This window comes from Larkinella bovis (genome assembly GCF_042655385.1).
GTDB lineage: Bacteria > Bacteroidota > Bacteroidia > Cytophagales > Spirosomataceae > Larkinella > Larkinella bovis.
Map to the genome: position 1 here is coordinate 346,029 of NZ_JBHSMA010000005.1, position 57,671 is coordinate 403,699.

The 57,671-nt window shown below is 53.8% G+C and carries 50 protein-coding genes and 1 pseudogene (2 of these 51 cut by a window edge); 29 read left to right on the forward strand and 22 right to left on the reverse strand.

Annotated elements, in window-relative coordinates:
• A protein-coding gene (locus tag ACFPMF_RS17855; RefSeq protein ID WP_379847804.1) for an outer membrane beta-barrel protein crosses the window boundary here: on the reverse strand, positions 1-737 show its 5' portion. Its footprint begins 58 nt before the window's first position; 737 of the gene's 795 nt are visible here — the first part of the coding sequence; it begins with the start codon at positions 735-737; its stop codon lies beyond the left edge, outside the window.
• Between the two features lie 243 nt (positions 738-980).
• Here ACFPMF_RS17855 and lysM point away from each other — a divergent pair, with 243 nt between their 5' ends.
• Entirely contained in the window at positions 981-1,454 is a 474-nt protein-coding gene (gene lysM, locus ACFPMF_RS17860; RefSeq protein ID WP_379847806.1) for a peptidoglycan-binding protein LysM, read from the forward strand.
• Positions 1,455-1,632: 178 nt separating this feature from the next.
• On the opposite strand, the gene ACFPMF_RS17865 is transcribed toward lysM, so the two are convergent.
• Positions 1,633-1,998, reverse strand: coding sequence for a VOC family protein (locus ACFPMF_RS17865; RefSeq protein ID WP_379847808.1), 366 nt, complete (start codon positions 1,996-1,998; stop codon positions 1,633-1,635).
• A gap of 335 nt (positions 1,999-2,333) precedes the next feature.
• Here ACFPMF_RS17865 and ACFPMF_RS17870 point away from each other — a divergent pair, with 335 nt between their 5' ends.
• Positions 2,334-4,232, forward strand: a complete 1,899-nt coding sequence (locus ACFPMF_RS17870; protein ID WP_379847810.1) for a tetratricopeptide repeat protein — start codon at positions 2,334-2,336, stop codon at positions 4,230-4,232.
• Positions 4,233-4,325: 93 nt separating this feature from the next.
• Here ACFPMF_RS17870 and rny read toward each other — a convergent pair whose 3' ends face one another.
• From rny to ACFPMF_RS17895, 5 genes are all read right to left on the reverse strand, one after another.
• Entirely contained in the window at positions 4,326-5,897 is a 1,572-nt protein-coding gene (rny, locus tag ACFPMF_RS17875; protein ID WP_379847812.1) for a ribonuclease Y, read from the reverse strand.
• A gap of 138 nt (positions 5,898-6,035) precedes the next feature.
• Positions 6,036-6,329, reverse strand: a complete 294-nt coding sequence (locus ACFPMF_RS17880) for a cell division protein ZapA (RefSeq protein ID WP_379847814.1) — start codon at positions 6,327-6,329, stop codon at positions 6,036-6,038.
• A 63-nt stretch (positions 6,330-6,392) separates the two neighbouring features.
• Entirely contained in the window at positions 6,393-6,722 is a 330-nt protein-coding gene (locus ACFPMF_RS17885; RefSeq protein WP_379847816.1) for a hypothetical protein, read from the reverse strand.
• A 112-nt stretch (positions 6,723-6,834) separates the two neighbouring features.
• Positions 6,835-9,267: a phenylalanine--tRNA ligase subunit beta gene (gene pheT, locus ACFPMF_RS17890; protein WP_379847818.1), complete on the reverse strand. Its 2,433-nt coding sequence runs from the start codon at positions 9,265-9,267 to the stop codon at positions 6,835-6,837.
• A 169-nt stretch (positions 9,268-9,436) separates the two neighbouring features.
• Positions 9,437-10,063, reverse strand: coding sequence for a DUF1684 domain-containing protein (locus tag ACFPMF_RS17895; RefSeq protein ID WP_379847820.1), 627 nt, complete (start codon positions 10,061-10,063; stop codon positions 9,437-9,439).
• 222 nt (positions 10,064-10,285) lie between these two features.
• On the opposite strand from ACFPMF_RS17895, the gene ACFPMF_RS17900 reads away from it, so the two are divergent.
• From ACFPMF_RS17900 to ACFPMF_RS17920, 5 genes are read left to right on the forward strand one after another with little or no spacing between them, the layout of a single operon-like run.
• Positions 10,286-10,891, forward strand: coding sequence for a riboflavin synthase (locus ACFPMF_RS17900; protein ID WP_379847822.1), 606 nt, complete (start codon positions 10,286-10,288; stop codon positions 10,889-10,891).
• A gap of 55 nt (positions 10,892-10,946) precedes the next feature.
• Entirely contained in the window at positions 10,947-11,729 is a 783-nt protein-coding gene (locus tag ACFPMF_RS17905; protein WP_379847824.1) for a PASTA domain-containing protein, read from the forward strand.
• Between the two features lies 1 nt (position 11,730).
• Positions 11,731-13,620: a T9SS type A sorting domain-containing protein gene (locus ACFPMF_RS17910; protein WP_379847826.1), complete on the forward strand. Its 1,890-nt coding sequence runs from the start codon at positions 11,731-11,733 to the stop codon at positions 13,618-13,620.
• A 42-nt stretch (positions 13,621-13,662) separates the two neighbouring features.
• A complete protein-coding gene (locus ACFPMF_RS17915; RefSeq protein WP_379847828.1) occupies positions 13,663-13,968 on the forward strand; it encodes a rhodanese-like domain-containing protein in 306 nt (101 codons plus the stop codon).
• 58 nt (positions 13,969-14,026) lie between these two features.
• Complete coding sequence (locus tag ACFPMF_RS17920; RefSeq protein WP_379847830.1) at positions 14,027-14,221, forward strand: hypothetical protein; 195 nt, start codon at positions 14,027-14,029, stop codon at positions 14,219-14,221.
• Here ACFPMF_RS17920 and miaA read toward each other — a convergent pair.
• Positions 14,218-15,144, reverse strand: coding sequence for a tRNA (adenosine(37)-N6)-dimethylallyltransferase MiaA (miaA, locus tag ACFPMF_RS17925; protein ID WP_379847832.1), 927 nt, complete (start codon positions 15,142-15,144; stop codon positions 14,218-14,220). The genes ACFPMF_RS17920 and miaA overlap by 4 nt on opposite strands.
• Positions 15,145-15,246: 102 nt before the next feature.
• On the opposite strand from miaA, the gene ACFPMF_RS17930 reads away from it, so the two are divergent.
• The 3 genes from ACFPMF_RS17930 to ACFPMF_RS17940 all read left to right on the forward strand — a co-directional run bounded on the left by ACFPMF_RS17930 (position 15,247) and on the right by ACFPMF_RS17940 (position 18,473).
• Positions 15,247-15,936, forward strand: coding sequence for a DUF4230 domain-containing protein (locus ACFPMF_RS17930; RefSeq protein WP_379847834.1), 690 nt, complete (start codon positions 15,247-15,249; stop codon positions 15,934-15,936).
• Positions 15,933-17,957: a M1 family aminopeptidase gene (locus tag ACFPMF_RS17935; RefSeq protein WP_379847836.1), complete on the forward strand. Its 2,025-nt coding sequence runs from the start codon at positions 15,933-15,935 to the stop codon at positions 17,955-17,957. Before ACFPMF_RS17930 ends, ACFPMF_RS17935 begins: the two co-directional genes overlap by 4 nt.
• Before the next feature lie 69 nt (positions 17,958-18,026).
• Entirely contained in the window at positions 18,027-18,473 is a 447-nt protein-coding gene (locus tag ACFPMF_RS17940) for a VOC family protein (RefSeq protein WP_379847838.1), read from the forward strand.
• A gap of 25 nt (positions 18,474-18,498) precedes the next feature.
• On the opposite strand, the gene ACFPMF_RS17945 is transcribed toward ACFPMF_RS17940, so the two are convergent.
• Entirely contained in the window at positions 18,499-20,100 is a 1,602-nt protein-coding gene (locus ACFPMF_RS17945; RefSeq protein ID WP_379847840.1) for an NFACT RNA binding domain-containing protein, read from the reverse strand.
• A gap of 90 nt (positions 20,101-20,190) precedes the next feature.
• On the opposite strand from ACFPMF_RS17945, the gene ACFPMF_RS17950 reads away from it, so the two are divergent.
• Both ACFPMF_RS17950 and ACFPMF_RS17955 read left to right on the forward strand, forming a co-directional pair.
• Positions 20,191-20,451 (forward strand): hypothetical protein, encoded by a 261-nt coding sequence (locus tag ACFPMF_RS17950; RefSeq protein ID WP_379847842.1) that lies wholly within the window; start codon positions 20,191-20,193, stop codon positions 20,449-20,451.
• A 123-nt stretch (positions 20,452-20,574) separates the two neighbouring features.
• Positions 20,575-21,759, forward strand: coding sequence for an AGE family epimerase/isomerase (locus tag ACFPMF_RS17955; RefSeq protein ID WP_379847844.1), 1,185 nt, complete (start codon positions 20,575-20,577; stop codon positions 21,757-21,759).
• 26 nt (positions 21,760-21,785) lie between these two features.
• Here the strand turns inward: ACFPMF_RS17955 and ACFPMF_RS17960 are convergent, their stop codons facing one another.
• Both ACFPMF_RS17960 and ACFPMF_RS17965 read right to left on the reverse strand, forming a co-directional pair.
• Positions 21,786-22,547 carry an MBL fold metallo-hydrolase gene (locus ACFPMF_RS17960; RefSeq protein ID WP_379847847.1) on the reverse strand — a complete coding sequence of 254 codons (762 nt, stop codon included), beginning with the start codon at positions 22,545-22,547 and terminating at the stop codon, positions 21,786-21,788.
• A gap of 84 nt (positions 22,548-22,631) precedes the next feature.
• The gene (locus ACFPMF_RS17965) at positions 22,632-23,009 is read right to left on the reverse strand and encodes a response regulator (RefSeq protein WP_379847850.1); all 378 of its coding nucleotides are present in this window, start codon (positions 23,007-23,009) and stop codon (positions 22,632-22,634) included.
• 387 nt (positions 23,010-23,396) lie between these two features.
• Here ACFPMF_RS17965 and ACFPMF_RS17970 point away from each other — a divergent pair, with 387 nt between their 5' ends.
• Positions 23,397-23,837, forward strand: coding sequence for a WapI family immunity protein (locus ACFPMF_RS17970; RefSeq protein WP_379847853.1), 441 nt, complete (start codon positions 23,397-23,399; stop codon positions 23,835-23,837).
• Between the two features lie 122 nt (positions 23,838-23,959).
• Here ACFPMF_RS17970 and scpA read toward each other — a convergent pair whose 3' ends face one another.
• Both scpA and ACFPMF_RS17980 read right to left on the reverse strand, forming a co-directional pair.
• On the reverse strand, positions 23,960-26,167 hold the full coding sequence (gene scpA / locus ACFPMF_RS17975) for a methylmalonyl-CoA mutase (protein ID WP_379847856.1): 2,208 nt from the start codon (positions 26,165-26,167) through the stop codon (positions 23,960-23,962).
• Positions 26,168-26,186: 19 nt separating this feature from the next.
• On the reverse strand, positions 26,187-27,557 hold the full coding sequence (locus ACFPMF_RS17980; protein ID WP_379847859.1) for a methylmalonyl-CoA mutase family protein: 1,371 nt from the start codon (positions 27,555-27,557) through the stop codon (positions 26,187-26,189).
• A gap of 462 nt (positions 27,558-28,019) precedes the next feature.
• Between ACFPMF_RS17980 and dnaA the strand changes: the two genes are divergently transcribed.
• The 3 genes from dnaA to ACFPMF_RS17995 all read left to right on the forward strand — a co-directional run bounded on the left by dnaA (position 28,020) and on the right by ACFPMF_RS17995 (position 31,508).
• Entirely contained in the window at positions 28,020-29,429 is a 1,410-nt protein-coding gene (gene dnaA / locus ACFPMF_RS17985) for a chromosomal replication initiator protein DnaA (protein WP_379847969.1), read from the forward strand.
• A 109-nt stretch (positions 29,430-29,538) separates the two neighbouring features.
• A complete protein-coding gene (locus ACFPMF_RS17990; protein ID WP_379847862.1) occupies positions 29,539-30,498 on the forward strand; it encodes a GNAT family N-acetyltransferase in 960 nt (319 codons plus the stop codon).
• A complete protein-coding gene (locus tag ACFPMF_RS17995) occupies positions 30,495-31,508 on the forward strand; it encodes a GNAT family N-acetyltransferase (RefSeq protein ID WP_379847864.1) in 1,014 nt (337 codons plus the stop codon). Before ACFPMF_RS17990 ends, ACFPMF_RS17995 begins: the two co-directional genes overlap by 4 nt.
• Before the next feature lie 24 nt (positions 31,509-31,532).
• On the opposite strand, the gene ACFPMF_RS18000 is transcribed toward ACFPMF_RS17995, so the two are convergent.
• The 3 genes from ACFPMF_RS18000 to ACFPMF_RS18010 all read right to left on the reverse strand — a co-directional run bounded on the left by ACFPMF_RS18000 (position 31,533) and on the right by ACFPMF_RS18010 (position 34,568).
• Positions 31,533-32,336, reverse strand: coding sequence for a DUF3108 domain-containing protein (locus tag ACFPMF_RS18000; protein WP_379847867.1), 804 nt, complete (start codon positions 32,334-32,336; stop codon positions 31,533-31,535).
• Between the two features lie 112 nt (positions 32,337-32,448).
• Positions 32,449-33,492 (reverse strand): aminopeptidase, encoded by a 1,044-nt coding sequence (locus tag ACFPMF_RS18005; protein WP_379847870.1) that lies wholly within the window; start codon positions 33,490-33,492, stop codon positions 32,449-32,451.
• A 14-nt stretch (positions 33,493-33,506) separates the two neighbouring features.
• A complete protein-coding gene (locus tag ACFPMF_RS18010; protein ID WP_379847873.1) occupies positions 33,507-34,568 on the reverse strand; it encodes a hypothetical protein in 1,062 nt (353 codons plus the stop codon).
• Between the two features lie 212 nt (positions 34,569-34,780).
• Between ACFPMF_RS18010 and recA the strand changes: the two genes are divergently transcribed.
• Entirely contained in the window at positions 34,781-35,851 is a 1,071-nt protein-coding gene (gene recA, locus ACFPMF_RS18015) for a recombinase RecA (protein WP_379847876.1), read from the forward strand.
• Between the two features lie 143 nt (positions 35,852-35,994).
• Here recA and ACFPMF_RS18020 read toward each other — a convergent pair whose 3' ends face one another.
• The gene (locus ACFPMF_RS18020; RefSeq protein ID WP_379847878.1) at positions 35,995-36,813 is read right to left on the reverse strand and encodes a PhzF family phenazine biosynthesis protein; all 819 of its coding nucleotides are present in this window, start codon (positions 36,811-36,813) and stop codon (positions 35,995-35,997) included.
• A gap of 95 nt (positions 36,814-36,908) precedes the next feature.
• Here ACFPMF_RS18020 and ACFPMF_RS18025 point away from each other — a divergent pair, with 95 nt between their 5' ends.
• Positions 36,909-38,360 (forward strand): aminotransferase-like domain-containing protein, encoded by a 1,452-nt coding sequence (locus ACFPMF_RS18025; RefSeq protein ID WP_379847881.1) that lies wholly within the window; start codon positions 36,909-36,911, stop codon positions 38,358-38,360.
• Positions 38,361-38,395: 35 nt separating this feature from the next.
• On the opposite strand, the gene ACFPMF_RS18030 is transcribed toward ACFPMF_RS18025, so the two are convergent.
• The 4 genes from ACFPMF_RS18030 to ACFPMF_RS18045 form a co-directional block, all read right to left on the reverse strand.
• Positions 38,396-39,682, reverse strand: a complete 1,287-nt coding sequence (locus ACFPMF_RS18030) for a citrate synthase (RefSeq protein WP_379847884.1) — start codon at positions 39,680-39,682, stop codon at positions 38,396-38,398.
• Positions 39,683-40,067: 385 nt separating this feature from the next.
• On the reverse strand, positions 40,068-40,487 hold the full coding sequence (locus tag ACFPMF_RS18035; protein ID WP_379847887.1) for a hypothetical protein: 420 nt from the start codon (positions 40,485-40,487) through the stop codon (positions 40,068-40,070).
• Between the two features lie 115 nt (positions 40,488-40,602).
• Positions 40,603-41,745: an acyltransferase family protein gene (locus ACFPMF_RS18040; RefSeq protein ID WP_379847889.1), complete on the reverse strand. Its 1,143-nt coding sequence runs from the start codon at positions 41,743-41,745 to the stop codon at positions 40,603-40,605.
• Positions 41,746-41,978: 233 nt separating this feature from the next.
• Positions 41,979-42,872 (reverse strand): LysR substrate-binding domain-containing protein, encoded by an 894-nt coding sequence (locus ACFPMF_RS18045; protein ID WP_379847892.1) that lies wholly within the window; start codon positions 42,870-42,872, stop codon positions 41,979-41,981.
• A 199-nt stretch (positions 42,873-43,071) separates the two neighbouring features.
• Here ACFPMF_RS18045 and ACFPMF_RS18050 point away from each other — a divergent pair, with 199 nt between their 5' ends.
• On the forward strand, positions 43,072-44,712 hold the full coding sequence (locus ACFPMF_RS18050) for a glycerol-3-phosphate dehydrogenase/oxidase (protein WP_379847895.1): 1,641 nt from the start codon (positions 43,072-43,074) through the stop codon (positions 44,710-44,712).
• 87 nt (positions 44,713-44,799) lie between these two features.
• On the opposite strand, the gene ACFPMF_RS18055 is transcribed toward ACFPMF_RS18050, so the two are convergent.
• Positions 44,800-47,466: a cation-translocating P-type ATPase gene (locus ACFPMF_RS18055; RefSeq protein ID WP_379847898.1), complete on the reverse strand. Its 2,667-nt coding sequence runs from the start codon at positions 47,464-47,466 to the stop codon at positions 44,800-44,802.
• Between the two features lie 266 nt (positions 47,467-47,732).
• Here ACFPMF_RS18055 and ACFPMF_RS18060 point away from each other — a divergent pair, with 266 nt between their 5' ends.
• From ACFPMF_RS18060 to ACFPMF_RS18105, 10 genes and pseudogenes are all read left to right on the forward strand, one after another.
• Positions 47,733-48,350 carry a TetR/AcrR family transcriptional regulator gene (locus ACFPMF_RS18060; RefSeq protein ID WP_379847901.1) on the forward strand — a complete coding sequence of 206 codons (618 nt, stop codon included), beginning with the start codon at positions 47,733-47,735 and terminating at the stop codon, positions 48,348-48,350.
• Between the two features lie 69 nt (positions 48,351-48,419).
• Positions 48,420-49,685 carry a TolC family protein gene (locus tag ACFPMF_RS18065; protein WP_379847904.1) on the forward strand — a complete coding sequence of 422 codons (1,266 nt, stop codon included), beginning with the start codon at positions 48,420-48,422 and terminating at the stop codon, positions 49,683-49,685.
• Positions 49,686-49,706: 21 nt separating this feature from the next.
• A complete protein-coding gene (locus tag ACFPMF_RS18070) occupies positions 49,707-50,636 on the forward strand; it encodes an HlyD family secretion protein (protein ID WP_379847906.1) in 930 nt (309 codons plus the stop codon).
• 107 nt (positions 50,637-50,743) lie between these two features.
• Entirely contained in the window at positions 50,744-51,667 is a 924-nt protein-coding gene (locus tag ACFPMF_RS18075; protein ID WP_379847910.1) for an ABC transporter ATP-binding protein, read from the forward strand.
• Between the two features lie 5 nt (positions 51,668-51,672).
• The gene (locus ACFPMF_RS18080; RefSeq protein ID WP_379847913.1) at positions 51,673-52,407 is read left to right on the forward strand and encodes an ABC transporter ATP-binding protein; all 735 of its coding nucleotides are present in this window, start codon (positions 51,673-51,675) and stop codon (positions 52,405-52,407) included.
• Positions 52,408-52,519: 112 nt separating this feature from the next.
• A complete protein-coding gene (locus ACFPMF_RS18085; protein ID WP_379847916.1) occupies positions 52,520-53,626 on the forward strand; it encodes an ABC transporter permease in 1,107 nt (368 codons plus the stop codon).
• Positions 53,623-54,738 carry an ABC transporter permease gene (locus tag ACFPMF_RS18090; protein ID WP_379847919.1) on the forward strand — a complete coding sequence of 372 codons (1,116 nt, stop codon included), beginning with the start codon at positions 53,623-53,625 and terminating at the stop codon, positions 54,736-54,738. Before ACFPMF_RS18085 ends, ACFPMF_RS18090 begins: the two co-directional genes overlap by 4 nt.
• Before the next feature lie 167 nt (positions 54,739-54,905).
• Positions 54,906-56,231 carry an MFS transporter gene (locus tag ACFPMF_RS18095; protein WP_379847922.1) on the forward strand — a complete coding sequence of 442 codons (1,326 nt, stop codon included), beginning with the start codon at positions 54,906-54,908 and terminating at the stop codon, positions 56,229-56,231.
• 26 nt (positions 56,232-56,257) lie between these two features.
• Positions 56,258-56,782 (forward strand): annotated as a pseudogene (locus ACFPMF_RS18100) (polysaccharide deacetylase family protein); the annotation flags it as partial.
• A gap of 270 nt (positions 56,783-57,052) precedes the next feature.
• Positions 57,053-57,671: the start of a GH39 family glycosyl hydrolase gene (locus tag ACFPMF_RS18105; protein ID WP_379847971.1), read on the forward strand. The gene runs 1,070 nt beyond the window's last position; only the first 619 of its 1,689 coding nucleotides appear in the window; the start codon lies at positions 57,053-57,055; the stop codon falls past the right edge of the window.

Genomic DNA, 57,671 nt, shown 5'->3' on the forward strand with positions numbered 1-57,671 from the left:
ATCCCGCGCTCGTTAAAAACCCCGCCCACGGGTAAACCGTACCGCAGATCGACCTCGAGCCGTTTCAGGAATGTCATTCCGGCTCCAAATTCGACCCCGAAGTTGAGGGGTTTCACCTGTAACATGCCGGCCTGGTCAGGGTTCGTCAGGTCCACCTTATCCTGAATGTTGGTGACGGTATAACCGGGGAAACCGATGCTGGCGTTGGGTTCCACACGCCCGGACGCCGTCCGGGAAGCTTCGGCTTGCTGCGTAATCATCAGGTACGGGCCGCCATACAGCCGCCATAGGTCTCCCGGCCCCTTTTTGCCAATAAAAACCGGAATATAAAAGGAATTGATGCGCGGATCCGAGGTGGCGTTCAGGCTGGCATACAGGGTTTTCGGGGGAATCGTCAGCGGTAAATTCACGCCAAATTCGGAAGCTGCCAGGATATCAATGCGGTCGATGGACGCTTTCTGCTTCAGCATGAGCGACGAAAAACTGAGTTCTGCCTGTAGAAAAAACCGGTCGAAATTTTTCCGAATCCAGACACCGCCCAGATACCCTACGCCGATTCCGTTGCTGGTATTCCGGATGCGGGGCATTTCCAGGCCCGGCGAAAGGGTTTGAGCCGGAAGAATCGTATGACCGTGCGTCAGTGTTCCTCCGCCCCGGACGCCCCCCTCAAGCGTGCCCTGCGCCCGGATTTGTACCGCTACCAGAACCAGCAGGCCGGCAATCCAACAGTATTTCATTTTCAATCCAACAAGTACGGTTTGGGCTGCCCTGTTACAACCCGATAGGGCCACAAGAACGTAAAACTCCGGCAAGGGCGAAACAGTTTTTGAATATTTTATCAATAATTGATTACCAATCACTACATTCAGCGTCTAAAAGGAAGGTTTTGAAATCCGCCCGGTCATCCCTTCGAACAGTTCGGGGGTGTTCATAGTTGTTCTAGTTCAAATCCATTGCACACTCAAAACACATAAACTCTTATGGGACTGCTCAGTTTTTTCAAAGGTGTCGGTGAAAAAGTTTTCGGTAAGGAGCATGAAGCGCCAGCCGCCGAGCCCGCCAAAGCGGCCGAAGTTGAACCGCTGAAAGCCAGCGCGTTGCTTAATCACGTCAAACAGCTAGGGCTTTCGTACAGGAAGCTGACGATTAAAACAGCCGGTGATACCGTGGTTCTGGAAGGGGAGGTTGCCAAGCAGGAAGATGCCGAAAAACTGGCGCTGGCCGTCGGGAATGTCGAAGGTGTTAACCAGGTCGATAACCGGCTGGTGGTCGATACCCCGGAGCCGGAAGGGCAATTCCACACGGTCGAAAAGGGCGATACCTTATCGGCCATCTCTAAGAAAGTATATGGCGACCCGATGAAATACGGAATCATTTTTGAAGCCAACAAACCGATGTTGAAAAGCCCGGATCTGATCTATCCCGGCCAGGTGCTGCGGATTCCGCGCTTATAGGAATGAGCCGGTTTTTAGGAAAAGGCGTCTTCATTCGGGACGCCTTTTTGCTGACCGGTTTGTTCGCGCTATCGTTGCTGAAGAACAGGCAGCGGGAATTTATAAAATACCGGGCCGGTAAAACCGGCGATTCTACTGTATGGCCGTGCTTTTTACGTACGGAAAAGGCTTTTGGTCGCTACTCCGCTTTGAAATGCGGGTTTTCGATAATTCCGAACACGTTGCCAAACGGGTCTTTGACGCTGGCGACTTTGATATCTTCGCCGACTTCCTCGATGCCGGAATGGACGCTGGCGCCGTGGCTCATCAGGTGTTCCCAGGCTTTTTCGATGTTTGGGACACCCCAGTAGGTGATGGTGCTGCCATCGGAAGGTTTAACGGTTGGGTCCAGCCCCAGTTCATAACCGCCCACTGAAAAACCTACGTAAAAAGGTTCGTCGAAATACGGCTTGACACCCAATATGGTTGAATACCAATTCTTTGCGTAAAGCAAATCGGGTGCCGCGTAAATAATCGTCCGTAGGCCCAGAAAAGCGGATGCCATATAAAAGGGGATTAGTTGTACAGACCGGCAACGGCCAGTATGAAAATGAAATGGAAAAATAAGAAAAAAGATCAAATAGCGCGTACACAATTTCTTTTGCGGTTTCGTCGGGACTGATTCTCAGGGCAAAACCGGCGCTGGCCTGATGAAACCGGAGAGGAGCGAACCCGGCAAGATATTTGCGGTCTTTCAGGGGCAGCGACCGGCCGGGATTTGCCACTAGAACCCCTTGCTATTTGCCGGAATCTTGCCATTTTTACAGATAAGTTATCAGGTAAATGTTTGTTTTGTAAAACAACTATTGACTTGAATTAAAACCGACCCGACCAGTTCGTATGTCTAAAAAGAATCAGTCTTCCTGGGGGCAAAAACCGTCTGTCCGACCCACTTCAACCGGAGCCAGTAAACCCATGCCACGTCCGGCTCCGACGAAACCGCAACCTCTTTTACCCGTACCCGAACCACTGGAAAACCGACCCATTCAATGGCTATGGGCCCTGCTGATCGCGGTCATCGGATTTGCCTTGTACGCCAATACCTTTAATCACGGGCTTGCGCTCGATGATATCGCTGCCATCACCCAGAATCTGTTTGTCCAGAAAGGCATCGAAGGGATTCCCGATTTGCTGAAGACGGAATTCTGGCATTTCAGCAATATTTCACTCGGTTACTACCGCCCGCTGGCACTCATTACGTTTGCCCTGGAGAAAGAATATTTCAACGGTGATCCGCACATCAGTCACATTATCAACGGTTTGATTTACGCACTGACCGGTTTTTTTCTGGTTGTTCTGTTGCAAAAGTGGATGCCCGGCCGGGCCGTTCTCACCACGCTGATTGCTTTCCTGTTCATGGCCCATCCGCTCCATACGGAGGTCGTGGCCAACATCAAAAGCCGGGACGAAATGCTGAGTTTTCTGTTCATGACGCTGGTGATGTTGACATACTGGAAATTCCTCGAAACCCGGCAGAAAGGCTGGGTTGCGTTTTCGGCGTTCTGGATGTACCTGACGTATCTTTCGAAAGAGTCGTCACTGGTCGGTTTGGGGCTGATTGTCATCATGCAGTACACGTTTGCCAAACGGAATTTTGTGCAGTCACTCATCAGCATCTGGCCGTATCTGCTCGTGACGGCGCTGTTTTTCTGGCAAAAAAAGGCCATGATTGGCACGCTGAGCGGCAATCCGCCGGTCGACTGGGCCAATTATCCGTACGCCCTGCAAAACACCAAGTTCCTGACGACCTTCAAATTTTTCGCCCAGTACCTGCGTCTTCTGATCTTTCCGCTGCACCTCTCGTACGATTATTCCTACGACGTGATTCCGTCCGGGAAACTGAGCGATTGGGAAACCTTACTGGGGCTGTTCTCGTTTGGCGGGCTCGTCTGGCTGGCTTGGAGAGGGTTCTGGAAACGGGCGGTCTGGGGGTTTGGTCTGACGTGGATGTTCATTACCATGACGCCGGGTCTGGGGTTCGTCCTGTTCCGGGGGGGCATTCTGGCCGAACGGTTTTTGTACGCGCCGATTCTGGGCTTCGTCCTGGCGGTGCTTGCGGGGCTTGACCTGCTGTTGGTGCAGCGGCTGAACCTGTCCGAATCGGCACCGGTTTTGAAACGATACGGAATTCTGATTGGCTTCTGTGTGGTCGTCGGGGGTTTATTCAGCTTCCGGACCGTCGTTCGTAATGAAGACTGGAAAGATAATTTTACGCTCTTTAACAGCGGTCTGGTTTACGCTTCGAACAGTTGCCAGGTCAACCGGCACGTGGCCAATGAATGGATTAATAAGTGTGCTGAGGAGAAAGATCCGAAACAGAAACGGTATTATTTCAATAAAGCCATCTATCACTTACGGCGTTCGACGGAGATATATCCCGGTTTTGGCGAAGCCTTTTTCTCGATTGCGTATTCGTACCAGAAACTGATTCCGAACCGGGATTCGGCGGTTTATTACTACAAACAGGCTATTCGGGCTTCCTCGAATTACGCACCGGCTTACAACAACCTGGGGGTGATCTACCAGGGCGAAGGGCGGTACCACCTGGCGTCCTATTTTTACAACATGTCGATGCTGGTCAATCCGGCGTATCAGGACGGCCGGAACAACTGGGAAGGCTTGAAAAAACAGCTGGGCCTTGATGTGAAGATTTTGCCGGATAGCCTGAAGCACGAAGCGGTTTTACCGGGCATCCCTACGCCGGCGACGGTTCCGGCTCTACGGTTTCCAGTGAGATAAAAAGTTTGAGGTTCAAAGTTTAAGGTTTAACGAACTTGTTCAAATGCGGGTATTTCCGCAACGTTAAACCTTAAACTTTGAACCTCAGACCACTTATTTTGCGTAAGCTACCGACCGCATTTCCCGAATGACGGTGATTTTGATCTGGCCGGGATACTGCATTTCCTTTTCAATTTTCTGCGAAATATCGAACGAGAGCGTGTTGGCTTTTTCGTCGGATACGTTTTCGGCATCGACCATGACCCGTAGCTCGCGCCCGGCCTGAATGGCGTAGCATTTGGTAACGCCGGAGAAGTTCATGGCCAGTTCCTCGAGTTCTTTCAGCCGTTTGATATAGGACTCCATCATCTCCCGACGGGCCCCGGGCCGCGAACCGGAAACCGCATCGCAGACCTGCACGATGGGCGAAATCAGGCTCGTCATCTCGATCTCGTCGTGGTGTGCCCCGATGGCGTTGCAGACTTCCGGATGCTCTTTGTACTTCTTGGCCAGTTCCATGCCCAGCACGGCGTGCGGCAGTTCCGCTTCTTCCGGCCAGACTTTCCCGATGTCGTGGAGCAGGCCCGCCCGCTTGGCTAATTTGGCATTCAGACCCAGTTCGGCAGCCATCGTGGCGCAGAGTTTGGCGACTTCGCGGGAGTGTTGCAGCAGGTTCTGACCGTAGCTGGAGCGGAACCGCATCCGGCCGATCATCTTGATCAGTTCGGGGTGCAACCCGTGAATACCCAGATCGATCACCGTCCGTTCGCCGATTTCCACAATCTCATCCTCGATGTTTTTGCGGGTTTTGGCCACGATCTCCTCAATTCGGGCGGGGTGAATCCGGCCATCCTGCACCAGTCGGTGGAGCGACAAGCGGGCGATTTCGCGCCGAACGGGGTCAAAACCGGAAATGATGATGGCTTCCGGCGTATCGTCTACGATGATTTCGACCCCCGTTGCCGCTTCCAGGGCCCGGATGTTCCGCCCTTCGCGACCGATTACTTTCCCCTTGATGTCGTCGCTTTCGATGTTGAAAACCGACACGCAGTTCTCGATGGCGTGTTCAGTGGCCGTCCGCTGTATGGTTTCGATGACCACCTTTTTAGCTTCTTTCGTAGCCGTGAGCTTGGCTTCTTCGACGATGCTTTTGATGTATGACGAAGCCCGGGAATCGGCTTCGGCTTTCAGGGCATCCACGAGCTGCTCGCGGGCCTGCTCGGCGGTGAGGTTCGCAATTTTCTCCAGGGCTTCTACCTGTTGCTGTCGCATGCGCTCGGCTTCTTCCCGGCGTTTCCCAATGCTTTCCTGCAACTGATCCAGTTTGGCTTTCTGCTGCTCCAGTTCCATTTCCCGGCGTTTGCTTTGGTCGGCCTGTTGCTGGAGTTGTTGTTCGCGCTGCTTGAGTTTGTTTTCGTTGGTGATCAGGATGTTTTTCTTCCGATTGGTGTCTTCTTCAAACTCAGCTTTCAATTTCAGGTACTTTTCCCGAGCCTCCAGAATGCGGTCCTTCTTGATATTTTCGGCCGTCAACTCGGCATTTTTAATAATCTCTGCCGCTCGGGTTTCGGCATCTTTCTCACGCTGGGAGAACAGGCGGCCCAACAGCTTCCTGCCGATATAGATGCCTGCCGCGATTGATAGGATATCCGACAACAGCACCACCCAGAAATCAATTTTATTCATGTCCGTAGACGTTTGTGTGAAAAATATAGATTTCACAGACAACTACAGTACCGGAACGTGAAGCAAACCGGCTGCCGGGCAGCCAGCGTTGAGTCGTACAGGAGGGAAGGGTTTTGAGGTTGATCAACAATCCCATTTTCAGGTAGTTAAGGTCGAGTCGATCAACTCGTCTAAGCGGTTTATCCGCTCGGTTATTGTTGCTTGCAGCGCCAGTTTTTCATTGCTTGCGTTTAGCCATCTTACGGTATTCATGACGGCAATTACCGCCAGAATATCAACGTCATCGCGTTTTTTCTTTTTATTTTTCTCTTCCAAAAAACGTTCATTGACGAGACGCCCGGCTTCCCGGGCGTTTTCCTCATCTTCAGGAAGAACGCTAAGCGGGTAATTCCGGCCTGCAATTCGGATATTTATTGACAATAACTCTTCCATCCGTACGGCTTGTCGAACCAGCATCAGAAACGTTCCACACGCTTCCAACACGCTGATGAGTGATTATGACAAGGCACTCAAATAGGCAATACAGCGATCCAATTCGTCGATGTAAGCCGTTAGTTGTTGCTTCAATTCGGCAGTAGTCCCTGCGTCATTGTGTTTGTTATTTACAATCTTAGGAATATTTGTTGGTTTTGAAAACTCTTTTGGCGAATTATTCACCAATTTTTCCAGTTGTTTCAGTTGATTCTGCTGTTTTGCGAGCTGATTCGCCAAATCAGCCTTTTCTTCTTCCAGCACTTTTCGAACCTGTTCCAGTTCCAGAATCCGTTCCCGGCCTTCCCGGATCATTTCCATCAGACGGAAGGCCTTGGCTTCAAAGGCATCCATTTGTGAAAGAACCGGTGACGTAGTATTCATAACAGATTCAAAATTTACCCGCTAAAGCTAACCGCTTCCAACCGATTTTCTGCAACAAGGGCCGAAAAAATCACCCCATTTCTTATTTCCGGATTTCGGCTCCCAATTCCCGCTCAAAAGCCGACATCAGCCGATTCATGGTTTTGTCAATGACCGTGTCGTTCAGCGTCTGACTGGCATCCTGAAGAATGAAACTGACCGAATACGACTTTTTGCCTGTGCCCAGGTTTTCGCCTTCGTACACGTCAAACACGTTCAGGTCGCGCAGCAGCTTCCGCTCCGTGGTATAGGCTAACTTGCTGATCTGCGCGTACGTAACACTGGTGTCGAGCACCAGCGACAGATCGCGCCGAACTTCCGGAAACCGCGACACTTCTTCGAAAACCGCTTTGCCGTTATAGAGCTTCAGCAAATACTGCCAGTCGAAATCGGCGTAGAAAACCGGTGTCTGCTTCAGCTCGACCAGTTTCGTCAGATTCGCCTTCACCAGACCCAACGTAACCAGCGGTTTTTTATTGACCGATAAGGTCAAGCCATACTGGAAGATAGCCGGGTCAGCGGGTTGGCTATCAGTGGTTTTAATCCGAAACGAAGCCAGTATTTTCTGTATAACTCCCGCCAGGTCGTGATAGTTTAAAGCTGCGCTGTCGGTCCGCTGACCGCCATTCTGCCAGCTTTCGGCCTGAAGCCGGCCGACCATCCAGATGCCCAGCCGGGGCCGCTCATAAAACCGTTCGTCCTCGCGGCTGTAGGTTTTTCCGAATTCAAAAATCTTCACATCTTTCTGCCGCCGGTTCAGGTTGTAGACCAGCGTTTCCAGCCCGGAAAACAGCAGGGTTTGCCGCATCACCGACAATTCTTCGCTCAGCGGATTCAGCAACTGCACATCCGCATGGGGCAACGTCGCCCGAATGGCCGCGTGGTAGGCCGGGCGGGTCAGCGAGTTGGTCATGGTTTCGTAAAAACCATTCGCTGCCAGCAGCTGACTGGTGCGTTCCTGCAACTGATCGGGATCGGTTTCGGGGAATTCAGACAGAAAATCTGCCGACAGATGGTCGGACAAAGGGACGTTGTCGAGTCCGTAAATCCGCAGAATCTCTTCGATCACATCCGCTTCCCGTTCCACATCGACGCGGTAAGGCGGCACCGTGGCCGTAAACCCTTCCGCCGTCTGGTCACGCACCTGAATATCCAGACTCTCCAGAATCCGGGTAATTTCGGCCCGCTCAATCGTAATGCCGATCAGCCGGTCCACATTCCGGTAGCGAATCGCAATGTCCCGATCCGCAATCGGACTGGGGTAATGATCCGTAATCGCCGAACTAATCGTTCCCCCCGCCACTTCCTGAATCAGCAGGGCGGCACGTTTGAGGGCAAAAACCGGCAGATTGGGGTCCGTGCCCCGTTCGAAACGGAACGACGCGTCGGTTTTCAACCCGTGGCGCTGTGAGGTCCGCCGGATCCAGGCCGGGTCGAAATACGCCGATTCCAGAAAGATCCGGGTGGTCTGGGCCTTCACGCCCGATTGCTGCCCGCCGAATACCCCGGCAATGCACATGGGTTCGGTGGCGTTGCAGATCATCAGGTCACTGGCCGACAGTTTCCGTTCCACGCCGTCGAGCGTGACGAACGGGGTGCCGTCCGCTACGGTTTTTACAATCACCTTGCCACCGGTAATCCGGTCGGCATCGAACGCGTGCAGTGGCTGGCCGAGTTCGTGGCACACGTAATTCGTCACATCCACGATGTTGTTGATCGGACTCAGGCCGATGGCGCGCAGCCGGTGTTTCAGCCAGTCGGGCGATTCGCTCACCGTTAACCCGTCGATGGTCAGACCCGTATAGCGGGGCGCTCCTTCCGGGGTTTCGACGATCACCTCAATGGGTAGATTCTGATTATCAATGTGAAAACCATCCACCGACGGCCATTGCACCGGGCGTTGCCAGACGGCTTTCAGGTCGCGGGCAACACCGAGGTGAGACGCTGCGTCGGCGCGGTTGGGCGTCAGACCGATTTCAATCTGGTAGTCGGCTTCCAGACCAAAATAGCGAACGGCGGGTGTACCGTTCGGCAGGTCGGTATCCAGCACCATGATGCCGGCATGGGAGGTGCCCAGGCCGATCTCGTCCTCGGCGCACATCATGCCTTCCGAAGCGGCTCCCCGGATTTTCGCCTTTTTGATCGTGAACGGTTCTCCGCTGGTCGGGTGCAGGGTTGCGCCAACCAGCGCAACGACTACTTTCTGGCCGGCCCGCACGTTAGGGGCTCCGCAGACGATGTTCAGCGGGGCACCCTGGCCCGCATCGACCGTGGTCAGGCTCAGTTTATCGGCTTCGGGATGTTTTTCGCAGGTCAGCACTTCGCCAATGACGACGCCTTCCAATCCACCCGGAATAGACTCAATTTTCTCGATACTTTCAACCTCTAAACCCGTCGACGTCAGGATTTTACCAACGTTCTCCGGACCTTCATTCAGGCTAATCAATTGATTAAGCCATTGATAGGAAATCTTCATACAGCAACTGGAAATGGATTGCAAAGATAGCTATGATTCCGGTGATGTGCATGATTTTGATGAGGAGTTATGGACGATGAATGATGGATTGCGACATCGTAGCTTCTTGATCGCCTGTCGGCGTGGGCGGCACGTTGGGATTCATCATCAAAAGCATACCAGGGCGGCATCACGGTTCCCGGTATTTTTCCCCCGCCCGGACGGCTATCGGTAGCGTGTTTTCGGCGGGGGGCAAGGGGCAGGCATATTCATGGTTGTAGGCGCAGTACGGATTGTAGGCTTCGTTGAAGTCGATGAGCAGCCGGTTTTCCCTGGCGTCGTCGGTCGTAAAATCGAGGTAGCGCCCACCCCCGTAAGTTTCTTTTCCGCTGGTCTTGTCCTTGAACAAAATGGAAAGTGTGTTTGCGTGTTTGAGCACCAGCAACCGGCATACTTCGTCCTGAAGGGTGAAAACCGCATGAGCGTATTTTTCATAGACCTCCTCACTGCCGTCCGTCAGTGGAACCACCAGTTTCTTTTTATCGGCGAAAAGTTCCAGCCGGGCCGAGACGCGGTAACTCGGGTCGGGGTTGAAGTAAATCAGGGGTTTAAACGGTACATTGTCGGTAAAGGGCGATTCGCTGCTGGTCCGGAAAAATTCCTCTTTCTCTTTTCTCTTTTGCGCCACTTCCGCGCGGTAGGTTTCCGGGTCCGCCACGGCCGGGGTATCGGTAGTACCGGATTCGAAAAAAGAGAAGTAAATAATCGTCAGCACGATCAGAAAAAGACCTACCAGCAAAAAACGGTTCCGAAACATAGCAGGATGGTTTTAGGCCGTGAAATTACGGATTCATTCAGTGATTTGTAGCAAAAAAACGCACCAGCGTACGGTGGCCCTGCGATCCGTCGGCTTTCCGATACCATAATGCCGGTTCCCGGAAAAGAACAGACGCACCGGAGCCGCTACCGGTCCGTCAGGAATTCTTATCGACCAGATCCTGTTACCCCTTTAACCTGCGTAATCCCAGTTCAAGATCTTATGTTTACCGGCATTATTGAAGCAACCGGCGAAGTAACCGACATCACCGCCGAAGGAACCAACCTGACGTTCCACCTGACCTCCCGGATTGCCCCCGAATTGAAAGTTGATCAGAGCCTGAGCCACAACGGCGTTTGCCTGACCGTAACCTCGGTGAGCGGGGAGACGTATACGGTGACGGCTGTTGACGAAACCCTGAAGAAAACCAACCTGGGGCGGTTGAAAGTTGGCGACCGGGTCAACCTGGAGCGCTGCATGCCTGCCAACGGACGGTTCGATGGGCACATTGTACAGGGCCATGTCGATCAAACCGGTATTGTCACCGGGATTACCGATCAGAACGGAAGCTGGCTGTTCGATTTTCAATACCGGCTCAGCACCGATGCGCCCCTGGACCACAACATGACCGTAGAAAAAGGCTCGATCTGTATCAACGGCGTCAGTTTGACGGTTTTTAATTCAGAAGCCGATTCGTTTCGGGTGACAATTATTCCGTATACGTTCGAGCATACCACATTCCGTGATCTGCGGGTGGGCGATGTGGTCAATCTGGAGTTCGACATTGTGGGAAAATACATAAAAAAAATGCTGGGTTTGTATCGATAAATGCCCCGTAAACCGTTACTATTGTGGTTTAACGAAGCGTGAACTCCTTGCTTTCATGGCAAAAATAAGCACCCGAACGACAGCCGACCTGCTGACCCACATCGGAATTATTCTGGGATTGGTAGCCGCCCTGTTTCTAGGTTTTTTCTTTCTGTACCTGCCATTCACCACGCACCACGGCCAGACGATTACGGTGCCGGATCTGGCCCGCATGAGCACGTCCGAACTGGAAGATTTTCTGAACGACCACGACCTGCGGTACGAGGTGAGCGATTGTACGTACGTGGCCGGGGCCGAGCCGCTGACGGTGGTGGGGCAGTATCCCAAACCCGGTTTTAAGGTTAAAGAAGGCCGGAAAATATACATTACCATTACGACCCAGAATCCACCAATGATTCCGATGCCCAAGCTGGTGGATCAGACCTACGTTAGTGCGCAATATGCCCTGTCCAGCAACGGGTTACAGATGGGGAAACTGAAGTACGTGCCAGATCTGGCACAGGGAACGGTTTTGCAGCAACTCTACAACGGCAAGGAAATTCTGCCGGGAACCCGCATTGCCAAGGGTTCCAAGATCGACATTGTGGTGGGCGACGGTTTGGGCAATACGATGTTTGCGGTTCCGGACGTTGTAGGTAAACCGCGCGATGAAGCCGAAATGCTGATCCGGGGGTCCAATCTACAGGTTGGCACGATTCTTCCGGTAGACGATCCGGAGAAGGAAGTCGGGACCGTGGTTCGGCAGAATCCGGCGGCTAAATCCGGCGCGACCATCCGGGTCGGGGATGTGATCGACCTCTGGGTGGTTGGCCCGGTCGAAAATGATGATAGCCAGTAAGATGAAACACCGTTTAGTAAACAACCAATTGGCGCGTATTGACTGGAAGCGGGTGGCGATGGGCTATCCACTGAAAACAATGGGGTGTTTACTGGCTTTCGTGTTCGTTGCGGTTTCGACGGCTTCCGCCCAGCTTCGGATCGTTCCCCTCGAATCGTTTCCCCAGCCCCCGTCCGCCGTCCGACCCGCTACGGCCGGTGCCCGGATTCAGGCGGTGAAGCTTCCGTTTTTCGATGATTTTGCCACAGCCACCGACCGGCCGAATCCGACGCTTTGGCAACCCAGCAATGTGTACATCAACAACACGCTCCCTATCAATCACCCGTCGCTCAACGTGGCTACATTCGACGGGTTGAAAGCGGATGGAACCCCCTACGATTTCACGAACCCGGAAGCGTCCGGGCCGACCGATACGCTCACTTCGCAACCCATTGATCTGGCGGGCTATGCCGCCGGTGATGCCATTTTTATGAGTTTTTACTGGCAACGCAAAGGACTGGGCGAACTGCCGGATACCGAAGATTCGCTGCGGCTTCAGTTTCTGACAACCACCGGCACCTGGGAAACCGTCTGGAAGCAGGCGGGTGATACGACCAATAATAATTTCACGCAGTCGTTTGTCGCGGTTGATCAGCCCCGGTTTTTACACGCGGCTTTTCAGTTCCGGTTTCAGGCGTTTGGCCGCACTTCGGGCGCGTTTGATAGCTGGCACCTCGATTACATTTACCTGGATCGGGGACGTTCGGCCACGAATCGATACATCAAAGACATTGCGACCCGTCAGCCGGTTTCGTCTTTCCTGAAACGGTATACGGCCATGCCCTTGAAGCAATACCTGCTGAATCCGGCCGCCGAAACCGCCGACACGATCCGGACTGATATTGTCAATCTCTTCAACAACTTCAACTTCACGGCTTTTCGCGCGGTGGTGCGCGACCAGCAGACCGGCACGGTTTTGCAGCAGTACCAGTCGCCATCGGAAGGCATTCCCTCCCTGAGCTCGCAGCTGAAAGTGATGAAGCCGCAGCCGTTGCCGGCGGGTTTTGCGGGCCAGAAAGCCGTGTTGCAAACCCAGTTTGCGGTGCAGACCACCGATACCATTCCCGGCGTTAACCTGCGACGAAATGACACGATTGCCTCCGTAACGGTGCTGGATAATTATTACGCCTACGACGATGGAACCGCCGAAGCGGCCATTCAGAACACGCAGCGGCAGGGGCGCGTGGCGGTGCGGTTTCGGCTGAATAAACCGGATGCGGTTTCGGCGCTTCAGGTTTGTTTTGCGCCCGTCAAAACCAATTTAACCGGGCAGGTGGCGGTTTTCAGTCTGTACGCCGATGAGCGCGGAAAACCGGGTCGCACCTTGTACCAGAAAGCCGCCGTAATCAGTTATGCCAATTCGCGCAACGGTTTTGTGACGATTCCGTTCGATTATGGCGTAGCCGTTACGGATACGTTTTACGTGGGCTGGACCCAAGTGAGCGAGGAGTATGTGACCGCCATCGGTTTTGACAAAAACAGCCCGTTTGGCAACCAGGTATTCGAAGGTCGGGGCACGTCCTGGGACCCGAACAATCCGGGTGGCGTACCGATGATTCGGCCCGTCATTGGCGGGGGAGGGCAGGCCCCGGTGACCGGCGTGGACGACGAACCCGGTCTGGCAACCCGCCTGATGGTTTTCCCGAATCCCAGTTCCGGTATTTTGTTGTGGCAAAATCCGGCCATTCAGCAGATCGAGATCGTCGATGTGAACGGTCGGAGCGTCGTTCGTGTTCGTACGGCAGAAGGACAACGGGAACTGGATGTGCGCCAACTGCCTGACGGCTTTTACCTGGTCCGGCTGTCGGACGGTAAAAAGACCGGGGTGCAGAAATTAATTATCCGAAAGTAATCCTACTTTTGTTTCTCCCTGAAATGACAAAACGAACTTAAAATGGACATTACCGTACAGGAATTAAAAGATCGGTTGGACAAAGGTGAGAACGTCAACCTGATCGACGTTCGGGAACCGAGCGAATACGCAGAAGATAATCTGGGTGGCGAACTGATTCCGCTGGGTGAATTGCCGCACCGGATCGACGAACTGGAAGACCGTCAGAACGAGGAAATCATCGTGCAATGCCGGTCGGGGGCCCGCAGTGGTCGGGCGCAGCAATACCTCGAAGAAAACGGTTTTACGAATGTTCGCAACCTGGTTGGCGGGATTCTGGCCTACCGGGAACTGGAACGGAAAGCCTGACCAGCTCTCAAAACCGGCTATAGGCCGTTCGGTCCAAACCGGCTTCACCGCATTGTCGATGAAGCCGGTTTTTGTTGGGGAATCCGCGGGTGTCTGGTTGTCGCCCTGGCCGACCGAAGTTTCATGGAAAACTGCCGTTCACGAAATACGGTTTTCGGTCAAGCCGGTGCGGGAAGAAAGCGACCGTACGATCAGCCACCTGGGCCATTCGGTGGAGCGTCCTATCCTGCTCGTCGCAGCAACCCGGTTTTAGGGCTGGTTATGCCCGGTAGCGGTTTGGATATACCGCTCAATGGCCTCATAGTCCTCCGCGGCAAACCATTGGTAATCGCCCTGGTGGCGGAACCACGTGAGCTGGCGTTTGGCGTAACGCCGGGAGTTGCGCTTGAGCAGCCGGACCATTTCTTCCGCGTCGTATGCCCCATCCAGATACCCGAAAACTTCTTTATAGCCAACGGTTTGCAAGGGTGTCAGGTGCCGGTAGGGCAGGAGCGAGCGGGCTTCTTCGACCAGCCCCTGGGCCAGCATGTTGTCCATTCGGCGGTCGATGCGGTCGTAGAGTTCGTCGCGCGGGCGGTCGAGGGCGATAAAAACCGTCCGGAAGGGGCGCGAAGCCGGGCCGTCGGTTTCCTGCCGCCGAAACGAGGAATACGGTTTTCCGGAACTCAACACCACTTCCAGCGCCCGGATGACCCGCTGCGTATTCTGCAAATCGGCGGTTTCGGCATACACCGGATCAAGGGCGCGAAGCTGGTGTTGCAACGGTTCCAGGCCTTCCGTATCGAGCCGGTTCATCAGTTCCGTACGCAAAATCGGGTCGGCCTGCGGGACATCGTCGAGACCGAAACACACCGCGTTGATGTACAGACCCGTTCCCCCCGAAAGAATCACCCGGTCGGTTTCCTGAAACAACCGGTCAAGCACCGCCAGGGCTTCGCGTTCGTACTGTCCAGCGCTAACGGGTTCCAGCATGCGGTGCGAATCAATGAAATAATGCCGGACGCCCTGCATTTCTTCCGGCGTCGGTTTGGCCGTACCGATGTTGAGTTCCCGGTATAACTGTCGCGAATCCGCCGATACGACCGCGGTGGCGAGGTCCTGCGCCAGCCGGACACACAGGGCGGTTTTTCCAACGGCGGTCGGGCCGGCCACCACAATCAGCCATTTATTGCTCATTCCGAAGAAACTAAATCCGGTTTTTTGCGTCTTAACAGTGACCGAATCCTTTTTGGTTGAACTGCAAAAGTCTGTACCTTTCGTCAACTATCCAACTCGTCTATGGAGTCATCAAGTCTAATGTTAGTGCTGGTTACCCTGCTCCTGGGCGGTTTTGGGGGGATTGCGGTTTCGAACTGGTGGCGCGGAAAAAAGTCGGCACCGGGGGTGGATGTTCGTAAAGAGTCCACCATCTTACTGGATCGGATCGAGAAGGTGTTCAAGGTCGTTATGGCCGAAGGATATTTCACCGAAATCCTGAGTTACCAGGACGACAAAAAGTTTTTGTATTTCATCAATGATCCTAAAAAAGCGCTGATCATTGCAAAAGCGAAGGTGCTCGTCGGGTTTGATTTTGCGAAAATCCGATTTCGGCAGCCGGAATCGGGTCAGAAAAAACTGATCATCGAGTCGTTTCCGGAGCCGCAGGTGTTGTCGATCGATACGGATTATAAGTTTTACGATATCGATCCGGGCTATCTGAATCATTTTCGCAGCGAAGATTATACGCGTCTGCTCGACGAGTCGAAACAAACCATGCTGGACCGGGCGATGGAGAGCGATCTCCCCCGGATTGCCAATAACCAGATTCAGTTCATGATGTATCAACTGGCCGATACGATGGGCTGGCAACTCGAACTGCCCGAAGCCGAACAACGCAAACTGACGGCGCTGACGCAGCAGTATGATTCGTTGAAAGCCGAGCCCAAAGCGTTGCCCGGTGATATTCTGGATGAAGAAACGAACAAATGAAAACGGGGAGAGCAGCGCATTTACGGCCAAAGCCGGTTTTGCTGGTGATTCTTTTGCTGACGAGCTGGATGAGCCGCGGCCAGTTGCCGGATGATGGGGTGGCCGCTTGCCAGCACACCCGCCTGAAGTATTTCGGTTCGCTCCCGAACGCCAACCGAGCCGCCCGCATCCAGTACCCCGGCGATGCTACCATCGACATCACGTATTACAAGCTGGAGCTGACCATTACCGCTACGCCCCATTACCTGCGGGGGGCGGTGACCATTGGATTCCTGGCGGTGAATGAGGGCCTCAGCCGGTTTTATCTGGATCTGGCCGATGCCATGACAGTGGATTCGGTGAAAACCGGAGTGCAGAAACTGGTCTTCTCGCAGCAAAATAACCAACTCACCATTACGCCGGCGCAACCGCCTGGCAAAAACCAGGGGTTGATGGTCACGGTGTATTACCAGGGAAAACCGGACCCGACCGGGATGGGCAGTTTTGTGTTTGGAACCCACGGTTCGCAGAACCAGCCGGTGATCTGGAGCCTGAGCGAACCCTACGGCGCCCGCGACTGGTTTCCCTGCAAGGATACGCCCGCCGATAAGGCGGATTCGTCGGATGTCTGGATTACGGCCCCGAAGCAGTTTGTGTCGGTTTCGAACGGAAAGCTGGAAGGAACAACCGACAACCCCGACGACACCCGGACCTACCGCTGGCGAAACCGCTACCCGATTGCCAACTACCTGATTTCGGTGGCGATGAGTAACTACGTTCTCTACGAACAACTGTATCGTCCGGCCGTGGGCGACCCGATGCCGGTGACGCACTACCTTTATCCGGAAGCCCTCTCCGACAACCTGCGCCGGACGCTTGACGAAACAACCTCAATGCTGACGGTTTTTACGGATTACTTCGGGCCGTATCCGTTTCTGAAGGAAAAATACGGCCACGCGCAGTTCGGCTGGGGGGGCGGCATGGAGCACCAGACCATCAGTTCGATGGGGGCGTTTAATACCGACATCATCGCGCACGAACTGGCCCACCAGTGGTTCGGCGACAAAATCACCTGCCGGAGCTGGGAGCATATCTGGCTCAACGAAGGGTTTGCGTCCTACGCCGAAATCCTGTACCGCCAGGTCAAAAGTGGCCCCTCGGTTTTTTCTCCCTACCTGAACTCGTACATGCTGCTGGCCCGCCGGGCCCGTGGGACTTTGTATGTCGAAGACATTACGAACGCGAATAACATCTTCGATTCCAACCGAACGTATTACAAAGGGGCGATGGTGCTGCACATGCTGCGGGGAATCGTTGGCGATCAGAAATTCCGCGAAATTCTGCGCACCTATGCGGCTTCGGAGTTTGCCTATGGAACCGCCACCACCGAAGACTTTGCGGCTATTGCGTCGAACGTATATGGTCAATCGCTCGACTATTTTTTTAAACAGTGGGTTTACGGCGAAAATTATCCGACATACCGCGTCAAGTGGAGCAGTGGCGCCATCGCCGGGTTGAACAATATGTATCAAATCCAGCTGAAGGTGGAACAAACAACCAACACCACCAACCCAACTTTTTTCACCATGCCGGTGCCGGTGAAAGTGCTGACGACGGGTGGGGACGGTGATACGCTGATTACGGTTTTTAACAACAGTGCCAATCAGACCTTCGAATTGACCGTCAAGGGCAAACCGGAAGACGTTCAGATCGACCCCGACAACTGGATTCTGAAGCAGGTCGAAATAACGGAAATCATTACCGCCGTGGCAGAACCCGTTCCGACCACACAACTGACGGTTTTACCCAATCCGATCCGCGAACAACTAACGGCCCAACTTGAGGTGGCGAACCTGTTCACGGGCCGGATTTCACTGACCAATAGCGCCGGGCAGGAACTCCTGACCACCGCTGACCGCTCCTTTGCCGCCGGACGACACACGCTCAGCTGGCCGGTGGTGAATCTGCCCGCGGGCCAGTATTACCTGACCCTGGTAGCGGGCGAAAACCGGGTGACAAAAACCGTCCTGATTACGAAATGATTGTTAATACCGCGTTGATGGGTGTTAATTTGTTGTTGAAAGTATAAAATCAACCAACCCAACCGAATAATGAAACGCTTCGTCTTGCTGCTTCCGGTTCTCTTTCTGACCATGGCGTCCGCCTTTGCGCAATCCCAGCCGACCTCGCTCGGTATTGCCGGGCACAATCATTTAGCCCTGCAAGTCAGCGATATTCAGGTAAGCGCCCGGTTCTTTCGGGATATTATGGGCCTGAAACCGATCGCAGTACCGGATAACCTGAAGGCGATCCGGGCCTGGTTCGATATCGGTAACGGGCAGCAGATTCATTTACTGGCGGGCCGGACGGCTCCCGTCGTGCACGACAAAAACGGCAGTCATTTTGCCATTTTTGTCGATGACATTGCCCAGTCGGAGCAATTCCTGACCCAGAAAGGCATCAAGTTTCACAAACAGGTTCGTTTCGACGGTGTCGTTCAGATTTACTTTCCTGACCCGGACGGGTATTTGTTTGAACTGAACGAGAAGAAAAAGTAACGACGGTTTAGGGACAATCCAGAGTTCAGGCGGTTTTGGAAACGCCTTCGTCCCGGGGTTCTACCAGAATCACTTCTTCCTTGTCGACTTTCACCTGACCAGCGGCCAGCCCTTTCGGTTTGCGGACGAACTTTTTGGGCGTAAAAATAACCGGACAGAGCGAATCCGTCCGCCGTTTGGAATACCAGGCCGCCAACTCGGCGGCCCGTTCGATGACGGTTTTTGGAAACGTTTTGCCGGCCTTATATTTGACGATGACGTGCGAGCCCGGCACATCGCGGGCGTGGAGCCAGAGGTCGTCCTTGTAGGCGTATTGCTGCGTGAGCAGGTCGTTGTTTTTGGCGTTACGGCCAATCAGAATCACAAATCCTTCGTGGATAACCTGCTTAAAAAGCGGGGCGGTTCCGTCGGCGGTTTTTTCCTCACTAACCGGGTTTGCTTTCAGGTATTTCCGCAATTCCCGCAACGATTCGATGGGCTGAAGGGCCGCAATCTGCTGCTGAAGCTGGCCGATTTCCCGCTCCCGGTTTTCGAGTTGCTGCTGAAGCAGGTCCGTTTCTATTTTCTCGTTTTTCGCCTTGCGGTAATACTGTTCGGCGTTTTTCTGGGGGCTTAGATCCGGTTTCAGCTTGATGAAGATCGGTTTGTTCCGGTAAAAATCGTCCAGTTCAACCACCTCGGGCGAGCGTGAACCCGGTTTTTCGGGAATCTGGTGGAGATTCGCCATCAGAATGTGGGCAATCTCCTCGTTCTTCACCGCTTCGTCGAGCCCGATCAGCCGTTGCAGGTTGGCATCGATATAAGCCTGCGTCCGTTTCAGTCGCTTTTCCAGGATTCGTAATGCTTCACCTTTTTCGCGATCCAGCACGTTCTGTCCCATAAACGCGGCATAAAACCGGTTACTGGCCGTCAGGGGGTCGTCAAATTCCTGCCGGATTTCGCCGTAGGGCAGCAGCGAAAGCGTCGGTTTGTGCTGAAAGGTTGTGAGGTAATAGGGCGGTTTTTCGAGTTGCCGCACGGTTTCCTGAATCAGTTGCCATTTTTGCGGTCCTTCCAGTTCCTTCAGCCCTTTCTCCTCCAAAGAAGCATTCACCAGCTTTCCAAAAGTCGGAAACAGTTTTCGGTGGTCAAAACCGCTCTGTTCGAACGCTTCCCAGGATTGGTCGAGTGGCCGGTCGAGGGCCGAAAGCCGCCATTGCGCATCGCTCACCAGTTTGTTGTTGAAGACCTCGACGACCGTGTCCTCCGAGAAAATCAGCAGATTGGGGCGGTTTCCGAAAAACTTGAACAAGAGAGTTATTCCGCCCTCCAGGGTAATGCCCAGGCAGCGTTCATTCAGAAACGGGCGAACGGTCACCACCTCCCGATCATAAAATTCTTCGAACAGATCGACGCTGTTCATGCGGGCGCGCTGCACACTCTCGGGAAACAACAGCCCCGAAAAATCCGGGCGGAGGGTGGCTTTGATGAAAAACGGCCGGTAAAAATTAATTTTCCCCCGGGCCTGCGCAAACACCAGTACCAGCTCGTCGCGGTCCTGGCTGAAGCATTCCATGAATGTCAGGCCGGTGAGCTGCGGCTGGAGCGCCGGGGCCAGTTGCCGGAGAAAATAATAATTGGTGTGCACGGGTGAAGTCAGTTTCGGTTCGCAAACTTACTCATCCGAACAATTGCAACAGCCGGTCGGTTAACCTTTATCACTAAATTAACCAAGGCCATGGCACATAATAAAACAATCGACCAGCCGGGTTCCAACGACAAACAGGCTAATTCAAAACGAACCCGTGACTACGAAGCACGCGATACGTCGGCAATGACGACCCATATGGAGAAGATGCGGAGTACTCAGAATAAGACCAAACAAGGCCCGGAGGAGGACCATACGAACAAATCCAAAGCCGAGTTTCAGGAAGAACGGGGAGGCCACGGTCATAGCGCGCACAGCAAGTCGCGGAGCGGCAGTGATTCGGGCAACTAGGACTCAACCGGAAGCCTGCCCTAAAGGAATATTGGGTAGTATGTTTGAAAATGGAGTAGAAAATTTTACTTCATTCTTTGATAGGTACTATTTGATATTCCTTTTTCTTTTCCTGAACCTGCTATGTTCGACCTGCGAACCACCCGACAAGAACTAAACCAGGAGTTAAAAGACATTCTGGCGTATTGGCAAAAATACGGTCCAGACCCGGTAGAAGGGTATTACGGGCAGGTCAACTACCAGAATGAGCCCAAAACCGATGCCGCCAAGGGCATTGTGCTCAACAGCCGCATCGTCTGGACGTTTGCGGCAGCCGCCCGGCACATGCAGCACGACGAGTACCTTCTCTACGCTGAAAGGGCCTACCGGTACATGGAAAAACACTTCCGCGACAGGGAGAATGGCGGGGTTTACTGGGCGGTCGATTACAAAGGCGAACCGCTGCAAATCTTCAAGCAGCAATACGGTCAGGCCTTTGCGATCTACGGCCTGAGCGAATATTACCGGGCCACCCAGCACCAGCCCGCGCTGGATTTTGCCAGGGAAATCTACGGGAAGATGATCCGGCATGCCTACGATCCGAAGCGGGGCGGTTTTTACGAATGCCTGAGCCGCGACTGGTCGGGCCTGGCGGACGATTTTGTGATCAGCAAAAAAGCGAATCAGGAGACTAAAACCATGAATACGCACCTCCACATTCTGGAGGCATTCACCAATTTATACCGTGCCTGGCCGGACAAGGGCCTGAACCAGCAGATTCGCGGGCTGATCGATGGATTTGTGAACCACATCATCGACCCGAAAACGTACCGGATGAATCTGTTCATGGACGACGACTGGAACGTCCGGCGGACGGCTATTTCCTACGGGCACGACATCGAAGCGTCGTGGCTGCTACTGGAATCGGCGGAAGCACTGCACGATGAAGCGTTGGTGAAGAAAATCAAGACGCTTTCGGTGAAAATGGCGCGGGCGGCTGCTACAGGGCTGGAAGCCGACGGCGGCATGAATTATGAATACGACCCCAAAGAAAACCACGTCAACCGCGAACGGTCCTGGTGGGTGATGGCCGAAGCGATGGTCGGTTTTATGAACGCCTACCAATTGACGAAGGAAAAGCAGTTTCTGGATAAGTCGCTGAAAACCTGGGATTTTATTAAGGCTTACCTGCTGGACAAGAAAAATGGCGAGTGGTACAGTGGGGTGGACGAAAACCACAAGGTGCTCGGAAACACCAAAATCAGCATGTGGAAGTGTCCTTATCACAACGGTCGGGCCTGCATCGAAATGGTGGATCGACTGGGATAGGATCGGCTGCGGTTTCTCGGGTTCGCTTACAGTTCAATTTTCATACCGTCGTAACCCAGCCGGATCGACGCGGGAAGTCGCTTTTCAACCTCGCGGTGCAGACCGATTTTATGGCTCATGTGAACGAAATAGGTCCGTTCCGGTCGAATGCGTTCGGTCAGGGCGATGGCCTGATCGAGCGTAAAATGGGAGAGGTGCGGTTCAATTTGCAGCGCATCCAGCACCAGAATCTCGGTTCCGTAGACTTTCGCCAGTTCTTCGTCGGAAATGTAATTCAGATCGGTCAGGTACGTAAAGTTGTAAATCCGGTACCCAAAAACCGGTAGCCGATGGTGCAGGACATCGATGGGAATGAACGGAATTCCTTCAATGTCAAAGGATTCATTGCCGATTTCGTGCATCCGGATGCGGGGAATACCGGGGTATTTTTTTTCGGCAAAAATATAGGCGTATTCCGTCCGGAGCTGGCTTAGCACCCGCTGGCGGGCGTAAACGGGAACATCCTGGCCCTGCAGGAAATTGTAAGCCCGGACCTCATCAAGCCCGGCGGTATGATCCTTGTGTTCGTGAGTGAACACCACCGCATCCAGGCGCTGGATGCCGGTGCGCAGCATCTGTTGTCGAAAATCGGGGCCGGTATCTACGACGACGCTTTTGCCGTCGATGGCGAGGTGGATGGAGGTTCGCAACCGCTTGTCCCGGAAGTCGATCGAGCGGCAAACCTCGCAGGCGCAACCAATCAGCGGCACACCGGAAGATGTTCCTGTTCCGAGCAGCGTAATAATCATAAGGAGGAAAGCCAGAGGGAGGAAGGAGGAACGAAACGAGGCCAGGCCCTTTCTGCTTTCTTCCTTCCTCCTTTTCTCCTTCTTTTATTTATCCGTGAGTTGGTTGACCACCTCAACCAGCCGGTCGAAGTTCAGCGGTTTCACCAGCACATCGTTAAAACCGGCGGTTTTAAACTCCTCTTCTGTGTAGTTTTTCGCATTACCGGTAATGGCTACAACGGGAATATTGGCTTTTCCCTGGTCAGCAAGGGCCCGCACCCGACGTACGCACTCCATACCATCCATCACGGGCATATTGATATCCAGCAGGATGATACTGAAATCTTCTTTTTCCAGAATTTGTAACACCTGCTCACCGTTTTTGACGGACGTAATGTCGTAATTCTGAAACTCAAGAATCTTACGGGCCAGGTTCTGGATAACGGAGCTGTCTTCGGCAATCAGGACGCGTTTGGTAGACATAAAGTCAATGGATTGTGGTGAACGGTATTCACAAAAGTTTGGACAGGTGAAATTAACGACTATTCCAATAACACAAAAAAAATGTTCGCGTACAAACCCGGATTAATTCATTTTCGAGTCAAAACCGGGTGACTGTGAATTATTTCGCTGTCTGTTAAAATTTTTAAGGATAAATTAATATAAAATACAGTTACTTTTGTATTTTTACTATACTTTATACAGTATTACATAGCTTTTGCCTCAAAGACTGTCGAATAAGGCGTTGATAACCAGGGTTTTTGGTTGAGCCTGTTTCATTTGCCAGGGCGGCCTCGTGCCACGTTGCTCTCTGAGATTTCTGATCGGTTTTCCGATTTGTTTTGCACAGGTCATTTAATCCTCTAACCCATGAAACTTACTGGTCCCGATGCTTCCTTCGAATTGGATATTTTAGACTATGAATACAGCGATTCGCAGTATTTCATGGATCGTAACTGGCTGCTGATCAGTCTGAGAACAAAGTACAAAAACAAAGCCTATACGACCACGGCTCCTTTGTTGTCGACCTGGGAAATTGAGCTGCTCATCAAGTGGATGCGCTCCGTGGCTTCCCAACGCCAGTTGTCGCCCCGCCTGTCGTTTGTGGAACCGTGTCTGGGTTTCAGCAATTCATCCACGGAAACCGAGGAATATGCGTTCGGGATCAAACTGGATCAGGAGGCAGCGCCGGACTGGTATACCGACAGCAGCAAGCCGTTCTGGCTGTCGGTACGTCCGAATAACGACGAATTGCAACGCGCCATCAAGGACCTGGAAGGGCAGCTGGGCCGGTTTCCCATTCGGGAATGAATTCCGGGGTAACTGTCTGGTAATCGCAAGGCCGGGCCGAAACGGGCGGTTTTATCGAAATAAATCCCGCTCGAAGGTCGGCCGTTTCCGGCCTTCGAGCGGACCTTCCACGGTCCTCCTGTTTATGGTTTACCCTCGCCCAGTTCGGGCATGAGTTCTTTCAGAATTTTCTGGGCGGCTACCGAAATAACCGTTCCCGGTCCAAAAACGCCTTTCACACCGGCATCATACAGAAACTGATAATCCTGGGCGGGAATGACGCCCCCGGCGATGACCAGAATGTCGCCCCGGTCGATTTTTTTCAGTTCTTCAATGAGTTGCGGCACCAAGGTTTTGTGTCCGGCAGCCAGGCTCGATACGCCGACAAGGTGCACGTCGTTTTCGGCGGCTTGCCGGGCCACTTCTTCCGGCGTCTGAAACAACGGCCCCATATCGACATCAAAACCAAGATCGGCGAAACTGGTGGCAATGACTTTGGCCCCCCGGTCGTGGCCATCCTGCCCCATTTTGGCGACCAGCATGCGGGGCCGGCGGCCTTCCCGTTCGGCAAAACGGTCGGTGAGCTGGCGGGCCAGCCGGAAGTTCTCGTCGTCGGAAACCTCGGCGGAATAAACGCCCGATACGGCACGAATGGTGGCCTTATGGCGGCCAAATGCTTTTTCCATAGCGTATGAAATTTCGCCCAACGTCGCCCGGTACCGGGCCGCTTCGATGGCAAGGGTGAGCAGGTTGGGGGAAGTTTCAGCGGATTTAAAATCCGCAGCAGAACTGCGTTCGGATTTTAAATCCGAACGAGCGTCATCCGAACGAGCGGCTTCAAAAATAGCGTTCAGGGCGGCCTCCACTTTTTTGGGATTCCTCTTCGCCTTTACGTTTTCAATCCGCCGAATCTGCGCATCGCGGACTGCCTGGTTGTCGACTTCCAGCAATTCCAGCGGTTTTTCGGAGTCGGGTCGGTATTTGTTCACGCCCACAATCACATCTTTGCTGGCATCGATCCGGGCCTGTTTGCGGGCGGCCGCTTCCTCGATCCGTAATTTTGGTAAACCGGTTTCGATGGCTTTGGTCATCCCGCCCAGCGCTTCCACCTCCTGAATTAGCGCCCAGGCTTTCTGAATCAACTGATCCGTCAGCGACTCAACATAGTACGAACCACCCCAGGGATCGACGACGGCGGTAACGTCGGTTTCGTGTTGAAGATACAACTGCGTATTCCGGGCAATCCGGGCCGAAAAGTCGGTTGGGAGCGCAATGGCTTCGTCCAGGGAATTCGTGTGCAATGATTGCGTGTGGCCCAGCACGGCCGCCAGGGCTTCGACGCAGGTGCGGGCTACATTGTTGAACGGGTCCTGTTCGGTCAGGCTGTAACCGCTGGTCTGGCAGTGGGTGCGCAACGCCAGCGACTTCGTATTTTTCGGATCGAACTGCCGGACCAGCGTGGCCCACAAAACCCGGGCGGCCCGCATTTTGGCGATTTCCATGAAGTGATTCATGCCGATTCCCCAGAAAAACGACAGGCGGGGCGCAAAGTCGTCGATGTTCATCCCGGCTTTCAGACCCGTTCGGATGTATTCCAGTCCGTCGGCCAGGGTGTAGGCCAGTTCCAGGTGCGCCGGCGCCCCCGCTTCGTGCATGTGATACCCACTGATGCTGATCGAATTGAACCTGGGCATGTATCGGCTGGTGTAGGCAAAAATATCACCAATAATTCGCATGGAAGGTTCGGGCGGGTAGATGTAAGTGTTCCGCACCATAAACTCCTTTAGAATGTCGTTCTGAATGGTGCCCGCCAGTTGCTCGGGCCGAACGCCCTGTTCTTCGGCGGCTACGATGTAAAACGCCATGATCGGAATCACCGCCCCGTTCATAGTCATCGAGACCGACATCTGATCGAGCGGAATCTGGTCGAACAGAATCTTCATGTCCTCCACCGTATCAATGGCAACCCCGGCTTTTCCCACATCGCCAACGACGCGCGGATGGTCGGAATCGTACCCCCGGTGGGTAGCCAGGTCGAAGGCGACAGAAAGCCCTTTTTGTCCGGCTGCCAGGTTTCGGCGGTAGAAGGCGTTGGATTCTTCGGCGGTCGAAAAACCGGCATACTGACGGATCGTCCACGGCTGCGTCATGTACATGCTGCTGTACGGCCCGCGTAAAAACGGCGGAATTCCAGCTACGGAGCCGAGGTGCTGGGCCCGGGCCAGGTCGGCAGCCTCGTACTGCGGTTTGATCCGGATGCCTTCGGCGGTGGGGAAGGGCAGCGGGCGGGGATTCCTGACGGGTTCGGCGGAGACGGGAGACGGATCATCCGGTTTAAAGTTCGGTCGCATACGGTTTTGGGTCTTGACGTTATTCGAATTCTTCGGCGAGACGTCGTTCGGGGAGTGGAGCCGGGGAAGGCTCTGCCGGTTTTGCCGGTTTCGGGAGGGCTTCGTCGCTGGTCCGGAATTTCGTCACGCCCACCAAAATCCGCCCGGTTTTCACCGCTTCAACGGTGGCCTGGTACGCTTTCTCGATTTCTTCCGGCACAAATCCGTCCGTAAACGCCCGGCGCAAACCACCCCGGTTTTCGACGGCCAGAAACAGTGACCAGGCGGTTTTTACCAGCTGAGCCGTCAGCGTTTCGAGGTAATACGAACCGGCAGCCGGGTCAAGCGTTTTGTCCAGATGTGCTTCTTCCTTCAGTAAAATGGACACATTGCGGGCAATTCGCCGGGAAAATTCGTCCGGTTCGCCGAAAACCGCATCGTACGGATGAACGGTCAGGGCGTCGCAACCGCCGATAACGGCCGCCATCGCTTCCGTGGTGGCCCGGAGCAGGTTCGTGTCGGGTGTAACTGCAGCGTCGTAGAACGTCGACGTCTGGGCGTGAAGGAATACGGGTGAAAGGGGATGGATAAACGATGAATCGTACTGGCTGATCAGCCGTTGCCACAAGATCCGAAAGGCCCGTAGTTTGGCGATTTCGGTAAAATAGCTTGTGCCGACCGCAACGGAAAGGGCGGTTTTGGGAACAATTTGTTCCACCGACAAGCCGTTTTCGGTCAGAAAATCGTACAACTCCACCACGGCGTTCAGGGTAAAGGCCAGTTCCTGCGTAGCCGTAGCCCCCGCGTTATGGAAAAGGGAACTATCAACGGTCAGCGTCCGAAACCGGGGCGAATCCAGGGTTTGGCGGGTGGCCTGCACGAGTTGGTTCAGGGCCTCTTCAGAAACCGTACCGGCTGTGAGCAGATGACCGGTTAGCTCATCCAAAATACCGCCTTTCAGTTGATACGGCAGCCGGGCTTTTAAGATCGACACCAGCGTTTCCGACTGACGGCTGACTGCAAACCAGACGGGTGTCTCGCTTAGTTTCAGTCCGTTCAGCAGCCGGTTCCAGTCCAGGTCGTCAACGCGTGAACCAAGCAGGTCAAGCTGCAAACCGTCGGCTCCTTTGGACAATTCATCCCGGAGAACGGTATTGGTAATGGCTTCCGACTGAAACCGTACGTTCGGCACATTCAACCAGCCCGGCGAGCGGTCCTGCGCCTGCTGAATTTCGGCAAGCGGCAGCAGTTCAAGGTCGTCGGAGGTATAAAACGGCTCCATTGCCAAACCGTCCGGACGGGTTCGCTTCAGGGAATCGAACGGTTGGCCCCTGAGGTCCTTCTGCACCTGCTGAATCCACTGCGCTTTGGTAACCGGCGGAAAAAGTGATTTTATGTCAAGATCGGTCATAGCTGGATGGACTTGATGCTTGATACTGGATGTTGGATGGGCTTGATGCTGGATGCTTGATACTGGATATCTGTTACCGAATAATTGATGTTGGATACTGGATGTGGAACACCGCATCCGTTTATTAGTATCCAGTATCCAATCATCCAGCATCCGATATCCAGCATCAATTACCCCGCCCAGCCATCGTTTTTTTCAAAGTTAGGTCTTTTCGGAGTAAAGCCACAGCCGAAAGCATCGCCAGTAGGGATAAGGTTGCATTATTTTTATAATCTATTTTCATGTATTGACCGACAATAAATTTGCCTGTATTTTTATCCTTTCAGAGTTTGGCAGGGCCTCTTGCCGGCTCTGATTTTTTTTCTACTTTTGTCTCCCTTTTTTCACCCACCGGGCCCGTCATTGATTGATGATTGGCTTTCGAATTGGCAAAATGTAACAGTGAGCGTCACCGTGTCCGGCATACAACGCGAAGCAGTAACGGTTTGGAACCGTTGCCTTCAGGTAATTCAGGAGAACATTCCCGACCAGAGTTTTCGGACCTGGTTCGAGCCGATTGTTCCCCTGCGACTGAACGGTAGCGAACTGACCATCCAGGTTCCCAGCCAGTTCTTTTACGAATGGCTGGAGGAAAACTACGTGCACCTGCTCCGGAAAGCGCTCAATTTTGCCATCGGTCACCACGGCCAGTTACAATATTCCATCATCGTCGATAAAGGCGACGAAGGAAGCAAGCCCCTGACGGTCAACGTGCCGACGACGAAGTCGCCCCAGACCGCCAAGCCTGATAACGTCGACGCCGACATTCTGAAGAGTCCGTTCGAGATGAAGGATCTCGATTCGCTGCAACTCGATTCGTACCTGAATCCGGCCTATACCTTCGACAATTTCATTGAGGGCGACTGCAACCGGCTGGGCCGCTCGGCGGGTTTTGCCATTGCCCAGAATCCGGGGACAACGGCTTTCAATCCCCTGATGATTTACGGCGGGGTTGGCCTGGGGAAAACCCACCTCGTTCAGGCCGTTGGCAATTACATCAAGAATAACAACCAGGATAAATTTGTTCTCTACGTTTCGTCCGAAAAATTCACCAACCAGTTCATCAACGCCATCCGGACCGATTCGCTGCGCGATTTCATGAGTTTTTACATGCAGGTTGACGTGCTGATCATCGACGATGTGCAGTTCTGGGCCGGGAAAGAAAAAACGCAGGAAACGTTCTTCCATATTTTCAACCATCTGCATGGCGCGAAGAAGCAGATCATCATGACCTCCGACCGGGCGCCCCGCGATTTGCAGGGTATGCAGGACCGGCTCCAGTCGCGTTTCAAGCAGGGTTTGACTGCCGATTTGCAACAACCGGACCTGGAAACCCGGACGGCGATTATTCAGAAAAAACTGCAATCGGAAGGAATTTTTATCGAGAACAACGTTATTGAGTACCTGGCTCATAGCATCAATACGAACGTTCGGGAGCTCGAAGGCGTCATTGTGTCGCTGATGGCGCAGGCGTCGCTCAATCGCCGGGAAATCGATCTCGACCTGGCCCGCAATACCCTCCGCAACATCGTGGTCGATTCGGAAAAAGAAGTGACCATCGATACGGTTCAGGACGTCGTGGCCGATCATTTCAAGGTAACCGTGGCCGATCTGAAAAGCAAAAGCCGGAAGAAAGAAGCGGTTTTTCCGCGTCAGATTGCCATGTTCCTCGCCAAAGAACAAACCGAATTGTCGCTGAAATCCATCGGATACCATTTCGGGGGGCGTGACCATAGCACCGTCATTCATGCCATCCAAACGATCAGTGATCTGGTCAGCAACAACCCGCAAGCCCGCGAAACCGTCGAAAAGCTCAAAAGCACGTTAAAATAAACGTTTACGGTAGTTAGTTTTCAGTATTCGATTTTACGGGGTGCTGGCGCAGGAAAGAAGGCGTCAGCACCCCGTAAACCCAATCCGTACCCGTAACGCCATCACACCCTTGGTTTGCTATCTCGCCCGACACCAGATTGATGATAAGGCCTACGATCGCTGCATTGCCCAGTCTCCGCAGCGGTTGGTCTATGCTTTTTCCTGGTATCTGGATGTGGTTTCGCCGGGGTGGCAGTTGCTGATGGAGGGTGATTATGAACGCGTTATGCCGTTGCCCGTGCGGTTTCGGTACGGCGTCAAGGCGGTCATTCAGCCGCTTTTCTGTCATCAACTGGGGGTATTTGCCGCCCATGAAATTCCCGATGTTGCGGTTTTGCACCGGTTTCTCCAGGCTCTTTTTCAACACATTCGGTATATTCCGGCCTATCAGTTTCCGGCGGCCCATTCGCCCGGGCTGGTGGCGGAGGCCGCGCAATTCGTGCCGATGACAAATCAGGTGCTAAATCTCCAAAAACCGTATGCGGAACTGGCCGCCGGTTATTCGAAAGACCGGAAAGTAAACCTGAGACGGGGTTGGCAACGGGCGTGGACGTTTGCGGAGACGGATGATGTGAATCCGCTGATTAATTTGTTTGGCGAATATAATACCGCTGGAATCGGGCGGGTGGCCCCCCAAGCGTACGAACTGCTTCGGCGGTTGGTTCGGGTGTTGCAGGAACGGCAGCAGGTGCGGATTCGGGTGGCGCAGCAAAATGGCCGGATCGAAGGGGGCTGTTTACTGGTCACGGACATCAACCGGGTGATTCACCTGTTCTGTTCGGCGAGTCCCGAAGGCCGGAAAGGCAACGCCCGGACGGTGATTCTCGATAATTTCATCCGGGAATACGCCGGTCGGCCGATCTGGTTTGATTTTGAGAGTCCCGAGGTGGCAAGTCTGGCGGCTTTCAACCGGAGTTTTGGCGCTGAGCCGGAGCCGTATGTCCGTCTGGTCAGCAACCGTCTGCCGGGGCCGATCCGGTTCCTGCAGCAGCTGAAAGCGTGGTTTTCACCAACCGGTTTGTCCCGATGATCATTCGGTATCTCGACCGTTCAGCCCTCGACCCGGTGCGCTGGGACGACTGTGTGGCGGTTTCCCCGCAGCGGGTCATCTATGCATTTTCGTGGTACCTCGATGCCTTGACAACGGGGCCCCGCAGCCCCTATTGGGGCGGTATCGTCGCCGAAGAACAGGGCCGGTATGTGGCCGTCATGCCCGTGGTTTACCGAAAAAAATACGGGATTCGGTATGCCTATCAACCCGATTATTGCCAGCAATTGGGCGTATTCAGCCGGGAAGCCGTGGAGTTGAAAGCGGTTTTTCCCGCTTTTCTGGCGCAGTTGACCCGGTTTTTCAACTGGGTGGTGTCGTACCGGTTCAACGAAAAAAACGAAGAGGAGCTTCTTTTTCCGGACGGTTTTTCGGTCGTGAAGCGAATCAACCACGTCCTGCCGCTTCAGCAACCTTATGGGAGGCTCTCTCAGCAGTATGCCACCGACCGGAAGACCAACCTCAACCGGGCGCGCAATACGGGCTGGCGGATTGAAGAAAGCCCGGACATTCGGGGCTTGATTGACCTGCACCGAACGTATAACGAGGCCAAAGCGGTGGGTGGAATGGCCCTTGACCTGACGATCTACGACCGGTTTGCCAATGCCGTTGATCAGTTGCACCAGCGCGGGCTGGCGCGTATCTGGCTGGCCCGAAAACCGGGGTATGACACGCCCGAAGCCGGGGCCTTGTTCGTGCTGGACCGTAACCGGATCATTTACCTGTTCAACGGCGCGTCGGAAACGGGGCGGAAACAGCAGGCCCGGCTGTGGATGATCAACCGGCTGATCGAAGAATTTTCCGAAAAACCGGTCGAGTTGGACTTTGAAAGTCCGGCCATCGGCGCGGAATCGGTGACAGCCTACTACCAGAGTTTCGGGGCCGAAAACCGCCCATATACCGAGATTTCGTACAATCACCTGCCACGGTGGATTACGTACGTACGGACCGGCCTTCGGAAGTTGCAGGCGGTGGCTGGCCGGTTGAGGTAGGCAATACGAATGTTAGGGGATGTCTTATTGCTTGAAAAACCGCAGTTCGTTGCGCAAACCGGAATGCTTTTTCAGATCCATTTCCATCGAACCCACCCAGAGTTCGACTTCCACCTTGACCGGAATTTTGTTGGCATCGTCCGACACCCAGATTTTAATGGCATCTTCGCCCTTGAAGAGTTTATTGTCGGGCAAAACCGGGTTGAGTTTGAGCACGTTGATGGAGCCGAACTTGGTTTTTACGACATCTTTGCCCCGGTAGCGCACCTTCATGTTGTAAACCTGGTCGTCGAAAAAAGCCGGTACTTCAATGGTTTGTCCCGGGCTAACCCGACTGAAGTCGATGGTCCGGAGGTAATAATAGCCGCTGATCACGTCGTGGACGTTGTCGGGGACTTTGAAAATATCCTTGTTGGTTTTTTCCTCGGACCGGACCGTATTGGTAAAATGGTTGAAGGTGACGTTTTCCTCCTTGCGGTGTTTGCCCTCTTCGATATGAAGAAAGAATTTCTGGGGCAGAATCGCCGTCGTATCAATATAGGATCGCCAGGTATTGCGAATCCGGGTCACCAGGTCGAAGGCGCCGACCGTCCGGCCATAGATATTGACCCGGTAACACGGCCGTTCATTGACTTTATAGAGCGTCGGAGCCACGTCCACGGTGGCTTCGGCCGCATTGAATATTCCGTAATGCACTTTGTATTCCAGGTGTTCGCCGGCTCCAAAACTCGTGTTGGTAACGCGCCGATACGCATTATCCGGTTTTAGTGACACCTGCAACAAGGCCACTAGGGTTAGGATGGACAGGATAACAATGACTTTTTTCATAATCGCTTGACCCATGGTCCTGCAAATTTCAGGATTAGAGATAAGTAGTTACAACGACAAACGCCTGAACCGCCAAAAAAGCTGCTTCAACCGTTTGTCTGATCATTTGTATTTACAACGATGGATACGTCTTTTTCAGATACGCCAGATACTGATTAAAATTGCTGTTAAATTTCCCTTCAAATTCCTGCCGGAAGCGGTTTTGCTGCTGCCGGTACGTTTTATACCCCACGAAATACGCGTTATTGGGTAAATTCTGCTGGTTAAATCGACGCTTTTTAGTAACCGGTTTCCCCGCCGGGGGCCGCGTTTCCAGCGTATCGACGGTTTCAACGATCTGGTCGATCAACTGCCACTTCGTATCTTCCTTGACCCGTTCGGGCGTCGCTGGGTTGTAAGTGGCGTATAAACTATCCAATTTCCGGGTGCCGCGCAATATATGCTCGTCGTATTTTTCCCCGTACTGTTTCGAATCCAGATACCCGAGCGCTTCCGGAGAGTTGGCCCCGTATTTCTGGATCAGAAATTTTAGCGCCCCGTATTCTCCTATAAAGTCGGCCAGATTCTCGTTATACTCCAGATTGTCCTTCACAAACAGCGTGCCGTGCGTCAACTCGTGGATGATTAATTCGGCCAGTTGTCCTTCCGAACGTTTCAGCATGGACGACAGGATCGGATCTCGGAAAAATCCTAAGGTCGACCAGGCCGATACTTCATTTAAACGCGTATCAAAGCCCTGTTGTTTCAGGGACTCCAGTTCCTCCCGGGCGCGATCGTGTTCAAAGAATCCTTTGTAGGCGAAGGTGCCAATCACCGGAAACTTCCATTCCTTCGCTACCAGCCGGTATTTTTCCGACGCAACCACGACCCACAAAATCGGTTGGCCGTGCTGGTCGTAAAAAGTTGTGTAGTTTTTGGACGGATTAATGCCCAGGGAGTCAACGGAATAACGCTTAATTTCCTGAATAAGTTCAATTTTTCGTTTCAGCGAATCCGGAAATGACGGGTCGGCCAGCACCTGCTCGACCGGTTTGGTATTCCATAAAATCCGGAGTTGCCCCTTTCCCTGCATCCAGCCGTAACGGACCAGATCGCGGTACCAGATGCCCAGCACAATACATACGCCCAGAAGTGTCAGCAGGATTTTTTTGATCATGAACAAAGCAGACTTTAGTGTGTAAAATTGATATAGACCCCTTCCGAATGCTCAAAATGACCGCTATGGAAGTCATACAGCGGTTCAAACCGGATTGTTACCGACAGCCCCTCGGCAATCGGAATGTCTTTCAGGAAACGCACGATCAGCAGTTGACGCTGCGTTTCCTGGTAGGTGCTCTGGTACCGTCTTGAATAACTTTGATACAAATCGCCACCCAGTTCGGCCCGGTAGTCGTTGCCGTGCCAGTAGCTGGCCAGGACAGTTACCGGTTTCAGGGTAACGGTCAGGTTCGGGTAAAAAGCGCCCCCGGTATAGGAACGTTCGGCGTTCTCGGTATACCCCACAACGTACGAATCCAGCCGGACCGAACGGAAAAAACCGGGTCCGGCGTTCTGCCAGGCCAGGCTCAGGCTTCCGGCTGCGTTCAGGGCCGTTCGGACGGGCAGCGGGCTGTTGATGTTCTGCCCGCCCGCGTGAAAAACCGTGAGCTGGATGGGAACCGACACCGACCAGCCGGTGTCGATTAGTTTTCCTGCCAGCCTGGTTTCAAACGAAAAACCGCCCCAGAAATGCTCTTGCCGCGTGTAACCGGGTAACGTGTTCCGGAGGTAACTGACCCAGCCATCGAAGAAAGTGCGTTCGGTCAGGTGGTTGATTTGTAAGCCATTTTCAAGCCGGTTTTGCAGCAGCCGTTCGAACTGGTACAGGGGCTCGATCAGGCGGTGACCGACCGATCCTTCCAGCGTTCCGAACAGGTAGTTCCAGTTTTTATGCCGAAATTTTACTGTAAACGTCGGGGCAATCTGGGCAATGCGCTCCTGCCCAAAATCGTTCCGGAAAAATGCCCCAAGTTCCAGTACCACGTTCGGCGCAGGCTGGTAGGCGACGCGCGGATTAAGCTGGTAACCAAACAGGGTATACCCATCGGCAATCGGTCCGAAGTACTCGTTATTCTTCACAAAGCCAAGCATCGTCAGGCGAAAACGCAGTTGGTGGGTGCTATCAATGGCGAACCGCTGTTCCAGTTTCCGGTTATCGAGCTGGGCGTAATTTATATGCGAAATAAAACACAAATACAATACAACTATGGTAGTTTTTTGAAAATAGTCCGACTGGTTTTTGGAGAACTGTTTAATATATGTTAGTTTTAGCCCGATTAGTGCGCGAAGGATAAGCTTCATATATTATTGATTATTTTACAAGTCACCCTTGCAAATCTGGTCGCAAAATGCTAATTTTATAAGGTTAAACATACTAAAAATCATTTTTGCGTTAAACACATCACATGGCACAAGCACCTGCTAGTACGGCTAATGACAGCAAACTGAAAGCCCTGCAAACGACCATCGAGAAACTGGACAAAGCCTACGGGAAAGGAACCGTTATGCGCCTGAGCGAAAGCAAGGTAGTGGATGTTCCGGTTATTTCAACAGGTTCGCTGGGTCTTGATCTGGCGTTGGGGATCGGGGGTGTTCCACGGGGCCGGATCGTTGAAATCTACGGGCCGGAATCGTCGGGGAAAACCACGCTGACGATGCACTGCATCGCCGAAGCGCAGAAAAACGGTGGCCTGGCTGCCTTTATCGACGCGGAACACGCTTTCGACCGCACCTATGCCGAAAAATTAGGAATCGATACCAAAAACTTATTAATCTCGCAACCCGATAATGGGGAGCAGGCGCTCGAAATCGCCGAGCACCTGATCAGCTCCGGTGCCATCGATATCATCGTTATTGACTCCGTGGCCGCGCTGGTTCCGAAAGCCGAGCTGGAAGGCGATATGGGCGAAAGCAAAATGGGTCTGCAGGCCCGGTTGATGTCGCAGGCGTTGCGCAAGCTGACGGGGGTCATCAATAAAACCGGTTGCTGCTGTATTTTTATCAACCAGCTGCGCGAGAAAATCGGCGTCATGTTTGGTAACCCGGAAACCACAACGGGTGGTAACGCGCTGAAATTCTATTCGTCCGTTCGTCTGGATATTCGCCGGATTGGTCAAATTAAGGAAGGCGACGAGATTCAGGGGAACCGGACGAAAGTGAAAGTCGTTAAGAATAAACTGGCTGCTCCGTTTAAAGTCGTCGAGTTCGACATCATGTACGGTCAGGGAATCTCGAAAGTAGGGGAAGTGCTCGATCTGGCCGTTGAGCTGGAAATCGTGAAAAAATCCGGTTCCTGGTTCTCGTACGAGGGCAACCGCCTTTCCCAGGGTCGGGACGCTGTGAAGAACCTGCTGCTTGATAACCCCGAATTGATGGCTGAGCTGGAAGGAAAAATCCGGGCTCAGGTCAATGCTGACGAAGATGCTTTAGTCGATCCGATGGGCGGTTCTGAAGACGGCGAAGATACGCTCAATTAAGTTCTTCCGCAGTTGTGTTGCTTTGGAGAAATCGAAGCGGAGTATTTTAATTATTGTTTGACAAATGAAGAGGTGGTTGGCCGTTGCCGACCACCTCTTTTTTATGTTCTAAACCGTCCTTACGACCCGGCGGACGGGCTCGTTTACGCCGGATGTAGTTCCCGGTCGGGCAGCCGGAGAGTTCCTTCAATCAGCGTTACCGCCTGCCCTGTCAGCCGAACCCGGTCTCCCTCCAGCCGAACCTTCAGAACACCGCCCCGGGCCGAGGCCTGATACGCCAGGAACTCGGTTTTTCCCAGCCGCTCGGCCCAGAAGGGGGCCAGGCTGCAGTGGGCCGCCCCCGTAACGGGGTCTTCGTCGATGCCAGCGCCGGGTAGGAAAAACCGGGAGATAAAGTCAAACGGCGAATCGGCCTCGGCCCGACTGGTCACAATCACGGGCGCAAAGCGAGCCAGCGCCCGAAAATCAGGCCGCAGATTGCGCACGTCGGCTTCCGTCGCCACTTCGATTAAGTAACGATCCTGCAGGGATAGGACCGTCAGTGGTTCGACGCCCAACGTCTGAATGAGATCGGCGGGGAGCTCAGCCGGGGTTCCGTAACGGGCCGGAAAGTCCAGCTCAATCCAACCCGCTGGTCCGGGGTAGGCGATCAGTTCACCGCTCAGGGTTTGAAACCGGATCGGAGACTGGCTCGGCACACGCCCGGTTTGCCAGAGGATGTTGGCACTGGCCAGTGTGGCATGGCCGCACAACGCAATTTCCACGGTAGGCGTAAACCAGCGGAGACGGTACCCCGTCTCGGAGGCCCACAGGAAGGCGGTTTCGGACAGATTGACTTCGGCGGCAATGGCTTGCAGATCGGAATCGGTCAGCTGGTGGTTATCGAGAAGACAAATCCCTGCCGGATTGCCGGCAAAGGGTTGGTCGGTAAACGCATCGACCTGATAAAATGGAATGTTCATTACGAAATGAGTTGTTGTTGTGCTGCAAAATTCGGGCGTGAACTGTTACGGAAACAGATTCACTTTTTTAAATTTAGGGCATAACAGATTGAAAAATGACAACGCCATCCACCCCGGTTTTTCCGGATTTTCTGTACCAGAAAGTTGCTGAGCGATTTGAGCATCTGATAACGACCCGTGTTCTGAAAATCGGCGACAAACTTCCCTCCGTACGGGCTTTGAGCGCGGAGCAGGGCATTAGCCTGAGTACCGCTTTTCGGGCCTACAGTGAGTTGGAAATGAGGGGGATGGTGGAGGCCCGGACCAAATCAGGGTATTACGTCAGTTACCGGCCGCATCTTCAGGCCCCGACGTCCCGTGCGCCGGAACCGATCACCGATCCCGCCCGCATCAGCGTGGACGGGATGATTGCGCAGGTGTACCAGCAACGCAGCGCCGAAGGGATCACCCAGTTGGCCCTGGCAACGCCGGCGCTGGAATTACTGCCGCAGAGCAAACTCAACAAAACCCTTTCCGAAGCTCTGCGGACGCATCCGGCCAGTTGCCTGAATTACGAAGAGGTACAGGGAAACCGGTTGTTGCGGAAACAGATTGCCCGGTACGCGGTGGCTGGGGATATAGCCGTAACGGAACACGACATTGTGACCACACACGGCTGTGTCGATGCGTTGATGCTTTGTTTACGGGCAGTAACCAAACCCGGGGATACGGTTGCGATCGACAGTCCGACGTACTTCGGGATTTTTTCAGTTTTGCAGGGATTGAGCCTGAATGCCTTGCAGATTCCCACACACCCGATTGACGGCCTTGATCTGGCGTACCTGGAAAATGCCCTCGGCACGGTTCGGGTGGCGGCCTGTTTGTTTGTGCCAACGTTCAATAACCCGACCGGGAGCTGTCTGTCTGATGCCCGAAAACAGCGGTTGGTTGCCCTGCTGGCGGCCCACGAAATTCCATTGGTGGAAGATGATATTTACGGCGAGCTCTATTTTGGAAAACAGCGCCCCCGCACCTGCAAGAGTTTCGACCAGCAGGGGCTGGTGATGCTCTGCACCTCGGTATCGAAGTCGCTGGCACCCGGTTATCGGATTGGCTGGTGTATGCCTGGCCGCTTTCTGGCGCAGGTAATCAATCTGAAACGGATGATGGCGGTGGCTTCCACCACCCCGACGCAGGTGGCCGTGGGGCTTTTTTTCGAGAATGGCCGGTTTGATCTGCACATGCGCAAGCTGCGGAAAGCCCTGCACACGCAATGCCTGCAGTACAGCCAGGCGATTGCGCAGTATTTTCCGCCGGACGTGAAGATTACGCGACCGGAGGGCGGTTATGTTTTGTGGCTGGAAATGAATCAGCAAATTAACGCCTACGAGCTGTTCCAAACGGCGCTTCAGCACAAAATCAGCATCGCACCCGGCCCGATTTTCAGCACGGACGGACGGTTTACGAACTACTTCCGCATGAGTTTCGGAAAACCATTTGACAACCAGATTGCGGAAGGCCTGAAGAAATTAGGCGCATTAATCCAGCAAAAAGCCCCAGTCCGCTGAGACTGGGGCTTTTTGCTGAACCAACGGCCCGTCGTTTAGCGGTCGCCGATGGCTTTAAATTCGCGCAGCGTGGCACCGGTGTAAATCTGACGCGGGCGACCAATCGGTTCTTTCTGTTCGCGCATTTCTTTCCACTGAGCAATCCAGCCCGGCAGACGACCAATGGCAAACATGACGGTGAACATATTCGTCGGAATCCCCAGCGCCCGGTAGATGATACCTGAATAGAAGTCTACATTGGGGTAGAGCTTGCGCGATACGAAATATTCGTCGTGCAGGGCGGCTTCTTCGAGTCCTTTGGCAATTTCCAGAACCGGGTCGTTCACGCCGAGTTTGGTCAGTACGTCGTCGGCGGCTTTTTTAATGATTCTCGCGCGCGGGTCGAAGTTTTTATAGACCCGGTGGCCAAAGCCGAACAGCCGGAAGCCGGTTTTCTTGGCGTTTTTGGCCATATCGACATACTTGGCCACATCGCCCCCGTTGGCTTTGATTTCTTCCAGCATCTCGATCACCTCCTGGTTGGCGCCACCATGCAGCGGCCCCCAGAGGGCGTTGATACCGGCCGAAATCGACGAGTAAATATTGGCCCGCGACGAACCCACCAGCCGGACGGTCGAGGTCGAGCAGTTCTGTTCGTGATCGGCGTGCAGAATCAGGAGCTTGTTCAACGCACTCGAAACCACGGGGTCAACCTGATAGTCTTCCACCGGCAGCGCAAACATCATTTGCAGGAAGTTCGAGCAGTAGTCAAGCTGGTTTTTGGGATAATTCACCGGATGGCCCTGCGATTTTTTATACGACCAGGTCGCAATGGTCGGCAGTTTTGCCAGCAACCGAACGATATGCAGTTCCGTCTGATCGGGTGCTTTTTCATCGTACGAATCCGGGTAGAAGGCACTCAGGGCGCTTACCAGCGACGACAGCACGCCCATCGGGTGCGCGTTATTGGGAAATCCCTCGAAGATCTTCCGCATGTCTTCATTGACCATGGTATGCCGCCGGATTCGACCTTCAAAGGCATTGTATTGTTCTTGGGTAGGTAGTTCGCCGTAAATCAGCAGGTAAGCCACTTCCAGGAAGCTGGCTTTATCGGCGAGGTCTTCAATGGAATAGCCCCGGTACCGTAAAATACCTTCTTCACCATCTAAAAAAGTGATTGCACTCTGGGTTGCACCGGTATTTTTATATCCTTTATCTAACGTGACGTAGCCCGTCTGATCGCGGAGGTTGGAAATGTCAATGGCTTTTTCCTGTTCGCTACCAACAACGGTTGGAAATTGGTAGGTTTTGCCATCGACAGATAGTTCGGCAGTGTTTGACATACGTATGGGGTAGAGTGAATCAATGAATTATGAACTGGGTTAATCGGGTTAATCTGCAGTAACGGAGCAGATTCGTACTTGTATTTCGATTCATCAGGTGTGAATAATAGGACGGGAATATAACGGGCGAAATTAGGCAAAAACCGGCAATGACAATCAGTTGCTACCGTAAAAACGCAGGATTTGTGCAAAATCTACTTGTTTAACCCCAAATGATTTGCTTTAGTTGCGTTATGTTTTAATGAATTTCGATCCTTCAGGACTCTTCGAATTGGCGGCAGGCGGCTGCTCGTTTGCCTCCGTTCAGGCCGGGTTTCAGGTGCGGGGCGTTCCGCAATTTTTCAGGAAGCGATCCGGAGTCCGCCTGCTTGAATCCAACAGGTGCTTACCGTCCTTTTTTAGGCTTTACCGTAATGACATCATAGGCTGTTTTGCCAAAGACAATCGAGAGAATAACGGGCAACAAAATGGCACCGGTTTTAAAACCGGACCCGGTAAACTGATACGCGCCCCCCGAAAACCGGGTATACGTTTGAAAAACCAGGAAAAGACACAAGACAAACAGCCCAACGGCCAGCATAACGGCCAGTGGCCCGCTCATCGCCTTCCGGATGACCAGACTGATCACTAACGCGACGAGCACCGTTGCGGCTACTGTAGCCATGGCTTTGGGCAGGGTTTCGAGGTAATCGTGGTCGTACCAGAAAATACCAAGTTGCCCGATGAGGTTCGGGTGGGCCAGCAGCCAGGCATCGACAAGGGTAAGAATCAACAGTACGAGATAATAAAACAGGTTGGTACGCATTAGAAAACAGGGGTTAAAAAAAGCCAATCTTCGGGATATTTCGTGAATAAAAAAAGCCTCACAAGAGGCTTTCTGATGCAATTCTCTCCCGCATCAGGTTAACGTTACCGTACGATCATTTTGTGTAGACGGGCCGATTTTCTGAACCAAACGCACCACCGGACCGGGCGATTAAAGTGCCTTTGATCCCAAACCGGTTGAGAGAAAGGGTATTGCACCAGGTCAGGAGCGGTTTTTCGACATGCCGGTGAATTTGCCCGCTGAACCAAAACAGGCCGATAAGGAGTCCCAGATTGGCGGGCAGGACGTAGGCCGGGAGATTTAACCGTACTAACGCCTGGGTAACAACCATAATAACCGGTACATGAATCAGATACAATACATACGAAGCATCACCGAGCTTTAGCAGCCAGGGTGAGCACCGAAAACGGCCGGTTTTTTCGAATTGGATCAGACTCAGCAGGATGACGGTAGCGGGTAGTCCCAAACCCCAGACCCTGAACCCGATTTCGGAAGAATGAATTCGTTGGCCCATCCAGAAAAAAAGTACAACGGCCAGGCCCGCCAGAAGCCGGGGCATTGGAATAATGAAACGTTGTACAATGAAGTAGGAAAGGATGCCAAAACCGAATTCGAGGTTAAAAGGACTGAACAGAAAATCCTGAAACGGGAGTCGGGGAAAACCGGAAAATTCAGTCAACGGAGCCAGACTAACAGACAGAGTTGCTGTCAGAATCAGCAGGGGAATCACGAGCAGAAACCGGGATAAAATGAGCAGACCAAACAAACTATAAAAATAGATTTCGTGGCTGAGGGTCCAGGTTACGGGCAGAATGCCTTCGTGGGTCGGAAGGAGCAGCATCGCTTTCAGTATCGCAACGGACTCAAACCGGAAGGGTAGCCACGCCAGTGAAGGGGTAAAAACATGTAAGGTAAACAGCCCTGCCGTCGCCAGTAGAAAGCAGAGCCAGTAGAAGGAATAAATCCGCATCAGACGTTTTCTAACGTAAGCGAAAAACTGATTCGGGGTATTGATTTTAGACAGGCTGGTGTGGGTGATGAGAAAACCGCTGATGATAAAGAACAAATCGACTCCGCCGAAACCGGCATTAAAACAGCGTAGAATAGGCGAGTGAATGCCCACCTGCTCCATTTTCATGGATAAATGAAAGAGCGTGACCAACAAGGCGGCTGCGGCCCGTAAGGTTTGAATGGAAACAAAATTTTGGGGTAAAGCATTGACCGGACGGAGAAACATGGGGTAATGATTGGTTTTTAGATGAAATAAGCGGGTGGGACTACCCTGGGAATACCATCCGCTAGCGCATTCCGATGCGTCCGTGTGGCAATCAATACATAGAACATATGAATGGTATCTCTTAGATGGATACCATTGAGATGCAAAAAGTTAGAAATGGTAACAATGTATGCGCAAGCAATTATTGGTAAAATAAAAGAACCCAGCTTTGGTAGCGGGAAAAGGAAGGGATATCAGGGCGTATAATACCGCCGGGCGTAGGTCATAAAACCGGCCGCCAACCCTTCCGGCAAACCTTGCAGATGGACAAAGCTGAATGCTCGCGGAAGGCGAAAATCCTTGATGGCGACAACCTTGAGCTGTCCGCTCCGAACCTCCTTCTCGATGGCTCTCGAGGAAAGGATCGACAGGCAATTGGCATGTTCCAGAAACGATTTGATGCTTTCGGTGCTGCCCAAATTCATGATAACCATTAGGTTGCCGGGCTTGATGCCCCGGGCCTGGAGGGCGGTTTCCAGGACTTCCAGCGTTCCCGAACCGCGTTCGCGCAGGACCATCGGAATGGTGTATAATTCGTCGAGGGTGATTTCTTTCAGGCGGCTGTAGCGGCTGCTGGTGTGGACGACGGCCACGAGTTCGTCTTCCAGAAAGTCGTGGTATTTCAGGCCGGCATGATGTTTTTTCCCTTCGACAATACCCAGATCGATTTCTTTGGAAAAAACCGCATTTTCGATCATTTCCGTATTGCCGGTCAGCAGGCTGAGCTGGATGGTTGGATACCGTTCGTAGTAGGACGCCAGTAAGGGGGAAATCAGGTATTGGGCAATGGTGGTGCTGGCCCCCAGCCGTAAACTGCCTTTTAACTGACTTTTGAAGGTATTCAATTCAAAAAGCGCTTCCTGGTACAACTCGAAAATCTGCCCGGCATACCGGAACAACACTTCGCCGGGGGGCGTCAGCACAATGGAATTGCCCTTCCGGTCGAACAACCGCAGACCGAGCATATCCTCCAGCGCCTTAATGTGTTTGGTCACGGCGGGCTGGGTGATGAACAACTCGGCGGACGCTTTCGTGAAACTGTGGTGACGGGCAACGCTGTAAAATACTCTCAGTCGGAAGTCTTCCATAGGTCAATAAGGAATCGGTATCAATAACCAAAGGTAATGGGAATGGGCGAAAAATGGCAGAAAAGGCCGAATGGTTCGTGTAGTTTATAACCAGGCTGGTGGATTAAATAACTTATTTCGCGGAGTTGGGGGGCGAGTTGCCGACTATAGCGGAGACTCTGCGTACCTTTGTGGCTCTTCGGAAATAACTGGGCCCCTTATGCAACGAAACCACCATCTCGAACAAGCCGAAAATCAGGAATTTGACCTTTGCATCATTGGCGGAGGAGCCACCGGCGCAGGCTGTCTGCTCGACGCGCAAAGTCGGGGACTGAAAGCCATTCTGATCGAGAAACACGATTTTGCTTCCGAAACCTCCAGTAAGTCGACAAAACTGATTCATGGCGGGGTGCGGTATCTGGAACAGGCAGTCAAACAGGCGGATCTGAACCAGTATCATATGGTGAAAAAAGCCCTGCGCGAGCGGCTGATCCTGATCCGCAACGCGCCCCATCTGGCTCACCCGCTGGCGTTGCTGACGCCCTGCATGAGCTGGATGGAAGGCATTTATTATACCGCCGGGCTGAAAATGTACGACACCCTTTCGGGCGATCTGAGCATTGGCAAAAGCGAATGGCTGAACAAGGAAGAGGCTTTGAAACGCAATCCGGCGCTCACGCATAAGATTCACAGCGCGGTTTTGTATTACGACGGCCAGTTAAACGACGCCCGCTACAACATGTCGCTGGTGAAAACCGCCATGCAGTACGGCGCGGTGGCGCTCAACCATGCCGAAGCCCGTACCTTCGAGAAAGATGCCACTGGCCGTCTGGCGGTTTTGCACGTTCGGGACTCGCTGACGGGGAGGCTGTTACGGGTTCGGGCTAAACGGTTTATCAACGCAACGGGGCCGTTTGCCGACCGCATCCGCCTGCTGGCGAATCCGGAAATGGGCCGGCGAATGCGCGTCAGTAAAGGCGTACACATCATCATTCCAGGCGAATTGATGCCCTCGGAAACCGCCATTCTGGTGCCCAAAACCGACGACGGACGCGTGGTTTTCATTATTCCGTACAACGGCAAACTGATGATTGGTACCACCGAAACCGAGTCCGAACTGACCGAAACCGAGCCGGTGGTGGAGCGGGCGGAAGTCGATTACCTGATCGGTTACGTGAACCGGTATTTTAACAAACCGATCCATGCCGACCAGGTCATTGCCGGTTTTGCCGGTTTGCGCCCCTTGTTGCAGGCCGATCCCAACGCCGATACGAAGCAACTGGTGCGCGACCACGAAGTCGAAGTGGATCCAACTTCGGGTTTAATCAGCATTCTGGGGGGCAAATGGACCACCTACCGGCTGATGTCGAAAGATACCATCGATAAGTTTTACGAGCTGGAAGGCCAGGCTGAAAAACCGTGCGTCACCGACCACATCAAACTCGTCGGCGCCGAAGGCTACGCGGATGATTTCTGGAAAGTGCTGGTCAATAAATACGCCGTTCCGGAAGCCGTAGCTAAACACCTGAACCGGCAGTACGGAACGGAAAGTCTGGAAATTGCGCAGCTGATGCGCGAACAGCCGGACTGGAACGAACGACTTGCCGAACACCTGCCGCATACCAAAGCCGAGGTGGTTTTTGTGGTGCGGGCCGAAATGGCGCAGACGCTCAAGGATGTGCTGGCCCGGCGGTTTGGCCTCGAGCTGACCGACTGGGAATCAACCGACGAGATTACCGAAACTGTCGCCGATCTGATGGCCGCCGAACTCGGCTGGACCGCCGGGGAGCGCCAGAAAGCGGTTCAGGATTACCACGCCGAACTCGACTGGTTTCGCAAATCCGCCGGTTTGATGGTGTAACCGAACGGTTGCCCTATGGACGGTTTTTCAGGAGTTTCCGCAGGGGCACGCTGAGCTATACCCCTGCGGAATAGAACCGGGAAGGGGTTATTGACGACGCCAGCGCAGGATTGCTTTCACGATCTGGACCAGGATGATGGGGGCGACACCGGCGGCTACAATGAGCCAGAGTTCGGTACTGGGGATCGTGCCAATACTGAGCACCTGCGCCAGAAAAGGTACGTAATACGTTAACGCCAGAATCAACAGGCACAGGCCGATGGCGTACCAGATGTACCGGTTCCGCGTAATTTCGTTTACAAAAAAAGACCGACCGGAGCGCAGGTTAAATACGTGCAGGATTTGCGCAAAGGATAAAGCGTAAAAAGTCAGGTTGTTGCCTTCTTTTTCCGTGAGCCCCAGTTTCTGCGTACCAAGCAGATAGGCGCCGAGTACCGAGGCCGTGAGGGCCAGTGCGTAGAAAACCACCATCCGCCAGTCGCGGCCGTCCATGATCGGTGTTTTCGGATCGCGGGGGGGGCGGTGCATCAGACTCGAGTTTTCACGGCCAACCCCCAGCGCCAGCGCCGGAAATACATCGGTAACGATGTTGATGAACAGAATCTGCAAGGGCAGCAGCGGATTGCCAACATTCAGAAAACCGGCGAAGGTGACGACGAAAATCTCGCTCAGGTTACACGATAGCAGGAACAGCACAAACTTGCGGATGTTTTCGAAAATCACCCGCCCCTGAGCAATGGCAGTGACAATAGACGCAAACGAATCGTCTTTCAGCACCATATCGGCGGTTTCGGCGGCCACCTGCGTGCCCCGGAGACCCATCGCAATGCCAATGTCCGACTTCTTCAGGGCGGGGGCATCGTTGACGCCGTCACCGGTCATGCCGACAATGTCACCGTGTTGTTGGTACAAATCGATCATATCCAGTTTCTGCGCCGGACTGACCCGGGCAAAAACCCGGCATTTCAGCAACTCTTTTTTGTCGGCGGCTTTGAGTTCACCGAACGGTTTGAGGTCCTTGCCGGTCAGCACCATTTCTTCGCCGGGTTCGATCAGCCGCACTTTAGACGCAATCGTCAGTGCTGTGGCCGGATGGTCGCCCGTGACCATGATCACCTTGATACCGGCTTCGCGGCAGGCTTTCAGGGCGGGCGTCACGTCGGTGCGGGGCGGATCCAGAAAACCGATCAGGCCCACGTACGTCAGGTCGTTATCGGCAAAATCGTCACCGGGTTTGGTGTCGGTTTCCCGATAGGCAAAGGCCAGTGTTCGCAAACCGTCGGTAGCCATTTTTTCGGAAAGGTCGTAATACGTTTTCCGGGAGGTTTCGTCCAGCGATTGGCAACGGTCCAGCACTTCCTCGGCAGCTCCTTTTACGGCCACGAAAAAACCGCCCTCGTGTTGGTGGAGCGTGCCCATAATCCGGGTGTCGGAGCTGAATGCTTTTTCGGCTTTGCGCGGAAAGTCCTGATGAATCTGGTCGGGATCGTGTCCGGCGGCCAGCGCGAATTTCAGCAGTGATACCTCCACCGGATCGCCCACTTCCTTGGGTTGCCCGTTGACAAGGTCGTAGTCGGCATTGTTGCAAAGCACGCCCACCCGAATCAGTTGCTGGTAGACGTCCGATTCGATAATGGCCTGGTCGCCGTCTACGACCGCCAGTTTTTTAGCCTCCGCATCCGCTTGGATTTCGGCGTATTGATCGGGCAGCTGGAGCGTATTGACTTCGATGCGGTTTTGGGTCAGCGTGCCGGTTTTGTCGGTAAAAATCACGTTTGTGCCGCCCAGCGTTTCGACCGCCGACAACCGTTTGACAATCACCTTCTTTTCGGCCAGTCGCAGCATACCGTAGGCCAGCGCGATGGTTGCCACCACCGACATGCCTTCCGGAATGGCCGCAATTGCCAGCGCCAGCGCGGTTTCGATCAATCGCAGCGGTTCTTCCTTCCGGATCAACCCGACCACCAGAAACAGGGTGGCCAGGCCGACCGTCACCCAGATCAGAACCTTCGCCAGTCCATCCAGTTTCGCTTCCAGCGGAGTGGCCGACCGCTTGGCTTCCTCGACCATCGTGGCAATTTTGCCAAGCTCGGTTTGCTGCCCGATACCCGTCACGATTGCGCGCCCGGTTCCGGCGGTCACCGGCGTTCCTTTGAAAAGCCGGTTGTGCTGATCACCCAGTGGCGATTCGGCAGGCGGCAAGTCCGTGTTCTTATCCACGGGCAGCGATTCGCCGGTCAGGGCGGATTCGTCGGTCTGTAATTGGCTGACTTCGAAAAGGTTGGCGTCGGCGGCCACCAGGTCGCCGGCTTCAACCACCAGCACATCACCGATCGTTACTTCCTCCGACGAAATCTCGCGAACCCGGCCGTCGCGCAGCACCCGCGCGGGCGTTGTGTCCATTTTCCGCAGCGCATCCATCGACTGCCGGGCGTTCCATTCGAGGATGAAACCGGTCAGGGCGTTGATGAGCAAAACGGCAATGATGGCAAACCCTTCGACGGTTTCGCCCAGAAAAAACGAGATCCCGGCGGCTGCCGCCAGAATATAGACAATAACCCCCGTAAACTGCCGCAGCAGGATGGTTAAAACACTTTCGCGTTTGACCTCCTGGAGGGCGTTGGGACCGAATTCTTCGTAGCGGTTTTGGGCTTCGTCGGCGCTCAGGCCTTTTTTGGGGTTAACCGCCAGATCGGTTACTAATTGGTCAATTGGGATCTGGTGCGGGTGATCGGGTACTGATAGAGTTGGCATAACATGGATGGGAAGAACTAAAGTAAATAACGATATTCCGGCCAAATGCCCAAACAGAAGAGGAATTTTGGCGAATTGCCGGCGCTTTTGTCGCTTGCTAATCAGTAGCCGTCTGTTTGGGGAAAGTTAGCTCGCGGAGTTGAGCGGAGATAAAAGGCACAGCGCCGAGGGGTTTTGATTTTCGCTTCACGCCATAAAATAATTCGTTTAAAAATATTTATTAAAAAAGTTTTTAATAAATCAGGTCTGCATGTACCTTTGCCGCAATGAAACCGAAACACACCGAACCAACGACCGAGCAGAAAATCAAGGAAGCCGCCAAGAAAGTATTCCTGGAACGCGGTTTCGACGGCGCGAAACTCCGGCACATCGCTGAAGAAGCCGGAACGACCATGGCGATGGTCAATTATTACTTCCGGAGCAAGGAGCAATTGTTTCAAAGTATTTTCCTGGAAACGATGGGCTCATTCCTGGGTCGGATCGTTGCGATCCTTAATGAAGAGGTTCCGCTGGAAATTAAAGTCTGGAAAGTAGTGGATAATTATACTGATTTTCTGCATACTAACCCGCATGTGCCGGTTTTTGTTCTGTCTGAACTACAGAAAGATAGTAGCGAGGTATTTGAGAAACTGAATCTGAAAAGCATGATTGAAACCGCCTATTTTACCAAACAACTGCAGATCGAAGGCGAAAAGGGGGCCATACGACGGGTAAAACCGTTGCAGCTTATTGTCACGATGCTGGGCAGTCTGATCTTCCCATTCATGGCAAAACCGATTGTCAGCTACATCGGCGGTATGGACGAAACGGCCTACCGTGCTTTCCTGGAAGAGCGAAAAGTGATTGTTTTTGAAACCGTTATGGTCTATTTGAAACCAACCTGATTTTTTTTGATCCGTTGTTAAAAGACTTTTTAAAAATAAAATTTAGAAGGAGATTTTAAAGCCGCTTTTATGAAACCGTTATCCGCACTGTTCCTTGGGTTGTCACTGGTCGTATCGGCCCGGGCGCAATCCGTCATAACGTTGGAACAATGTTATGACGCCGTTCTCGCCCACGATCCGCTGGCCCGGCAACGCGAAATTGTGCAGCGAACCGGCGACCTGACCGTGGCCAGTCTGGACAGAAACCGCCGACTGCCGCAGCTGGGTGTTACTGGCCAGGCCACCTGGCAATCGGAGGTGACCAAACTGCCCATCGAACTGCCGAACGTGCCGATTCCGCAACTGAGCAAAGACCAGTACAAACTAACGGCGGAAGTAAGCTATACGCTCTACGACGGCCAGCAGACGGCCCTTCAGAAGCAGGTGCAGCGGGCCAGCACGGCAGTCGGGCTGCAACAGGTGGCCGTCGAGCAAAACCGACTGAAAGATCAGGTTAACGCCTATTTTCTGAACATTCTGCTGACCGACGAAAACACCCGCCTGACCCGCGTCCGGCTGGAAGAACTGCAAAACCGCATCGTCAAAGCTGAAGCCGGGGTGCGCTTCGGAACCGTGGCCCCTGTGGGCGTGGATGTGTTGAAAGCCGAGGCCCTGAACGCCGAACAGCAACTGGCTCAGTTGGCCGCTACCCGCCGGGGCCTGCGCGACCAGCTTTCGATTCTGACGGGCCTTGCCCTGGCCGATAGCACACGCCTGGTGGTTGAAGAAGGGCAGGCCGCCAGGGGCAATCTGCCGCTCAACCGGCCGGAGTCGAAGCTGTTTGCGACCCAACGAACGCTGCTCGACGAACAACTCCGGCTCACCGGCAACCGGCTCCAGCCCCGGCTGAGCGTTTTTGCCCAGGGTGGAGCGGGCCGACCGGCGCTTAACTTCCTGAACAACGATTTTCGGGGCTTTTTTATCGGTGGGATTCGCCTGAGCTGGAACCTGTCGGCGGCTTATACCCTCCGCAACGACCGGGCGGTTTTGGCCCTGAACCGGGAACAGATTGGCGTTCAGCAGACCGTATTCGACCGGAATCTGGCGTTGCAACTCCGGCAACAGCAAACCGAGATCGACCGCATCACGGCCTTGCTGGAAAAAGACCGGGAAATCAGCGCCTTGCGCACGAAAATCCGGCAAACTGCCAGTGTTCAGTTGGATAACGGGGCGATGGCGGCCCGCGATTATACCACCGAACTCAATGCCGAGGCCCAGGCGCTATTGAACGAGAAAACCCACGAGTTACAACTGCTGCTGGCGAAGATCCAATACCGTACGCTCACCGGCAATTAATCCCTTTATACGTTCCAAACCATGAAATCCATACTGATTATCCCAGTGTTACTGGTTAGCCTGATGGCCTGCGAAACCGAACCGCAGTCGGATGCCTACGGCAATTTTGAAGCCGTCGAAACCATCGTGTCGGCGGAAGCTACCGGGGCCTTGCAAAAACTAACCGTCGAGGAAGGCCAGACGCTGAAAGCGGGCGAAACGGTCGGGCAGATTGATCCGCTCCAGCTGGAACTTCGGAAAGCCCAGCTGCTGGCGAGCCAGCGGGCGGTTTCCAGCCGTTCGCCCAATATTCAGGCCCAGCTTTCGCCCTATGAGCAGCAGCTAGCCGTCCAGGAACAGCAGCTCAGGACACTGCAACGCGAGAAAACCCGTACGCAAAACCTGATTGCCGCCGGGGCCGCCCCGACGAAACAACTGGATGACATCAACGCCCAGATCGACGTCATCGAACGGCAGATGGCCCTCATTCGGCAGCAACGGACCGCCCAGCAATCGGCCCTGACCACGCAGCGGAGCGGCACCCTGTCGGAAGAAGCCCCCCTGGCGGAGCAGATCCGGCAGATCGACGACCAGATCCGGAAAGCGACGATTGTGAACCCGGCGGCTGGAACCGTCACCGTGAAGTTTGCCGAACCCGGCGAAGTGGTTAGTTACGGAAAACCGCTGTACAAAGTGGCCGACCTCGACCAGATTACGCTTCGGGCCTACATCAGCGGGGATCAGCTCGTGCGGGTCAAAACCGGGCAGTGGGTGAAGGTGCTGGTGGACGCGCCCAACGATCAGTTCAAAGAATACGCCGGAACGGTGACGTGGGTGTCGAGCAAAGCGGAGTTTACCCCCAAGGTCATCCAGACGAAAGACGAACGCGTTAATCTGGTTTATGCCCTGAAAATCAGGGTTAAAAATGACGGTGGCCTGAAGATCGGCATGCCGGGGGAGGTACGGTTATGAGGTTTCCGGTATACAGTTTCCGGTGACTGTCGCATTCTTGCTGACGGGTTAGACTTCGTGCGGCAGACACGGTAAACCTTATACTGAAAACCGTAAACATTTAAATCATGGACGCGATCATCATTGAAAATATCTCGAAAGCGTACGGCAACCTTCCGGCGGTTTCGGAGGTGTCGCTCTCGGTCCGGCCGGGCGAATTGTTCGGCCTGATCGGGCCGGACGGTGCCGGGAAAACCACGTTGTTCAAAATCCTGGTCACGCTGTTGCGGCCCGACCGGGGCCGGGCCACGGTGGCCGGACGCGATGTGGTCCGGGATTACAAGGCGTTACGGCAGTTGGTGGGCTACATGCCGGGGCGGTTTTCGCTGTATCCCGACCTGAGCGTACAGGAAAATCTGGCTTTTTTTGCCACGGTTTTCGGAACCACCATCCGGGAGAATTACCACCTGATTCGGGAGATTTATGCGCAGCTGGAACCGTTCAAAAACCGCCGGGCGGGGCAGTTGTCGGGTGGGATGAAACAGAAACTGGCCCTGTGTTGCGCCCTGATTCACAAGCCCGAAGTGCTGTTTCTGGACGAACCGACCACCGGCGTCGATGCGGTTTCGCGGAAAGAATTCTGGGATATGCTCCGCCAGCTGAACGGGCGCGGACTGACGACCCTGGTGTCCACGCCGTATATGGATGAAGCCAGCCGTTGCGACCGCGTGGCGTTTTTGCAGGCCGGTAAAATCCTGGCGGTTGATCAGCCGGTGGCGATTACAAGCCGCTTTAAAAAGCGGCTCTACGCGGTTCGGGCTGCGGACACCTACCAACTGATTCAGGATTTACGGCTGGCTCCTTTTACGGAATCCTGCTATGCCTTCGGCGAGTTTCTGCACCTGACCGTTCGGACGGCGGAGGTGACGGAAACGCAGATCGGGCGGTTTTTGCGGGAAAAGAATCACCGGACTATTGAAATTCACCCCATCCAACCCGGTATCGAAGATACCTTCATGGCCTTGATGGCCCAACCCGAGCCAGCGGCTTGACGACCATGGAAAAGGCAGTCAGTACGAATCAGTTGACGAAGAAGTTTGGCGATTTTATTGCGACCAACGCCATTACGTTTGACGTGGCGCAGGGCGAAATCTTTGGCTTTCTGGGGGCCAACGGCGCCGGAAAAACCACGGCCATGCGGATGTTGTGCGGGCTGCTGAAACCAACCTCGGGGCAGGCCCACGTCGCCGGTTTCGATGTTTACCGGCAGTCCGAAAAAATCAAGCAGAACATCGGCTATATGAGCCAGCGGTTTTCGCTATACGAAGACTTGACGGTGCGCGAGAACATCCGGTTTTACGGCGGGATTTATGGCCTGCGCCGGGCCGAGATTCCGGCCCGGACCGACCAGATTCTGGCAAAGCTGGGCATTGAATCCGTCGCCAATTCGCTGGTAGCCTCTTTACCGCTGGGCTGGAAGCAGAAGCTGGCGTTTTCGGTAGCGCTGCTGCACGAACCGAAAATTGTGTTTCTGGACGAACCAACGGGCGGGGTAGACCCGATTACGCGTCGGCAGTTCTGGGATATGATTTACGAAGCCGCCCACGGCGGAACCACGGTTTTTGTTACCACGCACTACATGGACGAAGCCGAATACTGCCATCGCGTGTCGATCATGGTCGACGGAAAAATGAAGGCGCTGGATACGCCGTCGGGTCTGAAAACCGCCTATAACGTCGATTCGATGGATGCGGTTTTTCAGATTCTGGCCCGGGGCACATCGACGAAATGAGATTGCGGTATCTGGTTTACGGTGGGCTGACGCAGGAACAGGAGAAGTGGTAAGCCTACCGTAAACCAGATACCATAAACAGAATACCGAACCCTGTAAACGCAAGAACACGATGAACCGCTTCATGGCTTTTGTTAAAAAGGAATTTTTCCACATCCTGCGCGATCGACGGACGCTGCTGATCCTGTTTGGCCTGCCGCTGGTGCAGGTGCTGCTGTTCGGGTTTGCGCTGACGAATGAGATCAAAAATGCGCGGATTGCCATTCTCGACAATGATAAAAGCCCGCATTCGCAGCAGATTACCAGCAAGTTGCTGTCATCCGGTTATTTTCAGCTGCGGGAAAATCTGCGCTCGAACGCCGACCTTGAACGGGCGTTCCGGCGGGGTGACATCAAACTGGCGGTGGTGTTTCCGACCGGTTTTACGTCGGATTTTGAACATGGTCGCAGCGCACAAATCCAGTTGCTGGCCGACGCCACCGAACAGAATACGGCCATCAGCCTGACCAACTATGCCTCGGCCATCATTCGCGATTACACAACCGGCCTCAGCCCTAACGTCCAGCCGCCGATGACCATCGATGTCCGCAGCCGCATGGTGTTCAATCCCGAACTGAAAGGAGCCTTCGTGTTCGTGCCGGGCGTGATGGCGATGGTATTGCTGCTGGTGTCGGCCCTGATGACGTCCGTAACCATTGCCCGCGAACGCGAAACCGGGACGCTGGAAGTGCTGATGGTTTCGCCGTTGACGCAGGGCCAGATTCTGCTCGGCAAAGTGGTACCGTACCTGCTGTTATCGTTTATCAACGGCTGTATCATCATCGCCCTCGGCGTTTTCGCGCTGAAAGTGCCGCTGAACGGAAGCCTGGTGTTGCTGCTGGCCGAAACGCTGCTGTTTATTTTTCTGGCCCTGTCGATCGGGATTTTTATTTCGTCGCTCGTTGAAACCCAGCTGGTGGCCATGTTTGCGTCGCTGATGGCGATGCTGCTGCCGACGATTTTTCTGTCCGGTTTCATCTTCCCGATCGAGAGCATGCCCAAACCGCTTCAGCTCGTTTCCAGCATCATTCCGGCGAAATACTTTATTACCATCGTCAAAGGAATTATGATCAAGGGGGCGGGGTTGCGGTACCTCTGGCAGCCGACGCTGGTGCTGGTCGGCATGTCGTTGTTTTTCATGGGATTAAGTATTCGGAATTTAAAACCCCGACTGTCATGAACCGGATTCGGTATATGGTCGAAAAAGAAATCCGGCAGCTGCGCCGAAATCCGGTTTTGCTGCGGATCATGCTCGCGGCCCCGATCCTGCAGTTGATTCTGCTGTCGTACGCGGCCAATTACGAGGTCAAAAACCTGAACATCGCCGTCGTCGATGGCGATCACACGACGTATTCGCAGCGGCTGGTGAGCAAATTCCGGCCCCTGACCAATTTCCACCTGACCGGTTATCTGCCGAACGACAAACAGGCCCGGCAAACGCTGCTGGCGGGCGATGCGGACCTGGTACTGGTGATTCCGCCCCATTTTGAACGGGATCTGGAGAAGGAGGGAAGCGCGGCCGTGCAGTTGCTGCTCAACGCCATCGACGGTTCCAAAGCCGGGATTGCCAACGGCTACGCAACGGCCATCATCCGGGATTTCAACAGCGACGTGCTGGCCGAAACGAAGGTTGTGGCGCCGGGGGTAGTGCCACAAATGACCGTTGAAAATCAATACTGGTACAATCCGAAACTGGAATACAAAACGTTCATGGTGCCGGGGGTGCTGTTTGAACTGCTGCTGCTGGTGGGCGGTCTGGTGTCGGCGCTGAACATCGTGCGTGAAAAAGAAATCGGAACCATGGAACAGTTGAACGTGACCCCCATCCGCAAACACGAGTTCATTCTGGGCAAGTCGATTCCGTTTGTGCTGATTGGCCTGGTGCTGTTCACCATCGGCCTGGTGCTGGGGCGGTTTTTATTCCAGATCCGGATCGAAGGCAGCGTGGCGCTGATGTACGTATTTGCGGTTCTGTTTCTGGTGTTGTGCGTTGGGTTGGGGCTGCTGATTTCGACCCTGGCCGAAAACCAGCAACAGGCGTTGTTCGTCTCATTTTTCCTGCTCGTTTTATTCATTCTCCTGAGCGGTTTGTTTGCCTCCACCGAAAACATGCCGCCGTGGGCACAGTGGCTCAATATCATTAACCCGCTGAAATACATCATCGAAGTGGGCCGGAACGTCATGCTGAAAGGCAGCACGTTTGCGGATGTGAGCCGGCAGTTTACCGCGCTGGCGGTTATGGCAGTCGGCCTGTTGTTGCTGGCGTCGTGGCGCTATCGGAAGACCGTTTGAAGGTTTGGAGTTGTCTCTCAGAGCTGATCAGGGTTCATCAGAGATTATCAGAGAAATCCCAGATAACCTCTGATGAACCCTGATCAACTCTGTGTAATAACTTCTCAAGAAAGGTAGATAACCGATACTGCCTGCTTTGTATAGCTGAATTCTACTTTTCGTAACTTATGAATAAAGCCATTGGAAGATACCGCTGGACGATTTGTGCTCTGGTGTTTTTTGCTACGACGATCAATTACCTCGACCGGGTGGTCATCAGTTTGCTGAAAGGCGATCTGGAAAAAGATTTTAACTGGACCGAAACCGATTACGCCAATCTGGTGGTGGTTTTTCAACTGGCTTATGCGCTGGGTATGCTGGGCGTCGGGCAGTTGGTCGATAAACTCGGAACGAAGATTGGCTACACCATTTCGCTGACGGCCTGGAGTATTGTGGGGGTGCTGACGGCTTTCGCCAAAACCACCTTAGGCTTTGGCATTGCCCGGGCGGCTCTTGGGCTGAGCGAAGCTGGTAATTTTCCGTCTGCCATCAAAACCATCGCCGAATGGTTCCCGAAAAAAGAACGGGCGCTGGCGACCGGTATTTTTAACTCCGGCACCAATGTCGGTGCGATTCTGGCACCGCTGACGGTTCCATTCATCGCCGAATTCTGGGGCTGGCAGTGGGCGTTCATCCTGACGGGTGCCACCGGGTTTATCTGGCTGGTTCTGTGGCTGACGATGTATGATACGCCCGCCAACCACAAAAAAGTGAGCCCGGAAGAACTCGCCTACATCAACAGCGACCAGGATGAGCAAACTGAAGACCAGACGTCCACCGAAAAAGTTTCTTGGTTTAAACTGCTGACCTTCCGCCAGACCTGGGCCTTCGTGCTGGGCAAAATGCTGACCGATCCCATCTGGTGGTTCTACCTGTTCTGGTTGCCAGCTTTCCTGAAAGCCGAATACGGCCTGACGGGCATGGATGCGGCTTTTCCGGTGGCCATCGTCTACACGATTGCGAGTGCGGGCAGTATCTTCGGGGGCTGGTTGCCGCTGAATTTCATCAAAAAAGGGATGCCGGTTTTTCGGGCCCGGAAAACGGCCATGCTCATTTACGCCATTTGCGCCGTTCCCGTAATTTTTGCTCAGTACCTTGGCAGCATGGGACTGTGGCTGGCGGTGTTGAGCATTGGGCTGGCGACGTCGGCCCACCAGGCCTGGAGCGCCAACATCTTCACGACGGTTTCGGATATGTTCCCCAAAAAGGCCGTGGGTTCCGTCACGGGCATCGGGGGGATGGCGGGCGGTTTGGGCGGTATGGCCATTTCGTCGCTGGCGGGAAAACTGTTCGACCATTACAAGGCGCTGGGCCATATCGAAACCGGGTATTACATCATGTTCCTGATCTGCGGTTTTGGGTATCTGCTGGCGTGGCTGGTAATGCACTTGCTGGTTCCCAAGTACAAATTGATTGAGCTTTCCGGTCATAAGGCACCGGCAAAAGTAGCCTGACCGTTTGAACGCTGACAAACCGTTCTATGAACCGGATTCACCAACCCCCTAATGAGGGCTTAAAATTCCCGGATTTAGACGCCCTCGTTAAGGGGTTGGGGGTAATCAAACGATTCATCATCAGTGGATTTCTGCTGATCGCTCCCGGCGTTGTCCACGCGCAGCTTATCCGGAAACCGATTCCCGATAAGCTCGTTGTGCTGACGTTCGACGATGCTCCGGTGACCCACGCGACGGTGGTTGCGCCCTTGCTGAAGAAGTACGGTTTTGGCGGCACGTTTTACGTCTGCGAGTTTCCGCCCGATTTTGCGGACAAGAAGAAATACATGAGCTGGGAGCAAATCCGGGAACTGGACCGGATGGGCTTCGAAGTCGCCAACCACACGCTGACGCACAGCAACGTCGCCCGGTTGACCAAACCGCAATTTGCCGCCCAGCTCGATTCGCTCGAAGCGCGCTGCAAAACCCACGGGATTCAAACCCCGCTGACCACGTTTGCGTATCCCGGTTACGGCACTAGTCCCCTGGCCTACGAGGTATTGAAGGAAAAAAACTACCAGTTTGCCCGGGTGGGTGGGGCGCGGCCCTACGATCCGAAGACCGATTACCCGTACCTGATTCCGAGTTATAGCACCACCGAACCCAACAATCACGACAAGGAGCGGATCTTCAACGCCTTTCAGCAGGCCAAAGACGGCAAAATCGTGGTGTTGACCATCCACGGCGTTCCCGATTACGCCCACGACTGGGTGACGACTCCACCGGCTATTTTCGAAGCCTACCTGAAATACCTGCACGACAATCACTATACCGTCATTGCCATGCGCGACCTGGCGCAGTACATCGATTACCAGGAAGCGCTCCAGGCCATTCCGCCCCCGTTGCCGCCGGTTTCCATCCGGGTCGATCTGAACCAGCCCAAAGGCCGTATGGAGCCGATCTGGGCGTGGTTTGGCTACGACGAACCGAATTATACGTACATGAAAGACGGCAAAAAACTGCTGTCGGAACTGTCGGCACTGAGTCCGGTTCCGGTGTATGTCCGGGCGCATAGCCTGCTGGTGACCGGTGACGGAAAACCGGCTCTGAAATGGGGCTCGACCAATGCCTACACGGAAGATGCGAAGGGAAAACCGGTGTACGACTGGACGATCATCGACCAGATTTTCGATACCTACATCGAACGGAAAATGAAACCGCTGGCGCAGATTGGGTTCATGCCCGAAGCCTTGTCCTCCAAACCGCAGCCGTACCGGCACGACTGGCAGCCCGGCCAGCCGTACGACAAGATTTATACCGGCTGGCGCTATCCGCCGAAAGATTACAAGAAGTGGGCCGAACTGGTTTACCAATGGGTGAAGCATTCGGTCAGCCGCTACGGCCAGAAGGAAGTCGAAAGCTGGTACTGGGAACTCTGGAACGAACCGGATAGTCCGTACT

Coding starts and splice junctions, on each gene's coding strand:
- ACFPMF_RS18045 (WP_379847892.1), bottom strand. CDS start 42,872: ATGGAAGACTTCCGACTGAGAGTATTTTACAGCGTTGCCCGTCACCAC.
- scpA (WP_379847856.1), bottom strand. CDS start 26,167: ATGCGACCGAACTTTAAACCGGATGATCCGTCTCCCGTCTCCGCCGAA.
- ACFPMF_RS17980 (WP_379847859.1), bottom strand. CDS start 27,557: ATGACCGATCTTGACATAAAATCACTTTTTCCGCCGGTTACCAAAGCG.
- ACFPMF_RS17880 (WP_379847814.1), bottom strand. CDS start 6,329: ATGGAAGAGTTATTGTCAATAAATATCCGAATTGCAGGCCGGAATTAC.
- ACFPMF_RS18075 (WP_379847910.1), top strand. CDS start 50,744: ATGGACGCGATCATCATTGAAAATATCTCGAAAGCGTACGGCAACCTT.
- ACFPMF_RS17965 (WP_379847850.1), bottom strand. CDS start 23,009: ATGTCTACCAAACGCGTCCTGATTGCCGAAGACAGCTCCGTTATCCAG.
- ACFPMF_RS18050 (WP_379847895.1), top strand. CDS start 43,072: ATGCAACGAAACCACCATCTCGAACAAGCCGAAAATCAGGAATTTGAC.
- ACFPMF_RS17955 (WP_379847844.1), top strand. CDS start 20,575: ATGTTCGACCTGCGAACCACCCGACAAGAACTAAACCAGGAGTTAAAA.
- ACFPMF_RS18030 (WP_379847884.1), bottom strand. CDS start 39,682: ATGTCAAACACTGCCGAACTATCTGTCGATGGCAAAACCTACCAATTT.
- ACFPMF_RS18060 (WP_379847901.1), top strand. CDS start 47,733: ATGAAACCGAAACACACCGAACCAACGACCGAGCAGAAAATCAAGGAA.
- ACFPMF_RS17865 (WP_379847808.1), bottom strand. CDS start 1,998: ATGGCATCCGCTTTTCTGGGCCTACGGACGATTATTTACGCGGCACCC.
- recA (WP_379847876.1), top strand. CDS start 34,781: ATGGCACAAGCACCTGCTAGTACGGCTAATGACAGCAAACTGAAAGCC.
- ACFPMF_RS17915 (WP_379847828.1), top strand. CDS start 13,663: ATGGACATTACCGTACAGGAATTAAAAGATCGGTTGGACAAAGGTGAG.
- ACFPMF_RS18085 (WP_379847916.1), top strand. CDS start 52,520: ATGAACCGCTTCATGGCTTTTGTTAAAAAGGAATTTTTCCACATCCTG.
- miaA (WP_379847832.1), bottom strand. CDS start 15,144: ATGAGCAATAAATGGCTGATTGTGGTGGCCGGCCCGACCGCCGTTGGA.
- pheT (WP_379847818.1), bottom strand. CDS start 9,267: ATGAAGATTTCCTATCAATGGCTTAATCAATTGATTAGCCTGAATGAA.
- ACFPMF_RS18080 (WP_379847913.1), top strand. CDS start 51,673: ATGGAAAAGGCAGTCAGTACGAATCAGTTGACGAAGAAGTTTGGCGAT.
- ACFPMF_RS17960 (WP_379847847.1), bottom strand. CDS start 22,547: ATGATTATTACGCTGCTCGGAACAGGAACATCTTCCGGTGTGCCGCTG.
- lysM (WP_379847806.1), top strand. CDS start 981: ATGGGACTGCTCAGTTTTTTCAAAGGTGTCGGTGAAAAAGTTTTCGGT.
- ACFPMF_RS17995 (WP_379847864.1), top strand. CDS start 30,495: ATGATCATTCGGTATCTCGACCGTTCAGCCCTCGACCCGGTGCGCTGG.
- ACFPMF_RS18025 (WP_379847881.1), top strand. CDS start 36,909: ATGACAACGCCATCCACCCCGGTTTTTCCGGATTTTCTGTACCAGAAA.
- ACFPMF_RS17940 (WP_379847838.1), top strand. CDS start 18,027: ATGAAACGCTTCGTCTTGCTGCTTCCGGTTCTCTTTCTGACCATGGCG.
- ACFPMF_RS18005 (WP_379847870.1), bottom strand. CDS start 33,492: ATGATCAAAAAAATCCTGCTGACACTTCTGGGCGTATGTATTGTGCTG.
- ACFPMF_RS18065 (WP_379847904.1), top strand. CDS start 48,420: ATGAAACCGTTATCCGCACTGTTCCTTGGGTTGTCACTGGTCGTATCG.
- ACFPMF_RS17935 (WP_379847836.1), top strand. CDS start 15,933: ATGAAAACGGGGAGAGCAGCGCATTTACGGCCAAAGCCGGTTTTGCTG.
- ACFPMF_RS17900 (WP_379847822.1), top strand. CDS start 10,286: ATGTTTACCGGCATTATTGAAGCAACCGGCGAAGTAACCGACATCACC.
- ACFPMF_RS17970 (WP_379847853.1), top strand. CDS start 23,397: ATGAAACTTACTGGTCCCGATGCTTCCTTCGAATTGGATATTTTAGAC.
- ACFPMF_RS18020 (WP_379847878.1), bottom strand. CDS start 36,813: ATGAACATTCCATTTTATCAGGTCGATGCGTTTACCGACCAACCCTTT.
- ACFPMF_RS18055 (WP_379847898.1), bottom strand. CDS start 47,466: ATGCCAACTCTATCAGTACCCGATCACCCGCACCAGATCCCAATTGAC.
- ACFPMF_RS18000 (WP_379847867.1), bottom strand. CDS start 32,336: ATGAAAAAAGTCATTGTTATCCTGTCCATCCTAACCCTAGTGGCCTTG.
- rny (WP_379847812.1), bottom strand. CDS start 5,897: ATGAATAAAATTGATTTCTGGGTGGTGCTGTTGTCGGATATCCTATCA.
- ACFPMF_RS18040 (WP_379847889.1), bottom strand. CDS start 41,745: ATGTTTCTCCGTCCGGTCAATGCTTTACCCCAAAATTTTGTTTCCATT.
- ACFPMF_RS18070 (WP_379847906.1), top strand. CDS start 49,707: ATGAAATCCATACTGATTATCCCAGTGTTACTGGTTAGCCTGATGGCC.
- ACFPMF_RS17920 (WP_379847830.1), top strand. CDS start 14,027: ATGAAGCCGGTTTTTGTTGGGGAATCCGCGGGTGTCTGGTTGTCGCCC.
- ACFPMF_RS17930 (WP_379847834.1), top strand. CDS start 15,247: ATGGAGTCATCAAGTCTAATGTTAGTGCTGGTTACCCTGCTCCTGGGC.
- ACFPMF_RS18095 (WP_379847922.1), top strand. CDS start 54,906: ATGAATAAAGCCATTGGAAGATACCGCTGGACGATTTGTGCTCTGGTG.
- ACFPMF_RS17950 (WP_379847842.1), top strand. CDS start 20,191: ATGGCACATAATAAAACAATCGACCAGCCGGGTTCCAACGACAAACAG.
- ACFPMF_RS18090 (WP_379847919.1), top strand. CDS start 53,623: ATGAACCGGATTCGGTATATGGTCGAAAAAGAAATCCGGCAGCTGCGC.
- ACFPMF_RS17895 (WP_379847820.1), bottom strand. CDS start 10,063: ATGTTTCGGAACCGTTTTTTGCTGGTAGGTCTTTTTCTGATCGTGCTG.
- ACFPMF_RS17885 (WP_379847816.1), bottom strand. CDS start 6,722: ATGGATGCCTTTGAAGCCAAGGCCTTCCGTCTGATGGAAATGATCCGG.
- ACFPMF_RS18035 (WP_379847887.1), bottom strand. CDS start 40,487: ATGCGTACCAACCTGTTTTATTATCTCGTACTGTTGATTCTTACCCTT.
- ACFPMF_RS17870 (WP_379847810.1), top strand. CDS start 2,334: ATGTCTAAAAAGAATCAGTCTTCCTGGGGGCAAAAACCGTCTGTCCGA.
- ACFPMF_RS17910 (WP_379847826.1), top strand. CDS start 11,731: ATGAAACACCGTTTAGTAAACAACCAATTGGCGCGTATTGACTGGAAG.
- ACFPMF_RS17905 (WP_379847824.1), top strand. CDS start 10,947: ATGGCAAAAATAAGCACCCGAACGACAGCCGACCTGCTGACCCACATC.